Here is a 57,186-nt window from a genome sequence, read left to right on the forward strand (position 1 = left end):
TCCACACGGGCAACATCTTTAAGCCTGATGATCTGACTTCCTATATTTTTAACAATAATATTTTCATATTGTTCCGGCTTGTTCTTTTTTCCTTTATAGCGGATTACATATTCTAAGGCTGCATCAGATTCCTCCCAAGTTTTCCCGGAGCTGATTCAAACTTTGGTCTGCGATCGCTCTGGAAACATCTGCCGGTTCAAGTCCGTAAGATGACATTTCTGAGGGTTCAGCCATATTCCTCATGAATAATCTTTCAACCCGAAACCATGGCCTGGCCCTACTCCTTTTACTCTTTTAACCTGGGAATAAGGTTGATATTCGCATAATTTTGAAGGAAAGTTTCATCATATTGTTTATTATCTTCCGTATAAATATTGAAAATCAATACCATACTGTTCTGCTGCTTGGAGGTGGTCAATCCCATTCTCACTACCTCCTGCGGTAGTATCGGGGTGGCCTGCTGTACTCTGTTTTGCACGTTTTACGGCTGCCTGATCAGCATTCACTCCCTGTTTGAATATAATGGATATCGAGAATGTACCATCATTACTTGCTGTGGATTTCATGTATTCCATATCTTCCACTCCATTGATCTGCTCTTCAGCGGTGTTACCACAGAACGGATCACGGTTTCACTGTTTCCTCCGGGATATGATCCTGAAACGGTAATCGTGGGCGGAGAGATGTCCGGAAATCTGGTCACCGCCAGCTGGTTTAATCCTATAATCCCTAAAATAACAATGATAAGGGATATTACCGTCGCCAGTACAGGACGGTCTATTATCTTTTTTAACATTTTTGAATTTTCTAAGAAAGGTTATACAACTATTTCAAAGGAACAGTGTGTGCCACCACCTGTGCTCCGTCTGTAAGAGCATCAATTCTGTTAATGGCAATCTTATCTCCTGCCTTCACACCTTCTTTGATAAAGTAATCCTGGATGTACTTCCTGAAACGGTAATCTGTGTCATTTTCACTTTATCCTTACCATTCAGTTTATAAACAAAGAATCTGTCCTGAATATCTTTTACAGAGGTTTTCGGAAGTTTAATCACACCATTAAGGGCATTATGAATCATCACTCTGGCTGTTCCTCCGGCTCTTAATAATTTATCCGGATTCTGGAAAACAGCTTTCATCTGAATACTTCCGGTATTTCTGTCGAAATTTCCGCTGGCATTTTCCAGTTTTCCTTTAAGAGAATAAGTGGAACCGTCTGCCAGGATAAGCTCTACATTTTCTGCTGTATTTCCTGATGCTGCCGCTCTGCTGTGCGCAATAAAATCAGCTTCATTCATGGAGAAGTACACATTCACGGTGTTGATGCTTGAAAGCGTGGTTAGTGGTGATGGATCAGACGGGCTGATAAGATTTCCTACTCTGTTCGGAATTCTGCCTATGTATCCGCTCACCGGTGCTTTGATATACGTAAAATTGGCGTTAATCTTTGAGGATCCCAATGATGACTGTGCCTGTGCAACCTGTGCTGATGCCGCTTTATAACTCGCCTGAGCGGTTTTCAGCTGCATATCGGAAACTACTTTTCCTTCTACAAGAGGTTTCAGTTTTTCTACTTCAAGTCTTGCTGTTTCCTGTGCCGCCAACGCTGATTTCAAGGCTGCTTCATTGGTATTGACCTGCTCGTTGTACACAGATGGATTTATTCTGAAAAGGGTCTGCCCTTTATTTACATACTGCCCTTCTTTGATATATACTGCCTCCAGATATCCCGTTACCTGTGCTTTGATATCCACATTGTCCTGTCCTTCTATGCTTCCCGGATATCCTGTAGACACATCTGCATCTCCGGATTTTACCTGAATAAAATCTGTAGGCAATGCCTGCTGCATCTGCTGAGTATTTTCCTGGCCGCTCCCAGAACCACACGAGTACAATATGGCTGCAGCTGTAAGTGAAAGTACCAGATATCCTTTTCTGTAATTCATAACATTGGTTTTTAAATTTTACAGGAGCAAAATAACTTCATCTTATAGTGATATTCTTTCAGAAGTTGGGTGAAGTGTCATTAATCGCAGATGAAACGTATGATAGGAAAAATGAAAAGAAAACCGCTATTTTCCTTTGTAATTATGACAAAAAAGAGATTTTTATGGGGAAATAAGAGTGAAACCATTAAGGATAAACATATGGATTTCACAAGTAAAACGAAAAAGAGGATGTCTCAAAAATGTCATTCTGAACACGGACTGAAAGTCTGCAAACGAAGTTCATAAATGTAGTGAAGAATCTCATGTATTGGGATATTGATGAGATTCTTCCTTCGTCAGAATTACATAGGTCAAATTATTTGACTTTGAGACAGCCTTGTCTGTATTTTCCAGAATTAATAATCCATCCAGGATTTGAAAACGGAAGCTTTCTCCCGGCTTACAATCACTTCCATATCAGGCTGTTTCCTCAACTCCAGCTTTAGTTTTCCATTAAAATGATTAAAAATCTGTTTTACGGAATTGATATGAATGATAAATTGTCTGTTGGCACGGAAAAAGAATTTAGGATCCAATTGTTTTTCAAGTTCTTCCAGGGTTTGGGGAACATTTTCTACCACTCCCGTATTCAGCATGGCTTTGCTGATTCCCAATTCGGTATAAAAATAGAGGATATCTTCTGCCAGCACGGTCTTATATCCATCTCTATGGGCAATGAGAAAACGTTTTCTGTAATCTTTCGGCTGGATATAATTTAATAATCCTTCAATGGCTGTTCCTACTACCGGGACGGCTTCCATAAAGGTTTCATAGCGCTTTAAGGCGGCATCCAGCTCTTCTTCTTCAATAGGTTTCAGGAGGTAATCTACACTATTGTATTTGAATGCCTGTACAGCATATTCATCGTATGCTGTTGTAAATATGACGGCACTTTTAACTTCATGCTTGTTAAATATTTCAAAGCTGAGGCCATCTGCAAGTCTTACATCCATCAGGATAACATCGGGAACCACATTATTTTCCAGCCAGTGTACTGTTGAGGTAATCGAGTCTTCCACAGACAGAATTTCGATATGGGGTCTTAACTTCAACAACAGTCTTTTTAACCTGTCTGCATTGGGTCTTTCGTCTTCAACAATTAAAACTTTATTAATCTTCATATCAATGGGAGTTTTACTATAAATTTATCTTCTGTTTTTTCAATCACAGGTTTAGGATATCCTAAGATTTCGTATCGTGCAATGATATTGGTAAGCCCTACTCCTGAGGAATCCGGCTTATTGATTAAAGGCAGAAATGTATTAGAAACTACCAATTCTCCTTCAGGGCTTGTATAAACATGAATCTCCAGAGGATTTACCTTTGAAGTCTGGTTATGTTTAATGGCATTTTCAACCAGCAACTGTAAAGACAGCGGAAGGGTGAATCTGGATTTGTACTCTTCCTGAATATCTATTTTGAATATAACGCCTTCCCCAATTCTTTTTTCAATCAAAAAGATATAGGATTCTAAAAATTTGAGTTCCTCTTCTACGGCAATAATGTCTTTTTTGGAATTTACTAATAAGTATCTGTATACTCTCGCAAATTTCTCGGAATAGTCATATCCCAATTGCTGATCTTCCAGGATGAGTTCTGACAACACACTTAAGTTATTGAAAATAAAATGCGGGTCAATCTGAAGCTTAAGTGCCTGAAGTTCTGCCGCCATTGCAGCCTGCTTGTGTTTTGATGCCCTCAGTTTGTGTTGGGCAGCTTCTACTGCTGTTTTTTTCCAGTTTTCCAATAAATAATCAACAGTATTAAAAGTGCTGATAATCAACGATATGACAATATTAGTAGCGATCCATTGTCCAAGAAGTGTATATTCTTTGCGGGAATCCATTTCAGGTAATGTTACTGAAGTACCATCTACAATTGCATTGATAATAATCACAATCAAAACACTTCCCACGATCTGAAGCAAACACTGAATGAATAATCGCTTTACGGTCCTGTTTCTCCAGGGCAGCCACTTATTGAGCGTCCTGTCTATAAAAATACTTACCTCAGAAATAATGATTGAAAAAAAGATAATCCATGTGGCATCTTCCAAAATCATTTTTAAAGGAGCATCAAGGTAGCCTTTCCAAACGGGATCAAAGGGATCAATAAGGTAGGAAAAAACACAGAAAGTGACCACTGCTAACGCCCAGATCACCAGCCTTCTTTTCATGGTGGAAAGAATCTTCTTATTCCGTACTATTTTTTTCCTGATGGCAGAAATCCTGTTCATATCCGGGACTTTATGAATGTAAATATAGAAATAGATTTTATATGAATATCTTCTATTTTGGACGAGACCGCCAAAACAATACCTGAAACGTAAAATAGCAGAGTTAAAATGAATGTGACGGTTCATCACCTGAAAAAGACATTTCATCATCATTTTATGCAACATCACAGTATTTTTATAATCAGGGAATAGCTGTCTATCATAGTTTTGTGGTATTAAATCCGGTATAATGAAAACAATAATTGTCTGCACAGATTTTTCCCACGAAGCTGAAAACGCTACTCATTATGCAGCATCTATGGCTAAAGAAAACAAATACAGGATTGTGCTTTTCAATCTTCAGTCCGTTTCCATCCATGCCCTGAATGCACAGGTTTCAGCTGATTTTTTCTACACTCAAACGCTTAAAAATCAGAAAAAAATGGAGGATAAGGCGGCGGAGCTTAAAAGATTATATACTGTCGAAACCCAGCATCATCTGGCTTCCGGCAATTTTATTGAAGAGCTTGAAAACTGTATGCAGATTCACGATTGTGATTTTATTGTGATGGGAATGGCTGAAAAAACTCTGGAACAAAAGCTTTTGGGAAACAGTGTAACAAGAGCTATCCACAGAATTAAAAAACCGATACTCATTATTCCCGCACATATAGAATATACAGGAATCAGAAAAATTCTTTTCGCTTATGATACGCACAAAAGCATGACCTGGTCTGCCATGAATGATATTTACCACTTTATTAATGAATTCAACGCTGAGATTGAGGTATTCAATGTAAGTGAAAGATTAGAAGATTTTGCTGAGGTTATTCATGATATTGACCTGAATTCCGGGTACGATCTGGATGATATTAAGTACAGCTTTAAAATGATTCAGTCCATTGAAGTCATCAAAGCGATTGAGGAGGAAATAAAACTGACCAGTCCGGATCTTTTAACCATGATTCCTTATAAATACAATCTTGTAGAATCTCTTTTCCATCGAAGCAAAACAGCCATAATGGCCTATAAGAATAAATTACCATTACTATCAATTCCCTTAAACATAGATTAAGAATCAATAAAAATCTGTTCACATTTGAATTATCCTTTTTGCCTGTAAAGGCTAAATTTTACACTTAATCTTGTTTAACAGGACCGGGAATAGATTTCCGGTCCTGTTTTTATTTTTACAGATTTACTATTACTTTTCCTGCAACGCGGCTGGTCTCAACCTCCAGGTGTGCCAGTGCTATGTCTTCAAACGGGAAAGTTTTATAAACAAATGGTTTCAATGCTTCCTGCTTCAATAAGCCCGCAATTGCTTCTGCAGTTTCTTTTTTAGACTGTACCATCATAAACTCAATATTCACCTTTTTCTGCCTGGCTCTCAATGCAATATCCTCAGGAATCTCAGGCGTCGGAAGTGTTATAATAATACCATTCTCTTTTACAATATCTACCGAATCCGACAAAGCTTTTCCCTGAAGGGTATCAATGACGATATCTACATCCTGTACCTTTTCATAAAAGTTTTCCGTTGTATAATCAATATGTTCATCAGCCCCAAGCGACAAAACAAATTCTTTATTTTTACCGGATGATATGCCGATAACATATGCCCCAAAATACTTCGCCATCTGAACAGCAAAATGACCGACACCACCTGAAGCGGCATGGACCAGAACCTTGCTTCCTTTTTTAATTCCGGCAACATCCACTAAGGCCTGATATGCCGTTGAAGCAGCCATTGAGGCCGCGGCAGCCTGCTGATGGGTAATGTTTTGAGGCTTTAATGCCAGATGAGCCGCCGGGGCAGCCACATATTCTGCATAGGCATTTCCTTTTCCAAAAAAATTGACCATTCCGAAGACTTCATCTCCCGGTTTAAAATCAGTTACACTTTTCCCGGTTTCTACGACTTCTCCCGAGATATCCCATCCTAAAATAACGGGCCTCTTTTCTTCAAAAATCCAGTTCAGAACTCTTTCATATGCTCTGGACTTTACATCTACAGGATTAATGCTTACCGATACTACTTTTACCAATACTTCATCATTTCCTATGACAGGCTTATCTATTTCCGTAAATTGAAGATTTTCAACGCCTCCTGCTTCGTTTACAATAACAGCTTTCATTTTTTTTGATTTTAATTATCGGGCAAATGTAGTCTCATCATATCTTTGCAGCAAGTATGTACTTTTTGGTAATCTACATACTAAAAATATACTAATACTGATTATCAAACCATTGAAAAAATGTTAAAAATAAAAAAAGTTACCAATGAGCCATCCTGTCCTGTTGATTATGCCTTTAAACGGATTGGAGGAAAGTACAAAGGCCGTATTTTATGGTATCTTCATCTGAAGACAGTTATGCGGTATGGCGAACTTCGTAAAACCCTTTCTGATATTACTCCTAAAATGCTTACCCAGACTGTCCGGGAGCTGGAAGATGACGGGCTTATCCATAGAGAAGTGTATCACGAAGTTCCTCCTAAGGTAGAATATTCTTTAACGGAAAACGGCACCGAGCTCATTCCTTTTATTGATTATCTGCGGCTATGGGGTGAAAAGCAGATTGAAAAAGAGAGAATAAAAAGGTAAACCGTTTCCTTCAAAACCATGAATGTTCATCATGGTTTTAATTTTATTACTGAAGGAGTACCATTGGATATTTTTAATTAAAAAGAACAAACCTCATAATTCATATTCAACTGAATATCAAAAAGTCGTAAATTTAGTAAAGGATAAAAACAGTGTTTTCACCCTTTTTTATAGTTGTGTCGTTCGCTAATTTTGTTCCATAAAATTAAAACCATAAAAATGAAAACTTCCTTTTTTACTAAGATTTTAAGTCCCTTATGTGCAGCTCTTATTCTGGCATTTTGTCTGCTTAGCTGCACCGAACCTCCTAAAGAACCTGTAAGCAACAGTTATAAAAAGAAACTGATCAGCTACCGTGAAGGGCGAGTTCTTTTTGATGAATACACCAGAACCAATCATGAAATTCTCATGAAGTACAGAAACGGTGAACCCGATTCGAGATGGTACTGGTTTTCGCTTGAAGATATGGAAGGCTATATTAAATATGTAAAAGAAAATGCCAGAAAACAAAAATTAAAAAATCCAGGAATCAGGATCTACATGGGAAAATATCCAATGAATCATCCTAAAAACAGAATGGCAAAACCTGAATATGCAGGTTACCAAACTATATTTTTAGTACCTACTGCCCAAAAAAGAGAAAGAGAGAAGGTTATGGCCAGATCAGCCACCACCGAAGAAAACACAGACGTTACTTCAATAGAATCTATGAATATGACCAATCTGGCCCCGCCACCAAAAACGTTATCGGAAACAATGCCTTAAAAAACACAGCATTATGAACTGGAATATTGAAACAGGGAAACAGATATCGATGACCATTTCCATTGTAGTGATGATTCTAATGGTCATAAAATACAGAAAACCCGGAAAGGAGAATTTATTTTTTATCATAGGATATCTGTTGTTTTCCCTGATTGATATTTCCTGTTATTTCTATTTCAAGCTGACCAATCTGCCTACGGACATCTTCTATGTAATTGGTTTTTTAATGATTGTATTTTTTCTGTACTTACTGTATTATTACCAATTATTATATGTTCCGCTGCTCAAAAAGATACAGACCATCATCCTGGTTCTTTTTGTCCTCAATATTGTTGTGATGTTTTATACAGAAGATGATCTGCTTCATCATTTTTCTTTTAATATGCTCTATGCAGATATCCTCCTGTTGCTGTTTTCAATCATTTTGTTCCTGTACCAAACCTTTAATTCTGATAAAGTATTGGAAATCAAAAATTATTTACCATTCTGGATATCAGTTGCTTTGCTAATATTCTTTATTGGAAGCATCCCGATATTCTTTTTTAGAACTACTGTATCAGAGACTATTTATTTTTTTATTTTATTTATGCTGAATCTGATCAGTAATGGCATACTCATATTGGGTTTAATCTGGAACAAACAGGAAAGAACAAGATAAATGCTTTGCAGATATGGAAGAGAATAATCTGGTCATCATCTTTACGATTACTTTATTCATCGTTGTTTTGACAATGGTCTTCATCTATGCGGTTTTTATCAGGAAAAAAACAACCCTGCTGATTGAGCAGAAGGAAAAAGATCTTCGGTTTGAAAAGGAACTGGCGACTTCCCAGGTAGAAATGAAAGAACAGACTCTCAATTATATCGGGCAGGAATTGCATGATGATCTGGGGCAGAAATTATCTGTGGTCCGCTTACGTCAAAACCAGCTGATTACCAAACTCCGGAATTCAGAAAAAGAAGACCTCATCGAACTCAATGAATTATTGGGAGAATGTATACAGGATATCAGAAACCTGTCTAAAACATTGATTACTGAACAGATTATTCATTTCGGACTGGCAGAATCCATTGAAAGAGAAGTGAAGAGAATTAAAAAACTGAAATTATTAAAAATAGAATTCATCACACAAAAGCAGGATATTGATATTTCGCCTAAACACGGACTGATCCTTTTCAGAATTATCCAGGAAAGTATCAATAATATTCTGAAACATTCCAAAGCCAAAAATGTTTCCATACACATGGAGGATGACTGTGAAAAATTACATATCAGTATCTCGGACAACGGAAGAGGCTTTGATATCAATAGTAATCAGGACGGCTCAGGATTAAAAAATATGGAACTGAGAGCCAAACTGATTCACGCTGAACTATCTATACATTCAGAACTGAATAAAGGAACACAAACTTTGATAACCTATCATAAAAATTTATTATGAAAACAATTCCCATAGCGATCGTTGATGATCATACCTTAATCTCCAAAGCACTGGAGAATATGATCACAGAAAACACTCAATATCGGGTCATTATGAATCATCCCAACGGAGAAGAATTTATTGCAGGCGTGGAAAAAGCTTCTGAATTACCCGCTGTAGTCCTGATGGATGTCAATATGCCTTATAAAAATGGTATAGAAACTACAGAATGGCTTACAGAGCATTATCCTGATATTAAAGTCATTGCCCTTACCATGGATGATGATGAAAGAATATTGATTAAAATGCTGAAAGCAGGCGCTAAAGGCTATCTGCTGAAAGATATGCAGCCTTCCATTCTTTTCCAGGCTATTGAAACGGTATTTGAGAAAGGCAGCTTTTATACTGATTTTGTAGCCCAAAAGCTATTGAAAGTAAAAACAGAGGAAGCGAAAAATGCCTCCCTGCTTTCTGAGCTGAGAGACCGGGAGAAAGAATTTATCAAATGGGCCTGCAGCGAACTTACTTATAAGGAGATTGCTGACAAAATGTGCCTCAGTCCTAAAACCATTGATGGCTACAGAGATTCGGTTTTTGTGAAACTGGATATAAAAAACAGAGCGGGTCTGGTACTTTTTGCTTTGAAGCATGATTTGTGCTGACTTAATTTTTAATCTATTTATTCCCTGAAAAAATAAACATCTTTACATTCTATTGACGAATCCGGCAGCTTTTCAAGCTGCCGGATTTTTATTTCACAACTCGTTCATTTACAAACGAAAAGGTGTTTTTCCTTTTTCAAAATACGGTTTTCTCCTCTGTTTTTGCTCTTCTGAAAGATGGAATTTTGTCATAGAAAAAAAGCACAAAAAGGCAGCACCCGAAAAGCCGGAACAGAGTAGGGAATATTTTTAAAACTAATACAATGAAAAAAGCACTTATCGTAGGAATTAATGATTATGCACCCATCGGATACGGAGGTCCGGATCTTAACGGCTGTGTAAATGACGCGAGAGATATGGCCAATACATTGGTGATCTGTGGTTTTAGTCCGGCAAAGATTAAAATCCTGACCAATCAGAATGCTACAAGAGCGAATATATTGAACTATCTGAAATCCATGATCAGCACGAGTGTAAAAGGAGATTCTCTTGTTTTTTATTATTCAGGGCACGGAACCAGAGTGGCCAATATCGGATCGGATCTTGAACTGGATGGTTTGGACGAGGCTATTTGTCCGCATGATTATGCCAATAACGGTGTCATTCGTGATGATGATTTTAAAACCGTTCTCAGCAAGCTAAAAGCCGGAGTAAATATGGAAGTTATCTTCGACTGCTGTTATTCGGGAACAGGAACCAGAAAAATGGATCTGGGGCTGGAAGCTGATCTTCTCAACGAAACTGCCCGCTATATTCCTCCAATGCTTGAGGATGAATTTTATCTCACTTACGCCAGTGAAATGGAAACCTCTAAAAATTCAAAAAAATCAACCGTTCTCACTAAAGCGCTTGTGCCTGTTACCGGAATGAATCATACGTTATGGGCTGCAGCAAAAGACAATCAGGTGTCCATGGAAGGAAATATCAGCGGACAGATACGAGGCTATTTTACGTATCATTTCTGTAAAATATTACGTGCTACCAACGGTAATATTGTAAGAAAAACTCTTGATAAACAGGTTGCCATTGCCTTAGCGGCTATGGGAGCAGCCCAGATCAACCAGACAGAAAGCATCACTGGAGAATTTTCACAAAAAATATTCACTTAACTAATAACCATTACCGGCGGAATCCGAAAAGCCATCAAAAGAGTAGGAATATACCAGATTAAAATAATAATCATGTCAAAAACCGAAAACAACAACCCAATGACCGCTGAAGAAGTTCTAAGACTTAGAACTGTTAAAGCAAAATCAACTGAAAAACCAGAAGCAGTTGAAAAACTATTTAAGCAGGCTCCCGCTATGGAAACCATTAACGGAAGAACTTTTCCTAAAGGAATGAAAACAATAGGAATGCCTATGGACGAAAAAACAGCAGAAAACCGGGCACTGGAAACCGACCATTTCTATCCTACCCATGCTGATTTTGAGTACAATCCAAAGCTTGAACCGAAAAGAGACCGTAAACCTAAATTTATCGACAGGGATTCTTTCCTGACTCCTGAAAATGCAAGAACCATTTTTGGAGTCGATCAGAGAAAAGTATACAATTCTACAGCCTATCCGTGGAGATGTGTCGGCAGAGTAGAAAGTTCTCTGGGGTCTGGAAGCGGTGTGATGATCGGGCCTAGACACCTTCTTACCTGCTCTCACATTGTAGACTGGCAGCCTAATAATACAACAGGATGGCTGAAATTCACACCCATGTATTACAACGGAAGCGCTCCTTACGGAACTGCCTGGGGTACCTTAACGTATTACAAGTATAAAGTTGCAGGACCTTCTATTGATTCTACAGAGATACAATATGATTATGTGGTAATTGTATTGGACAGACCTATCGGAAACAGCACAGGCTGGTTAGGTTCAAAATCCTATTCAGATTCATGGGACGGTGGTGCCTACTGGACCCACGCAGGATATCCGGGAGACCTTACCGGAACGCAAAGACCTACCTACCAGACAGGTATCGCACTGGATGGAGATTTCTGGAGTGCTGATGACAACGAAAGCATGAGCCATAAAGCAGATATATGGCCTGGACAAAGCGGAGGTCCTTTCTGGGGATATTGGGATGGCTCTCCGTATGCTGTAGCAACCCAAAGCGCACATAATCCAAGCGATAATTTTGCAAGTGGCGGCTCAGATTTAGTCAATCTGGTCATCAGAGCGAGAAATGAACATCCTTAATTTATTTTTTTAGTTTAAATTAATATCCCGCTTTCAAAGCGGGATATTTTTTAAGAATCTTTTCTATATTCTTTTATTTAACACTCAAAAACCATTTTCTAAAAAGCGTAAAATTTAAATGCATCTGTTATTTAATAATAATCGTATTGTAATAATCTAAAACAATATCTTGTTCGAATGCATCTGTTGTACTATCTCTCCATCCTCGATCTCTACCTTCTTTTTTATGTATTTTATATTCTTCTGTTTTTTTAAATATCTGAAATAACCTTGCTTTATAATCCAAAATTTGTTCTAAATTAAAATGCTGGCTCATTACAATATTCCCTTTATTGATTTCAAAAAGGGCATTCTTCTCGTAGTTTACATTCATTTCATTCAATGTTCCCTTACCCGAAGTAAAAAGAACCAACCCCGAATACCAATCTATTTTCCTATCCGTTTTGGTTGGAAATATCTCATTAGTGATATTTGTATATAATCCATTATCTTCCTTTTTAAGAATCCAAAACTCCTTAACATAGATTTCATTGTTTTCTATTTCATAAACAGTATGATAGCCTTTAGGAGAGGCCAAAGTTTCAAACAAACCCTTTAGTTTTTTAGCTGGGTACAATTCAAAATAGCTTTTCATCAGATCTTTTTTCGCAAAATATCCCGTATTATTAATACTTATATTATCAAGGTATCTTCCATTTTCATAATAGTCATAGAGGTTAGTTTGGGCATAACCTTTACAAAAAAACAGCATAATAATGAAAATCAAACTTGTTTTTAGCATGTAATAAATTTTAAAGTTGAAACTCTACTAATAAAAAAATCTTGAATTTTATTTCCATTTTTAGTTTGGTTATGACTTTTACAGATTTATAGGATCGAAAAACCCATCTTGATCTTCTTCCAACTGTAATAATTTATTTTTATCCTTTTTATAAAGCATAATATTTTCTTCCACAGAAATAGCAGTCATCATTTTATACACATTTAGTGTATCTTTCTCAATAATAATAGGACCATTTCCTGCTAAAAAATTAGAAAAATCTTCTTTAATATTCTTTACCTGCCAATAAAACACCCACCCGAAAGGACGTTCTTCTGTAAGATGATCATATATGACAATATCTGGATCTCCTTCTTCATTCCAGATTATTAAATTATTCTGATAATCTACAAATCTTTGCATTTTTGCTCTTGCTTGCTCTTTTGTGTACATAATAGTTTTTTTAATTAATTTGTTGGTAAAAATTGATAATAATCATAGACTAATTTTGCTCTCTTACCAATTTGTCCATCAAGAAATTTAATCACTCCGTTTTCATTAATTACATTAAAGTAATGTCCCATATTTGTTCCTTCTTTATATCCAAAAATAATTCCTCTTTTACCTGGTTTTAAATCTCTTATTAAGTCATTTAAATTAGTTGTCCAATTTGAAAACTTAGTTCCGAATTCTTTTTCTAAAATTATAGGCTTTGTACCTTCATATAAAGAAACATAATTTTCCCAATTCCCATTTCTAAATCGTTTCTGAATTGTATAGGGTAATGCAGATGCCGGCTTTCCTGCTAATATAGCATCTGTTGCAATAGCACAGTTTGCACAATTAAATTTTCCTTCCTGCAAATTAACTTTCCAAATAGAAAATAATTTTTTACTTATTCCACCTCCTTCTATTTCATCTAAAGATTTTTTCTCTACATTTTTCTTCTTGTCTATTTCCTCCTGAATCCTCTTCTGCTTATCCTTCGCCATCTTCTGTTTTGGAGACAGACCATGATCTGCTACCTCTTCACCAAAACCAAAGACCTCATTTAAAATCTTTTCTAATTTAGAAAAAATTTCTTTTGATCCCTTTTTAAATTCCCGGAGAATCATTCGAATAAATTCTATTATCTTGGTCAGTCCATTCTCTGCTGTTGTAATTGCCTTGGTGATCTTTTCCAGTGGATTCAGTACAAAACTTTCTACGGATTTGGCCAGCTTGGCTACGGCCGCCGTTCCACCTGTAAGAAGTGTTTCCACAATAATATCGATGATAATCCCAATGATATATCCGTAATAATAAGCCCCTTTTTCCAGTGTGATCTGAGGAATCATTTCTTCCACCCAATTTACCAGACGGACAATGGTTTTTATCTGGAAGGTAATGCACTGCTTAAAGAATTCCACATAATCAAAAGTCAGAATGCCTTCCAGCAAATCTTCCATCAGTTCCAGGAACATTTCCCCATATTCCTCTTTTCTGTCATTTACTTTATCCATGGCAGCGACTGCTTTGAAGATAAAGCCGATGATGGAAAAGATTCCGGCAATAATATCAACCAGGCTGTTATAAATTCCACAAAGAAAAGCATTGGCAATCTGATAGTTTTTGTAGACAATATGCTGCATTCCGGTAAGTGGGTCTGCAATAAACTTCTCCAGCTTGTCGATCTGGTTAAAAAAGAAGGTCAGGGATTTGTTGATCTTTTTATAGATAAAAGCAGGGAAGAAAGTTTCAGCGTTGTTCAACAGGCTATTAAAATCTTCTTTTGCTTCATTGATGCTTTCAAAAAATGATTTTACAATTTTGGCATTGATTTTTTTCTGGCCAGCAAGATTTTCATAAGGATTCTGGGATGCTTTATGTTCATAGAAATCTTTTATCTCTTTATAAAATACTTCCGGAATAAATGCAGGATCATACTCTCCTTCTTTTGGATTGGGATTCCATCCGTTTTCTGAGATCCTTAGTTTGACTATGTTTTCGGCAATACCTTCTGTAAAAAAAGTTGAAGCGGCTTCCAAAGCTTCCTGTTTAAAAAAACTGAATATTTCTCCGATACTTTTATCTTTCAAACCCAGAAACCAGCTTATAAAATCTACTTTATTTCTGTAAATACCTTTTTCAATAAGATTTTTGAGTGATTTTGGTGTAACGGTTACCTCATGTTTTCTTGTAAAACCGAGAATGTCTGCAAAAGGCATATCCTTTTTATTTGTAAGCCCTGCTCCCGCTACAGCACGCATTACCGTATTATGATTGTAACGGTCATCAATTTCTAAAAATAGAATCAGTTCATTGCTATTGGGTAAAGCTTCCAAATAACGCTGTAAAAGAAAAGCTCCATTTTTACTGGCAAAAAGAACAACATCAACTCCGGCTATGGTCTGGCTGAACCTGCTTTTATAGACAACAACTTCATCGATATTTCCTCCAAATACAGGATCATCCGAATAGATCTGAAATCCATTACCGTCCACAACCGGCTTTCCTCCATAGTAAGTATTTGCAATCTGCAGTGAGGTTTTTTGTTTTAATTCCGGAGGAGATTCCTGAACCGGAAAAATAGTCTTAATAAAATCAGGATTCTCATTTCCGGGAGAGAAATCCGTGATGTTCCTCAATAAAGGATTATTTAAAATTTCTAAACTCATTTTGTGATTTTTTAAGGTGAATAAAGGCAGGGTTTTAAGACCCTGCCAGTAATTAAAAAAGTTTAAGAAAGCTTGTCCAGCTGATCCTTGTGGTCTTTCACAAATTCATCAAGATAAGAGGCTAAAAGTTCAGTAAAGCCAGTCTTATTATTTTTCAACAACCAAAGCATATACTTATAGCTCTGAATTTTTACCTTATCCGTACGCACCTCCTCCGTAGGCTCAGCCAGAGGAAGCTCTACAGGATTATTACTACTATCACGAAGGTAGCTCCACGTATCTTTATAGATTACCCATTCCGGAGAAGGAAGTGAAATATTAATATCTTCTCCTGTTTCCTTGTCTTTCAGTATCTGCTTATATCTGAAACTGATGAACTGTTGTTCAGATTTAGCATCAATATCCAATACACGAATACTTCTTTGAAATTGTGGAAGCTTCGGATGTTCCTGAAGTGGAAGTTCTGCAAGGCTTAATGAAATATTCTCTACATTATTAAGGATTTCTTTAATGTTTTCCGGTATAATTAAATGTTCGTTCATAATTTTTGTTTTTAAAATTTGTATAAATTGATAATATTTAACGATGTTGTTGCATTTCCTCCCATATTGTTGACGGCCATATTCAGGCTGTATTCAACGTCAGGAACAGAAATAATGGCCAGTGATGTAACTCCCCTTGCTGTCATAGAAACAGTCATTGAGGTTCCGTTTTTAACAATAATAACATTGATGGTCTCGTTGGTTCCGGTAGTCCCTGCACTAACGGCTCCCACTACTGTATTATTAAGATAATGAACTCTGTATCCTAAACTGTTTCCCAGTGTTCCTACTGTTTTCAAACGGGTAATTGTCTGATCCAATAATTCTACATTCGATGCATTATTCATCAGTCCTACATATTGTGTTTTTGAGGTCATATTAGCTGCATGCTGATAATTGACAGAAAATTCCAGATAAAAATTTTCTCCGGCATTATTAAGCTTTGAAGATTTAAGTGCGGCTACGATAGTAGGATCATCCGTACTGTAAGCTTTTACAGCAGAGTTACTTTGATAAATAGCTGATCCTCCGCTACCAAATGTGTCGGGATTAGATGCATTATTATAAATCTTTTTGGTCCATGTCAATGCTGATACATCTGCAATCTGTAGATTCTGCACTACTGAAACTGTAAGGGGTGTCACATAATAAGCGACTCCATTCCATAGTCTTATCTTATACTGTCCTATGGGTAAATCCTTAAAGTTGTAATAGAATGTCAGGTCTAATCCATTGGTATATAATTGTACCTGTGAATTAGGAACAGTGGCTAATTTCGTAGAGCCGCTTTCATCCATGATATCTATGGAGAAAAATGTAGGAGGGAGGTTAAGGTTGGCTCCTCTTAAGCTGATCCAGTAGTTTTTATTCTGCTTATCCACAACAGGAGGAGTAATAACAGCAACACTCATAGTATTAGTAGTCCATCCTCCGTTCATTGCTGTTTTCCATGCTGTTTTTTCTGCTTCGGAAAGAGTAGCAGGCAAGCTTAAGAACGGCTGCTTTCCATTTGTTTTACCTACACGTCCTGAAGAGTTCTGAGATAAGAAAGTACTAAAGGTAGCATCATTGGAAACATCATTCAATCCTGTGATCGAATAATAAAGTCCTGAAGTATCTAATGTCCAGTTGGCTCCTAATTTCAGTCCTGCTCCCACAACAGATGTAAGTGATGAATTGGCTATATTTTTTCCCAGATCACCGGCGGGAAGTTTGGCAACACTTCCGTTATCATTCATTCCTATGATTTTAGGATAATCCTGCGCATTTCCATCTGTCAGAGGAATTTCTAATTTTTTAGCTAATTTCTCTTGTGTCTTGATATTATATTGAGCCTGACTTGCCATTCCTTCTGCTACAAGATCCGCATTTGAAATACTGACATGACTATCAGCTAATTCCAGGGGAATGGTTCCATCAACAACGGCATGCGTTTTTAAATCTCCGTTTTCATCAACAGCATAATCTGTGTAAGTGGGAGAACCTAATGCAGCTACCTGATAGATCGCATTCGCTTCTCTTTCTCCAATGGGAGGCAATTCATTGACACGTATAATTTTTCCTATAATTGGCATTTTTTTTAATTTTTAAGGTTAATAATTATGTTATTTCCAGTCTCCCAAAATCACTTTCTGTCCTTCCAGCGATTCTACTCCAAGAAGGTTATTGTTAGGGGCGAAATTGAATCTATCCTCAGTAATTACTTCGGAAGGCACTTCAAAATCATCTGGATTCTCGGTAGTAAATGGTAATGCATGAGCGACTTTCAGTCCGATACTTTCTGCCTGAAGAATATTTAAGGTAGTAGGAAGTCTGGTAATCCATGCTTTTCCATGTTTTTTGCCTTTTGGCTGCTTCAATTCATCTACAATTGATAGATAAAGATCATCACCGATGACAGGAACTTCACCTCCATTCCAGATTTTTCCTGTTGCCAGATAAAATTGTACAGCACCTTCAAAGCCCGGACGCACCGTCACTACCACTCTGGCCATACCACTTTGTAAAAATGCTTTGAAAACAGGATCAGTATTCTCTGCTTTATACATTTCTACCCAGTTCTCTTTATTACCCCAATAGTAAGGATACAAGTGGTAGGATAAATTTTCCCATTCAAATGCCTGTTCCATAAATTTTACAAAAGCAGAGTATTTGTCTAGATTCTTAGAAAGTTTCGTTTCATAATCTGTAAATGAACTTCCTTGTGTTAAACCTGATAAGCCATAGCCATGAATTGAGTTTGAAGCTCTGTCTGCCATATAGGAAATACAGTTTTTTCTGAGAACAGTATTTTCAATCTGTCTGTAAAAATTCGGATTTGAAGCCTTAATTGCAGAAGCTTTATTATTCTCTTCAGATATAGCATTATTATATTCTGCCAAAGCCACTTCATATCCATTGATGATCGCATTAAAAGCTTCCTGTTGCCATTCTCTTTTTGCTTCCTGCGTTAGCTGACATGTTGCAATCAATGAACCTGAAATCCCTTTCATATCCCAAGAAATAAAAGAAACAGTAATTTTATCTTTTATAGAATTTAAAGCCATATCTACTGCAGTTCCGGATTCCTTACCACAAACATATACTGTATGTTTAGGATTCATTCCCTGTCCATCATTCATCGCTCCTGCACCTGCTCTTAAAGAGCCTTTTATATAAATAGCTTCATAATTTTCGGGAATTTTAAAGTCATTATTATGGTACACACCGGTCCATCTTCCTACTCCATATTCATTATCAACTCCAATATTTTTATCAGAAAATGCATTTGAAATATAAATAACAGGATCTAATCTTTTATCTGCAGTAATATTATATTTTCCTACCCAATATTTAAAGATGGTATCATCATCCAATGCCCCAGGGTCTTTCATTGTCATAGTTTGTGACGTTCTAGGATCTTCTGGCTTCACCAATGATTGGGTGTTTTTATTGGAAGATATTCCTAACAAATGGAGCTTTGCGGGTTCGGGTATCATAAATTCGAACATCATACGTTTCCCATAATCATAGATCTGGTTTTTCATCAGCTTATCCACCCATCTGTAAACACCTACGACATGTTTATCTCCTTTCTTGTTATCAAAGCCATGAGAATTGTTTTCTTCAAACTCTTCAATAATTTTCTCAATTCTTTCTTCGTGAACTTTTGAAACAATTCTGTCCATAGCTCTTGATGTAATATCCTGAGCCTGGGTAACTGCTTGTCTGGTACTTTCATCTCTCGAACTGTGGCTGGCGTTTCCCAATCCTAAACTCGTATTGATATTTGCATTTCCTGTTTTGTAGCTCGCATTTACCCCAAACTGAGTATTGCTGTCTGATGCTTCCTGCATCATTTTTGCAATTTCATTCTGCATTTCAAAACGGGTAGCTGTAGTAGTATCAGTAAGCTGCTCTCTTTCAGTATCGGAAGATGTTGTCGTAGTATTTTCACTTCTTCTTAACCTTCTGGTAGATTTCTCACGATATTCTCTAGCCATAATATTCTCAATATGGGCAACTTCTCCTTCAACATAGGCATGAGTTGTCTGCTCCACTTTCAAATAATCTGCAATACCGATTTGTTTGAATCCGAATCCTGATGGAATAAAATTATTTTCATCTTCAGTATCTACAGGTTCTTCTTCATCAACTTCAAGTAAAAAACGATCTGATAAACAAGTTCTTGCCTGTAGTTTACTGACATAAATATTAGCTGTTTTTCCATTAGTAAACATGATTTTTACACTTAAAGAGGCATCCTGTATGGTATTAAAATCTAATCCCGGCATACAAAGATCATTTAGAAAAATGATGTTTCCTGATCTTGATTTCACAAAATAATTACTGTTGAAAGCCGCAGAGCCATTATTAGGGGCTAAAGTATAAGAGAGTGCATTTACCTCCCATGATGAATCCGGAACTGTAAGTGCCGCATCAAATGTAAATTCTGTATAAACATACTTCGGACAGATCTGATAACTGAAAGGAACAGCAATGGTTCTTGCAACTGGAATCAAAACACCTCCTATACTGGTATATGCTTCATTATCTACATTGGTATTTTCAACAATGGTACTGGCGGCTTTTTCAACGGCTTGTTTTAATAGAGAATCAATCTCCAAAAAAGTACTTCTTCCTTCCAAAAGTATTGCAAGATCCGAGGAACTAAGTGCTGCAGACTTCTCTTGATTTGGTTCAGACTGAAAATTATGTCCTAAGATATCAAGCAACGCATCTAAGTTTTCAGGTTTTAATGCTCTTAATAAAGAATCCGGTTCTATTTCGGCTCTGAACTGAAAATTGAACTTTGGTAATACAGGTTCAGGAATACCCGGAATTTGTTGGCAGGGATCTAAAGGATCATATTTTACCTCAGGATTTCTTACCTGACAATAGTTTTGTTTATGGGCAGCCAGTTCTCTTTTATATCCTTCAAGAATTGAAGTAATTTCGCTTTGATGAATTTCTTCTTTTGCTGCATAATCTTTTTGATACTCTGCTTTATATAATCTTTCAATCGTAGAAAGGTTTTTCTTTAAAGCTTCATATCTTTCAAGTTTAATCTTTGCAGCAGAAATAAGTTGCTGACTTTTCATTTCTTCTGTTGGAGAAGTCTCTTTAGGTCCTTCAGAAGCCATTCTTGAAACAGTTTGTAATGTAGAAATACTCTCGTCTTCCATCATCAGTTCTTTGGGCAAAATAACTCTTGCAGCAAGTGCTGCTTTCATTTCTTCTTCATTGGATACAGAAAGAATATGATGAGCCAATAGCTGCTGCATAACAACTTCCTTAACATAAAAATCTTTCTGAGTTACTACCTGATAAATTAAATTATTCCATAAACCAATTAATGGCGGTGCTATTGAAGCTGCCTGTGGATCTGTTAATACTGCTCTTTTAGCAATAACCTCCTCATAGGTACATGTATTTTTATTTTTAGCCAACCAGGTTCCGAATGTATAATAAGCCTTATAAGTCCTTTTAAAACCTTCTAAACTATTCTGGCTGCTTGATTCTATTGAAATACGTTCTGGATTATTTACATAATTGGCTGCACAGGTCTGCAGCAGCTTTTGCTTAGCTTCGGTTCCATTAACAACCGGAACATAAAAAGCATTATTATTTTTAAGATCCTGAGGAATAACAATGAATCTCTTATCTTGCTTGGTATCATCGGAAAGTTCCGGGCTTCTGAGACTTACAAATCTGAAAAGTGTTTGTGATGGTGTATTTTCTACAGGTGCGCCTGTAGTATTATTTTCCATATCGTTCATTTTGTGTAATTTTGTGTAGGTTAAAATAGGTTAAGATTTTGAAGATCCTTTTTAGTAGAATGTCTTCAGGTTTTAGCCTTATTTTTTTAGGTGGTTTCCGGCAAAAGATGTCCACCTGGAATTTTTAAGTCAAGTTTCATATTGTGTTTTTTTCTTGAAGCAAAGATCACCCCCAGAAGCGACAGAACTCGTCGTATAAAAAAAAATTTATTTTTCTACTCTAAACCTTTGGAACAAAAACTATTGGTATTCTCAATATTTTAATACATTTGTTTAAAACATACTTCAGATGAATTTCGAGCAGATCAACTTACACCTTGAGGCTTACAAAGAACACAACCAGATTCTGGATGCAGCAAAATATCTGATCCATTCTTTTAATCTGGAACATGAAAACTTTGCGGGATTCGGGTTCAGGGAAGAGCTTTCTCCCACCTCGATGCTTCTGACAGCAGAAGGAGATCTGGGAGGCCCCCAGACCGTAATGATCCCACGAAATTTATTTGATTTTGACCTGAACCTTGTTCTGAATATGGTTGCCCACGAAATGCTTCATGTAAGACAAAAAGCACCCGGACAAGTTATTGAAGACAAAAATGAAAGGGAATTTCAGGCGTATTATGAAATGCTTTTTCACAAGGTTTTCCCACAGATTCCTGAAGTTTCGGATTTTCATAAAAAATTCTTTGGAGGAAAAGCATTGGAATACTACAAAAGAATGGGTGAAGGCTCAGTATTGCAGCAAAAGTATGCAGAACAGAAAACAGAAGTAGAACATCTAATTAACGAATTACCATGACAGTAAAACCAGACATCACCTGGGCAGATTTTGAAAAAATAGACATCAGATGCGGAACCATTCTTTCAGTGAATGATTTTGAAAAAGCAAGAAACCCATCGTACCAGCTGGAGATAGATTTTGGAGACTTAGGAATCAGAAAATCATCTGCACAAATTACCTCTCTTTATACCAAAGATGAATTGATAGGAAAACAGATTTTAGCCGTAGTGAATTTTCCTAAAAAGCAGATTGCTAATTTCTTCAGCGAATGTCTGGTGTTAGGGCTTTATGGTGAAGACAAAAAAGATGTCACTCTTTTAACGCCATCATTACCCACAAAAAACGGAATGCAGGTAGGATAACCCGCCAATAAAACATAAAAAAACCTTAGGAAGTCTTTCACTAAGGTTTTTTTATTTGATACTATTATTTATTGATGGAGGGTTTTTACCCCAAGATTGGTAACCTGACCAAAGCTTACTGATACATTGGGTGTATTTTCATCCATATATCCAGTGCTGTTTCCGGCATCGTAAGAAACGGTATAACTTCCTTGCGGAAGCCCTGAAAACATGAAAAATCCGTCAGGGTTAGGGATTGCCGTAGAAATCGTATCTGAAGCCATAATGGCGTGAACAACTGCCTGCGCCGCCTGAGGCTGCACATATCCTTTAATCTGTCCGTTGGTAAGTTCAGAGAACGCCCGTATCACCGGTTTTAAAATATATGATCCATTCCCTGTCGTTACAATAGATCTTCCGGCATCAAAATCAATCCACACGGTATATGCTCCGTTTGCTGATAATGTCTGATTCCAGTTGAATTTCAGTCCGCTCTGTTGAGCCGATGGGGTTTGCAGCGGATAAGTTACTCCGTTTACAACCACACTATTATTAGGACCCAGTACCATTCTCATCTGCGAAACATTTCCCTCAGGGAGCGTAGCCTGTCCTAAAACTACATCAGTTCCATTTTTAAAATTAAGAAGATTATAAACTCCCGGATTTGGAAAGTTTAATGCTGTCCATTCTCCATTGCTGTTAATTTCAATTTTTTGAATATCAATATTAACGGCATTATATGCAGCAGGGCCGTCTGTAAGCCTTACATTCACTGTAGCAGAACCTTTTTCATCGGAATCATTACATGATGCCAAGGATAATAAGCAGATACTGCTTCCTATAATGAATAAATTCTTCATAAGCTTAAAATTTATGTATAATAAAAAACGTTTTGGATAATTGATTTATTATGTCATATATTTCGGTTATAAAAAACAAAAAATGATCCAAAATATTCCTTTAGAAAGAATTTTATTTCTTGATATTGAAACGGTTCCACAATCCGCCTCCTGGAACGAGTTATCAGAAACAGAGCAATATCTGTGGGATAAAAAAACAAAATTTCAGAGAAAAGAAGATGTTACGGCTGAACAATTTTATGACAGAGCCGGTATTATGGCCGAGTTTGGAAAAATCATCTGTATTACCATTGGAATGGTTGAAAAGAATGAAACATTAAAAATAAAGAGTTTTTCCGGGCATGATGAAAAGAAAATGCTTCAGGAATTTGGAGAAATCTTCAACAGCCCACGGCTTTATAATGTGATTCTCTGTGCCCACAACGGAAAAGAATTTGATTTTCCCTGGATTGCCAGACGCTATCTCATCAATGGGATGCAGCCACCGGCACCGTTTCAGATGTTTGGGAAAAAGCCCTGGGAAATTCCGCATATAGATACTATGGAACTCTGGAAGTTCGGGGATTATAAAAGTTTTGTCTCCCTGGAATTACTGGCGCATGTTTTTGGTATTCCTACTCCGAAAGATGATATTGACGGCTCAATGGTTTCATCAATTTACTACATAGAAAAAGACTTGCAGAGAATTGTTGACTATTGTGAAAAAGATGTCTTAACTTTGGCAAATATTTTCCGGCGCATGCGTCAGGAAGATTTGTTGAAAAGGAATATCAATCTAGATTAAAAAATGAAATTTACAGACGATCAAATTGCTGACATTGGTGAGGAAATCATTGGTGTATTAAAAACCGTATATGACCCTGAAATTCCGGTAGATATCTACGAATTAGGGCTGATTTACGATGTCCAGATCTCCGATGATGCTGACGTAAAAATTATAATGACACTTACTACTCCCAACTGTCCTGTAGCAGAAACACTTCCTCAGGAAGTAAAAGATAAAGTAGCTGAAGTAGAGCATGTAAAAAGTGTAGATTTAGAGCTTACTTTCGAACCGAGCTGGAATAAGGATATGATGAGCGAAGAGGCGAAGTTTGAGCTGGGAATGCTTTAGAAATTACCTTTAACAATATAAAACCCCGAAGAAGTATTTTCGGGGTTTTTATTTTTAAATATCTTTTGCTATTTCCTTTCCTTCTCTCCTGCTCCATTCACTCCATGAACCTACATACAGATCCGGAACCGGAAATCCTGCATAATCCAGGGCTAAAATTGTATGGCAGGCTGTAACTCCAGACCCACAATGAATAATAAGGTGTTCAGGTTTATCTTTTAAGAATTGGCTGTATTTTTCTTTTAAGATTTCCGGGCTCAGAAAATTTCCGCTTTCATCAAGGTTTTCAGAAAAAGGAATATTGATCGCCCCCGGAATATGCCCCGCGACCAGATCAATCGGCTCAGATTCTCCTTTATACCGGTAGGCATCTCTTACATCAATAACTGTAGAAGAATCGTTTTCCAATTCATTTTCAACTACTTCCAGACTTGAAACCGGAAAACTCCAATGATCTTTTTTAATTAAAGAAGCTTTCTCAAAGATCTCTTCTCCTGAAGCAAATTCCAAACCTGCTTTTTCCGCTGCCTGCATTCCGCCATCAAGGACCTGAACATTTTTAAAGCCAAAAGATCTCAGCATCCACCAGGCACGTGCTGCTGCATTGGAAGCATTTTTGTCATCATAGACAACAAGATGAGAATTTGAAGCAATTCCAAGGTTTGAAAGGGTTTCAGCAAACTTGTCTACCGAAGGAAGCGGATGTCTTCCACCAAAAGCTGCATTCTCTCCTATTTCAGCCAGATCTTTATCCAGATCAATAAACCTTGCTCCTTTAATGTGCTTGTCAAGGTAGTTTTGTTTTACCTCTTTTCCGGTTCTTGCATCAAGAATAATAAGATTTTCACCAGGGATATTTTTGAGTTCGAATGATGAGATGATTGGAGACATGTTTGTTGATTTTGAGTTAATTTAATTACGTTTTGGTTAAAGCCATGTATATTTCAATATAGTAAAGCGGGCTAAAGCCCGCTCCTATTGATAGTTTTCTCGCAGATTCTGCTGATTAAGCAGATCTACTTTTCTATCTGTGGGATCTGCAGAATTTGCGAGAAATTCATTCTTCTTAAAAATGAAAAATATCCTTCGCCTTGTTGTAAGAGCTCTCAAAGTTCAGAAGGTTCAGCTTATGTTCAGCTTTTTCCACACTCATAAAATTGATCACCTGTTCTGTAGGCATATTTCCTACAAGATCATCCTTAGCCATAGGACATCCTCCGATTCCTTTGATCGCACTGTCAAATCTTCGGCAGCCTTGATCGTAAGCCGCTTTTAATTTCGAATAGGAATCTTCATAGCGGTTATGAAAATGACCTCCGAAGTTGATATCCGGATATTTTGAAGGTATTTTTTCAAACAAAAGGGCAATGGTTTCAGGAGTAGCCACTCCGGTAGTATCTGATAATAAGATATCTTTTACTCCGATATCTGAGAATTTTTGTGCCCACTGGTCAACATCTTCCCATTTCCACATTTCACCGTACGGATTTCCAAAAGCCATAGAGAAATAGATATTAAGCTGTTTCCCTTCACTTTTTACCAGTTCAAGCATTTTAATGATTTCATTAAAAGCTTCCTCCTGGCTTTTATTGGTATTTCTGTGCTGGAACGTTTCAGAAATAGAAAACGGAAAGCCCAGAATATCTACAGACTCATGTTTCAATGCTTTTTCGGCACCTCTGTAATTACCTATAATGGCAGAAACTTTAGTCTTTGAGCGTGATTTGTCAATATTTTTTGCCACCTCATCAGAGTCAGCCATCTGCGGAATTGCTTTTGGGGAAACAAAACTCAGACAATCCAATACATCAAAACCAACATCCATTAAGGAGTTGATATAATCTATTTTTTTATCGGTAGGGATAAATTCTCCCCATCCCTGCATAGCATCTCTAGGACATTCGGTAAGAAACATTTTTACTTTTTGATTTTCTCAAATATAATAAAACTAAACTACTTGGTATACTGTACATACAAAGCTAACACTATTTTGATTTTCAAAGATTTATATCTGATTCATAATTTCAATAACTGATATTAAATCGCAAATAATGTATTCTCAGCACCAAATTTGCTAACTTTGTTAAAATTTATGATATCTGATGAGTACAATAGAATTCAACCCTTTGTGGAAAGAAAAATTACTGAACCGTTTTCTTAGCTATGTAAAAATATATTCTACCAGTGATGCAGAAAGTGAAACAACACCTTCTACTGAACGTCAGTGGGATATTGCCAACTATATTACAGAAGAACTTAAGACCATCGGCCTGGAAGATGTTTCTATAGACAGCAACGGCTATATCATGGGATATGTTCCTTCTAATCTGGAAAATGATGACAGACCTACCATAGGGTTTATTTCCCATTATGATACTTCACCGGACTTCAGCGGAGAAAATGTAAGGCCCCAGGTATGGGAAAACTATGATGGAAATGATCTTCTTTTGAACCAGGCAACAGGATTCACACTATCTCCTTCAAGATTTGAAAGCTTGAAAAAATATGTTGGTCAGACATTAATTACTACTGACGGAAATACGCTTCTTGGTGCTGATGATAAAGCCGGCTGTGCAGAGATTGTAACAGCAGCTGAATATCTTATCGCGCATCCGGAAATCAAACATGGAAGAATTGCTGTAGGATTTACTCCGGATGAGGAGATTGGAAGAGGAGCGCATAAATTCGATGTTGCCAAATTTGGCGCAGAATGGGCTTATACAATGGATGGAGGAGAAGTCGGAGAACTTGAATATGAGAACTTTAACGCTGCCGGAGCTGTGGTGAAAATCCACGGATTAAGTGTTCACCCAGGTTATGCTTACGGAAAAATGATCAATGCAGCTCTTTTAGCTGCTGAATTTGCTCAAATGCTTCCTGCGAACGAAACACCTGCAACGACAAAAGGTTTTGACGGATTCTACCATTTGATGGATATTACAGCTGATATTTCTGAAGCTAAACTTCAATATATCATCCGTGATCATGATGCAGATAAATTTGAAGCCAGAAAGAAATTCATGGAAGAAAAAGTAGCTGAGTTCAACCAAAAACATGGGGAAGGAACTGCAGAAGTAGAGATTAAAGAGCAGTACAGAAACATGAAGCAGCAGTTTGAAGGTAAAATGCATATTGTAGACCTTGCTGCAAAAGCAATGACTGAAGCAGGTATTGAGCCTAAAATCAAGGCAATCAGAGGAGGTACAGACGGCGCACAGCTTTCCTATATGGGACTTCCCTGCCCGAATATCTTCGCGGGAGGAATCAACTTCCACGGACCATATGAGTATGTAGCTTTGGAAAGCATGGAAAAAGCAACTGAAGTCATTATTAACATTGTAAAAGCATAACAAATCATGAAAAAGGTCTTAGCATCAGCATTCATTTTCACTTTTATTTTCAGCAGTGCCCAGATTTCTGAATTTCAGAGGGCAGACTCACGCTATGAAAGAAAGAAAACGGCTCTGTATAATAAATATCCTAAGCCTAATGATTTAAGAACCAAGAAAGAATGGCTTTTGACAGAGGATAAAATAACAGCCTACAAGACTGCTTTGGATAAAGCTTCTCTTGAGGATCAGAAAATGATCTCGGCAGACCCTCCTGTAAAAACAAAAGTAAGTAAGGACGCAGAATATGATAAAGGTAAGGCCGCTTTTCAAAAGCTTTTATATGAAGCTGTAGATCTTGACTTTTTGAACTTTTCTTCGGAAACCTACAAAGCAACAATAAGTTTTGTTGTAGATTCCAAAGGGAACGCCCTCAATCCCAATGTAAAAGGAAATAATGAAGATGTAAACGCATTCATCGAAGCCGCTTTTTACCGGATTAAAGATAAAGGCAAGTGGAAACCGGCAGAAGACAAAGGGAAACCCGTCTCTTCAAATGTTTCTGTTCCCTTAACAATGTCCTTTAAAAAATAATATACAGAACCCGCTATGATGATAGCGGGTTTTTATTTTTCATATAATAAAAACATAATTAAAGATCATTATGTTGTTGATATTAATTTAACACAATTCTTTTGTAAGTTTTAAATAATTCACCTAATTTTGATTAAAACTTAAAATCACTTTATATGAAAATGAAATCCAACCCTTTCAAAATCAACAGAAATTTTTGTTTTTCTTTCCTTGTATCTATTTTCTGTTTGTTTATTTTAACGTCTTGTTCTCAGGATGATCCTGCCGATCTGCCTGCTGAAAAACCTGCAGAGTCTGTTCAAATGAAGACTTTGGGAAATCTTACCTTACAGAAGAATGTTATTATTCTGAATGATGAATCAGTGAATGCAATTTCTGCTCATAATAACGGAGAAATTACGTTTAGCCGTACAACTCCTCAAACAGATAGCATTTCCGTAGGAACTGTTATTGTTGGGACTAAGATAGAAGGTGATCAGGTGAATACCATTCTTTCAAAAGTAAATTCTGTTTCAAAACTGAATAACCAATTCACCGTACAGACTTCCAGTGCAAAGCTTGAAGAATTTATCTACAGCGGAACTCTGAGCGGCGTGTATGATCCATCTGGCAAAGCTCCTGTCAATATTGATGGAAAAATGGTTAATTACGTTCCAGTAGAAGGAATGGTTTCAGAACAAATCAATCAGAGAATACTTTCTATTGAAGCTAAAAACCTTCAAAATCAGAAATTAATTACATTCAACCGTTATAATTTTAATAAAACCTTTTCGTTTCCTTTGACTTCAGCAGGAACATCCAGTGTTAACGTACAAGGAGGTTTTACCCCAAAAATTGATTATAATATCACCTTCTCATGGGGACATTTGTCCAACTTCTATGTTAACCTCATCATGGATGATATTAAACTTAAAAGCTCTGTCAGTATCACAGGAAGCCTGGGCTACACAGCAAGTACAACAGACTACCTGAATATTCCTATTGTTCCTATCGTTTTAGGACCTACAGGATTGATCTTAAGCCCTACTCTTTCTGCAGGTCCTTTCCTGGGAGTACAGGCTACAGGAAAAGTCCAGGCCCAGCTTTTGGATCTTGAAGGAAATGCCAACTTTTTAGTAAGCAAAAATCCAGAGATTAACATTAATCTTCAAAAGAAATCAGAACCTGTTATCACCGTTGCGGAGGGGAATTTATCTGCCGAAGGAGGTTTAGAAGCAAAAGGAGCTGTAGGATTAATGTTCCTTACCATTCCTATTGCTAATTCAGGTGTAAAAGGAAGAGCTTCTGCCCTTTCATCTTTAGGATTAACACTTGTTCCTCAAAGAAAAGGCGTGATTTCTGTAAAAGGAAAAATTCAGGCTGATATGTTCTATGGTTTTGGAATTGCTCCTTTACGATATGAAGGAACTATTCCTCTTTTCAAAAAAGAACGTATGCTGTATCAGAAGGAATTCAGTTTTTAAGATATCTTTACTAATCAACATAAGAAAGCCACTTTTACAGTGGCTTTTCTTTATTAAAGTTCCACATAAAATTCATTTACAACGCATTAAGTCAATTTTATTATATTTACAATTAGGTACAATTGTAAACAATAACATTAAAACCAATTATCATGAAAACAATGAAAAAACTTTTGAGAAAAGATTTATCTGCCATTCTGGGCAGCGGAGGAAATGAGTGCCATATGGGTGGAGATTCCTATAACTGCCAGAGTGACTGTGAGTGTGCATGGGGAAAAGCCTGTGAAATGTATGAAGACGGAACACCGGGGCAATGCATCGCTGTTGGCGGTGGTGGAAATCCTGGTGGTGGAGGCACTGGCGGATGCATTCCTCCTTCTATTTGTGAAGAACAGCCTTATTAAATAAAAAAACCGGAAGTAGTATTACTTCCGGTTTTATATTATTATCATTTATATTCAAAATGATACCTCTTCTATGGAATTTTGTCATTTATCTATGCAAAAATCTCAAAAAACACTCTTTATGGTCAAAAAAATGCGCTAGTACTTCTTTTATTTTTAAATCTAACAGTCTTAAAATCAAAATATTTTTAACAAAAAAAATCCTGTATAAGTGAATTTATATCAAATTTGAAATTACTTCAATTTTCTTTCGATTATAATCTTTTACATTATTATTTTTATTAAAAATCACAAAAATGAAAGTATTAAAATCTATTTTCTCATTAATTACATTCTTTTTCGCGGCCAATCTTGTATCGGCTTCAGGATCAGGCATTACCTGTAACGGAGAAACTTACAAAATTCCTCTTGCAGGAAATGCCTTTATAACCCGCCCGGTAAGTAATGGGACGGAGAAGATTACCGATTATGGACTGACAAACTGGACAAGTTCCCAAGCGGTAGTAAGCACCTATTTTAAAGTAAGCAGCAGCGGAACGTTAAACATTAAAGTAATCGCAAAAGTATTTTTTGATAAAAGCAGCACAATTAAGGTTACTGTCAATGGAGTTTCACACAAAATCTTTATGAAGGGAACCTCTTTTAATACTTATTCTGCAGGAAGCTTTTATGTACCCGCAGGATATGTAAAAGTAGATCTGCAGGGTGTCAGCAAAAACGGACTCTATTTCGGGCGCATATCTGATCTGCTGATTGACGGACCTGCAGCATCAGGAAATACTGTTTTCTCTAACAATCCGGATTACTATTATTGGGCAAGAAGAGGCCCTTCATGCCACTTGGGCTATGTTATTCCTACTTCTGAGAACGTTTCTTACTACTACAATGAAGTAACGGTGCCTGTTGGCCAGGATAAGGTGGGATCTTATTTTATGGTGAACGGTTTTGGAGAAGGATATTTTGGAATGCAGGTAAATACTGCCCAGGAAAGACGTATCTTATTTTCAGTATGGAGTCCCTTTGCAACAGACAACCCTGATTCAATTCCTGATGATAAAAAGATAAAATTAAACTGTAAAGGGGAGAATGTTACCATTGGAGAATTCGGTAATGAAGGCTCAGGAGGGCAAAGCTACCTGAAATTTCCATGGAAAGCCGGCCTTACCTATAAATTTCTGCTGAAAGCAAATCCGGATGGAGCAGCCAGTACAGATTATACAGCCTGGTTTTTTGAACCGACAGCCGGAAGCTGGAAACTGATTGCAAGCTGGAAAAGACCTTATACCAATACTTACTTAAAAGGATTTTACAGTTTTGTAGAAAATTTTGAGTCTGAAAATGGTTATCTGGGCAGAAGGGCTGAATTCGGCAACCAGTGGATAAGAACCGCACAGGGACAATGGATGCCGGTTTCAAAAGCGAATTTTACTGTGGATGCTACTTACACCGCCAATCAGAGAGTGGATGCTTCAGGAGGAACTGTGAATAATAAATTTTTCTTAAGAAACGGAGGATTTACCAATGAGTATACTCCGGTAAATACATTGCTGAGTGTTACTGCACCTGCACAGGCTCCGAATATTAATCTATCAGCTTTGCCGTACTGCAATAATACCGGCACCATACAACAGCGTTCTGCAGCGGCTCCTGAAAACACAGATCCTATCAGATTGTTCCCGAATCCTGCTCATAGCTTCATTCAGGTAAACGGACTGGAAGGTAAGCAGGCTTCGTACAGCATCATGAATGTGCAGGGTAAAATAATTAATACCGGACATACAAACGGAGAGGAAATATCAATCTCAACATTGCTGGATGGTATCTATATGCTCAATATATATGATGGTGCTACCATCAGAAAAAGTTTAAAGTTTATTAAAAATTAAATGGAAAGCGGGCTTAGTCTTTCCAATCAGAAACAAACACAGATATCACATATTTAACCACGTAAACACCTTGTAAGAAAGGCTGCGTTATTAAATAATAAAAACCGGGAGTATGACAACTTCCGGTTTTATTTTTCACCTAAAAACAGATCTTTGTCAAAGCATCTCTGCCATTCATCAAATAAAATTTAATTCCATCCTTCATAGTTGTTGTTTTGCATCAGATTTTTAACAATAATAAAATTATGAAGCAGCAATTTTTCGCTTTAAGTGCATTGATATTATGTATTTTTTGCAGTATGGAAACTAAAGCACAGCAGACTCCGGCTTTTCACATTGGGGTAAAGGGAGGGGCAAACTTTACAAAAACCTCCACGGAATCTTCTTTAGAAGGGAAATACGGATTCGGTTATCAGGCAGGTGTAATGACAAGAGTGGATATCGGAAAACTGTATGTGCAGGGAGAAGCTCTGTTCAACAAAAGAAAAACATCATACCAGTCCCAAGACGGAAGCTCTTCAAAACTTTCATGGAACGCTATTGATATTCCAGTGGTAGTAGGATATAAACTGATTAAAGCAGATGACTTTAATGTGAGAGTATTTGCCGGAGGCGTTTACAGCTATGCTTTCAACAATAAAGTGTCTGCGTCTCAGGCCCTTCATGAAGGATTTAAAAAGTTTGACAAATCCAATATTGGCATTACGGGAGGTGTAGGATTAGATTATAAGAACTTCACGGTAGATTTGAGATATGAAACCGGCCTTACAAGCATCAGTAAAGAATTTAAGTCCAAACCCCACAGTTTCTCCCTTGGGATAGGTTATTTCCTGTTCTAAAAAACTTAAATTATCTTTACCATTAGAAACTGTTTTCCCTGCAGTTTCTAATTTTTTTATCAACCTATTTCCAATTCCATGACAAAATCTTTTATTGTAAAAGAATACATATTTACTTTTATTTTCTGGCTTGTATTAGCGATTGTATTGTGGTTTAATTTCCAGAGTACAACAGAAAGTTACCTTGCGATGACCCAGGCTGCGATCATTGCGGCATTCTCGTTTACATTTACTCACTTTTTAACCAATAAGCTTCTTCCTAAAGCACTTCGGGAAAAGAAAATGAAACTGTTCCTGATACAGCTGGTCATGGTAATTTTCATGCTTAGTCTGGTTTTCTCTGTTATATTCACCTATCTTGAAGTGGAACCCAAAGATGAGCTTCCGGACAACTTCAGAGATCATTTACCCTTTTTGTGGAAAGGCTTTTATATGTCCCTGCCTGCCTCTTTTCTGATCAACGGAGCAGCGTGTGGTGTAAAATTTTATAATGAACATGGAAGAATAGAGCGTGATCATATTCTCCTTCAGCAGGCTCATCTGGAAAACCAGCTCAAGCTTCTGCAGGATCAGATCAACCCGCATGTGGTATTTAATATCCTGAATCATATTCATATCCTGATGAAAACGGATACCCAGCTTGCCGATTTTTTACTGATGAAATTTTCGGATATTCTACGGTACCAGCTGTATCATTGCAATCAGCCACTGGTTCCTTTGGATAAAGAGATTGAGTATCTCCAAAACCTTGTTGAGGTAGAAAAACTGAGGTGGGGAAACGAGCTGGACGTAAAAGCCCAATGGCAGATCAATAACAGAAAAGCTTCTATTGCTCCACTACTTTTGGTACCTTTCATAGAAAATGCATTTAAATACGTTTGCAGGCTTCCGGGACATAAAGGTTATGTGAAAATCTCCTGTAAAGAAAAGAATAACAGTCTGTATTTTTATGTCGAAAACTCCTATTCGGATATGGCAACCTATAAAAAGAAGGACGGAACGGGCGGAATCGGTCTTCAAAATGTAAAAAAACGTTTAAAATTACAATATCCGGACTCTTATGATCTGAAAATCGAATCCGATAATCACATCTTTAGAATAACATTAATACTAACATTATCTGACAGTTATGAGCTCTAATATTCCTAAAATGAAATGTCTTATTATTGATGATGAACCTCTGGCGAGATTCCATCTTAAAGAACTGGCCGGTCAGATTGATTTTTTATCGGTTGAAGGAACATGCGCAACAGCATTGGAAGCCGACGCAAAGGTAAAGGAGAGTGAAATAGACCTTCTTTTCCTTGATATCAATATGCCTTATCTTACGGGCCTTGAATTTCTGGAACAGCTTGAAAATCCTCCTTTATGTATTCTCACTACCGCTTATTCCGAATATGCGCTGGAAGGATTTCGGCTGCAGGTGGTTGATTATCTGTTAAAACCCATTGCCTTCAACCGGTTTTACCAGGCGGTAAATAAGGCTCAGCAGCAATTTATCATCAGTGAAAAGCTGAAAAAAAACACTTCATTGGATGATCCTTTTCTGTATGTAAGACAGTCTGATACTTTCATTAAAGTTTCCTGGGTTGATATTCTGTACATTGAGAGTATGCAGAATTATACCAGGCTTCATTTTAAAGATAAATCATTGATTATCCATCAGACGATGAAAGCGATTGAAGAATCACTTCCTTCGGATCATTTTTTCAGGATTCATAAATCATACCTCATCAATATTACCCATATTGATATGATTTCCGGAGGACGTCTTTTTATTAATAAAATTGAGCTTCCCATCTCCCGGACCCGCAAAGAAGAATTGCTTAACCAAGTGGTTTATAAGAAATTAATCAGTAAGTAACTGAAAGAAGCCGGAAACCGGAAATTATTACATTCCCCGTTTCCGGCTGTTTTTTATGGCAGATTCCAGCGTAATGATACTGCAGCGTAAAATGTACTTGAAAATCTTGGATCAGCTATTTTTTTGTCTCTGAAAATGCTGCTGATTTTCCGGTCATTTTCACTAAAGCTTCTCAATATCGCTGTTCCTCCCGTGAGACGTACGGTGAGCCTGTCATTGATTTTTAATTCCGGTCTGAGCCCTGCGGTGATCTGCTGATACCCTAACAACATCGATTTTCCGTTTATATTTCTCTCTGCCGTCATTCCGTTCAGTTCCACAACAGCTTTTAAAGCAAATTTATCCGAGAAAAGATATCCGGCTTCCATTCCTTCCGGGAAGTTGATCTTGAATTTAATCTTTCCGTTGGTCTTCCAGTCGAAATAAATCCATGGTAAAATCATAGGGACCCCAAAAGCAGTAGTTAGCACCGGCCCGGCTCCTAACGAAAGGTTTGGATTAAAATGCCTGATAAACAAAATTCCGCCCTGCCCCAGTACATCATCGAAATCTATTTTCTCAAGGTCTGTATATACTCCTACGGATGCCGTCATCATCAAACTCCATTTCTTACCCAGCGGTCTCATATGCTGTATTCCGACCTGTGCGTTCAGCATCTGATCCGGAAATAATGCTGTTTCGTAATTTTTGTGAGTCATCTTTGCGTATGATCCGCTCAGCAGCATAGACCATGCCCTTACTTTTCCATCATTATCTTTTTTTACAGACAAAGGAATGCTTAGATTCAGATCTACTCTTTTAAAATCGCTTTTGGAATTGGTCTTTGTACTGTCTTCCGGACGGATGTAATTGGATGCAGGAATGTATTCTGTTTTAAGCTCTGCAGAGAGCCCGGACTGTGCATTTATCCAGTATCCTAATGGTAATATACAGCATAAAGCTGTCGAAAGGGTTCTTTTCATATTTTAAATTTTATGCAAAGAGAACCCTTTGGCTATTTTTTACAAAAATTACTTGATTAAGTGCCCGGATTGTATGACAACAGGATCAAATACGAGGATTAATTTCCAGGTTGGGCAACCAATGCTGCAGTCACTTTTTGAGTCTTAAAGATACGATACCCGAACCATACAGCAATCAACGCCATAGCAGAACGCGTTACCACCATTGGAATAATAGAATCCGTTTCCAAAAAGCCAAGTAAAGCTGACATTAAAAATGTAACCATCAGCTGCATAAAACCAAGTAATGCAGCAGCTGTTCCTCTTCCCTCTTTGAATGGCGATAAGGCATGAGCTGATGTGATGGGAAATAATATACCAATGGCCAGCAATGACAGATACAGCATTGCAATTTCCAATGCTACAGAAAGATTTTCAGCCGCAATCAATATGTGAAGTGTACATACCACCAGCAACACAATGGTAGCAGCGAATAAAAGGGTGGAATTGCTTATTCTTTTGATCAGTTTAGGCGTAATATAAGCTGCCGTTATCAATGCTAAAGAATTAAAAGCAAAAATAAAGCTGAATGTGCTGCTCGAAAACCCATGGATCTCCATGAATAAAAACGGGGCATTGGAGATGTAAATAATCAAAGAGGCAAACGCGATACTTCCCACGATGGTACTGTTGATAAAATCCCTGTTGGAGATAATCATTTTCAGCTGATCCTTTAATCCTTTTTCATCCGGTATTTCATCATCGGAAAGCTTGATTCTGGTATTGGTTTCCGGTACATACTTATAGACCATGAAAAATGTGATCAGTCCCATGATGCATAAAAAAGCAAATGAACTGTTCCAGCCCCAGAATTTAAGGAATACACTTCCCAACAGCGGTGCCACAATCGGTGCTATTCCACTGATCTGCGACTGCTGCGAAAAGATGGTGACTGCTTTATGCTTATCATAGAGATCAATAATAATAGCCCTTCCGATCACAATCCCGGCACTTCCACCAAATGCCTGCAGAAAACGCATGGCCCACAAAACATAAATATCTGAGGTAAAATAGATGGCTGTAGCTCCGATAATAAAAAGCAAAAGCCCGCAATACAGCATTGGTTTACGCCCTTTTTTATCAGATAAAGGCCCCCACAAGAGCTGTCCGAATGCAAATCCGGCAAAGAACACCGAAATAGAGATCTGAATATGCCCGATATCCGTTTTAAAGATTTCGGCCATACTTGGGAAAGCGGGAAGATAAAGATCTATACTTAACGACTCCAGCGTGTTGAGCAGTGCTAGAATAAACACTACAATACTTAAATTCTTCTTCATAAATAACAATAAGCCTTCGCAGGCGATTTTTTCAGCTGCAAAATTGCTTTAAAAAGCATCGTTTTTCAATAAAAGAACTGAAGGAAGTATAGGACAAACTGAAGATTTAAATAGAACAACAAATGAAAAATATTAGTTTCACTCTATTATTGTGGTAAATATTGAGGATTATCTTTTTTCAATATTCTTAAAATTGTCGGGATTTTGCCCCGTATGTTTCTTGAAAAATCTTGAAAAATATGAAGCATCGTTAAATCCTAGTTTAAAAGCAATTTCCTTCACCGTGAGCGCTCCGAAGCTAAGCTCTCTTTTCGCCTCGAGGACAAGACGCTGAGAAATCATCTTTTTTACAGTCGTTCCTCTCAGATGGCGCACAATATCATTAAGATGATGGGTACTTATCTTTAACTGACCGGCATAAAAACCAGTCTCTTTATGCACGATATAATGTTTGTCGATAAGTCCCACCAGCTCCTGAATACGCTGGCGGTCATTCACTAAAGGCTCCTGAGGGATAATCTGCTCCCCGATGATGATACAGAATGCTTTCAGATAAGCCTTTAAAAGCGCTGTTCTTGATGTTGTTGTATACTCCTGCTCCATCAGAGATATGATTGTACTGCAGGTTTTTTCATTCTTTGGATGTAAAAAAAAGGGAAGCTCACCTCCGTTAAGTACTGATTCTATATCACATACTTCGCTGAAAATTTCCCTGCTTATCGCCATTGCATACCCTTCCTCTCCTTCCAGTTTCATATTGAATGCCTGCCCGGGTGCAATAATGCAGATCTGATTGTTCTGAAGCTGATAGCTTTCAAAGTCCAGCTCTAAACGGCTGTTTTCGTACACCTCCCTGAACCAGATGATTTCAAAAAAGTTATGCCGGTGAACATCATGAAAATTCTCCGGGCCCGCTGCACTCAGTGTGCTCATCTGAAACTCTTCAGAGGTCAGATGGTGAACGGGAATTTCTTTTTCAGGCGTAATCATTATTATGGTGTAAAATAATTAACTGGAAACAAAAACCACAGCAAAAAAAGTGCTGCGGTTTTCTTACAATATTTAAAATTAAATATAATTTTTCAATTTTATTGATATGCTTTTCCGGCCTACCTTTCGTTCAGCTGAAAACAAAATAATAAATTAAGCTCCAGATGCTCACAAAAAATAAGACAAAAACGAAAGACTCTTTCAAGTTCTGATTTCGTTTTTTTATGTAATGTTTATATAAAGTAACTATTACAAACGTTATAATTACTAAACATGGTAGTACTGTAAAAGTATACATTTTATTGGTTTAAAAAAGCATCCCATCCCTGAGCGGTGAGCGCTACCAGCTGGTTGGATCCTCTTGCTACCATAAAGTTTCCATCTTCTTTTTCTACGGCATGTCCTATAATGGTAAAATCCGGATGGTTTTTAATTTTATCAAAATCATTCGGTGAAATCGTGAACAGAAGTTCATAATCTTCACCACCGCTTAAAGCAGTCATTACCGGGTTTAAATTCATTTCATCTGCCGTAGAGATGGTAAGATTATCCAACGGAATTTTTTCCTCATACAATCTGAAACCTACTTTGGATTGGTCTGAAAGGTGAAGGATTTCGGAAGCCAGACCATCTGAAATATCAATCATAGAAGTTGGTTTAATATCCAGTTCTTCCAGGATTGTTTTAACGTCTGTTCTTGCTTCAGGTTTGAGCTGTCTTTCCAGGATATAATCATAGCCTTCCATTTCAGGCTGCATATTCGGATCAGCAAGGTAAACCGCATGTTCTCTTTCCAGAATCTGTAATCCCATATAGGCTCCACCTAAGTCTCCTGTTACTACAAGCAGATCATTCGGCTTTGCTCCGCTTCTTTTTACGATGTTTTCTTCATTTTCAATTCCTACAGCCGTAATGCTCATCACCAGCCCTGAATTGGAGCTTGTTGTATCACCTCCAACCAGATCAACTTTGTACCTTCCGCAAGCAGCCTGAATTCCTGAATAGATTTCTTCTAAAGCTTCCACCGGAAAACGGTTGGATACCGCAAGGGAAACCAATATCTGTGTAGGTGTCGCATTCATCGCAGCAATATCACTTAGGTTCACGACCACCGCTTTATATCCTAAATGCTTTAAAGGAACATAACCCAGATTAAAATGAACTCCTTCCGCCAGTACATCTGTTGTTAGAACTACTTTTTTGCTGTCTGGATTAATGACCGCCGCATCATCTCCTACTCCAAGTTCTGAAGATTCATTGGATAACGGAAAATACTCTGTCAAATGTTTAATAAGACCAAATTCTCCTAATTTTGAAATGGGCGTCAGCTCCTGTGATTTATCTTCAAACATGATTTTTTGTATTAATGTCCAATGTAAAAAGTATGAATGATGTAAAAATTGCTTCTCAAACTTTAAACATTAAACCTTGAATTTTAAACTTTGAATTATTGGGTAAGTTCTGCCGGGTCAATATTGTGCGGGTGGAAAGGAAACTTTTTGAAGTCTTCTTTCGATAATACAACAGTGTCCGGGGTTTTATACTTATTCATTGCTTCCACTACATCATCCGGTGGTGTGGTCATTTTTCTAAGCATCATATCAATCCATACGCCTGTAGCTTCTGCCGTGGCACAGTGCATTCCGTCCGGTGTATAGAATTTGTGTACGAAACGGTAGATGGAAGAATCCTCTGCACATCCGTCTATTTCCACACTTACGATTACCGTCTGATCAGCATAGATCTCTTTGAAGAAAGAATATCTTTCATGCAGGATCACCGGGCCGATTCCCCATCTGCTCAGCTGGGTAACCCCCATTTTCTCTTTAGTCATAAAAGCCATTCTGGCCTGTGCACAATATTGTACATATGATGAATTAGCCAGGTGCTTGTTGGCATCAAGATCGCTCCATCTTACTTCAAATTTATGGTAGAAAATCATATGAAAATCGTTTTTGATATAATTAAAATTATAATCTTCAAAAATACTCAAATAAGATGGTTTATAAAAATTGTACTTTTGAAAAAATAATCTTCCGCATAGGATTACCCATACATGAAACAGATCATTATTATCGGAGGCGGTGCTGCAGGCTTTTTCTGTGCATCTAATCTTGACGAAAAGAAATATACTATTACGATTTTAGAACAGAACTCAGATGTCCTTCAGAAAGTTAAAATTTCCGGAGGCGGACGCTGTAATGTGACGCACGCATGCTTTGATCCAAGAGAACTGGTTCAATTTTATCCCCGTGGAAATAAAGAATTGCTAAGTGTTTTTACTAAATTTCAGCCTGGTGATACCATGGAATGGTTTGACCAGCGTAATGTTCCTTTGAAAATTGAAAATGATAACAGAACTTTTCCTGAAAGTAACTCTTCCCAGACTATCATCAATACTTTCCTGAATGAAACTCAAAAGAAAAATGTCACTGTGCAGACAAGATGTACGGTAAAAGAGATTGAAAAGCAGGACGAAAAGTATATTGTAAAGACCAATTCTGGAGATTTTGAAGCCGATTATATCGTTTATACAACCGGAAGTTCGCCAAAATCATTGAAAATCGTTGAAAATCTGGGTCATAAGATTGTGGATCTTGTTCCTTCGCTTTTTACCTTCAATATTAAAGATGAATTGCTGAAAGATCTTCCGGGAACAAGCTTTGAAAATGCAGGAATTTCTATTCCTAAGCTGAAAACTGAAGAAAGCGGACCTTTGCTTATTACGCATTGGGGGCTTTCCGGGCCTGCTGTTCTGAAAATTTCTGCATGGGAAGCGATAAGCCTGGCAAAGTTGAAATATAACTTTGAAATTGAAGTGAATTTCGTTTCTGTTGAAATAGATGAAGCGGAAGAAATGTTCCAGAATTTCAAGCAAAGCAATCCTAAAAAAACCATCGGACAATCTAAGATCTTTGATATTACCAACCGGTTCTGGCAGAAAATTTTAGAGATCTCAAAGGTTGATCTCAACAAACAGGTAGCTAATATTTCCGGAAAAGAAATGCAGAAAGTTCTGGAAAATCTTTGCAAAAAGAAGTTTCAAGTAACCGGAAAATCGACATTTAAAGACGAGTTCGTAACGGCCGGAGGTGTTGATTTAAAGGAAATTAACTTCAAAAACATGTCTTCCAAATTACTTCCTAATTTCTATATCGCCGGAGAAGTTCTGAATATTGACGCCGTGACCGGAGGATTCAATTTCCAGGCATGCTGGAGTGAAGGATGGCTGATTGCACAGGATCTTAACAGCTTGTAAAAAATGATTACTTTTAATAAAAACTAAATACATGAAAAAAAATTTCGGTTTCTTTCTTTTACTCTGGTTCTTTTTAGGATACAGCCAGGAAAAAACAATCGTCTCTGACTGGACATCATTCACACAAGCTGTCAATATAGAGCATAAACAGAATTGGAACTTCCGTATAACGGCAAAAATCAGAAAAGATAATGAGGATAATGGCTCCAATTGTGGGTTATGGTGCAGAATAAATAATAAAGATGAGTCTACCAGTTTCTTTGAAAATCAATATTATGGAATCCAGGTAACCCATGAATGGAAAACCTACGAAATAAAGGGAACCATCAATCCATCTGCAAAGACCATGAATATCGGAGCTTTTGCCCAAAACAACGGGGATTTTTATTTTGACGATTTTAAGCTGGAAGTGAATGATGGAAAATCAAAAAAGTGGATTGAAATCCCTTTGGAAAACTCAGGTTTTGAGAAAGATATCACATCTGGTGGCTGGTTTGAAGGAATCCATTCTCAGAACATAAAGCACGTAAAACATTTTACCATTGAAACTTCGGATTATCAACCATTCAGTGGCAGCAAATCTTTGTTGATCAAAGGTCGTGGCATTATAGGAACAATGCCGGAAGGAAAATTTATGGATGTTAACGGCATCAAATTATATTATGAAACCTATGGAGAAGGTGAGCCGGTTCTTATGCTTCATGGTAATGGCCAATCTATAAGTGCTTTTATGAATCAAAAAGACACATTTGCTAAAAAATATAAAGTGATTATTGTCGATTGCCGCGAAAGAGGAAGATCTACTTATGACAAAACGAAGGAACTTACCTTCGATATTCAGACAGAGGATATTAAGCAGTTTTTAGAAAAGCTGAACATCAAAAAAACAAAGATTCTGGGCTGGAGTGACGGAGGAATTCTCGCACTGTCTATGGCCATGAAATACCCCGAAATGGTAGACAAAATTGCCTGTTCAGGAGCCAATATTTTTCCGGAAGGAGTCAAAGATCATGATTTAAAATCCATGAAAGAAATGCTTGTAAGCCTTACTAAAGACAACAAAGACCACAAAAATGACATCTTTATTGATCTTCTGAATCTGGATTTGAAGTATCCCCAATGGAAGTATGAAGACCTGAATAGAATTCAGTGCCCATCATTAATCATTGCTGGTGATAATGATCTCATAAAAACAGAACATACGGTAAAAATCGCACAATCTATCCCCAAAGGACAATTAGCCATTATCCCCAATGCCAATCATTATGTTCCCGAAGAAAAACCGGAATTATTCAATGAGTTAGTGATTGATTTCTTTGAAAATAAATAACCTGAATACAAAATAAACCATGAAAAAAATAGTAACCTTCGCTTTGTGTCTTGGTTTTGGACTCGCATTTTCTCAGGTAAAGGAAACTGAAATTCTACCGGCTAAAGATCAGTCTGAAGAGCATGTTTTGTCGAAAGACTCAAAATCTGCAGAATATCCCGGAGGATGGATGGCACTTCGAAAAGATATTGCTGACAGAATAAGGACGAAAAAAATAAATGTGGGAGGAATAGAAGGAACAATCACAGCGAGGGCAAAGTTTATAGTTAATATCAAAGGTAAAATAGAAGATATCACAGTAACCGGTGATAATGCCGATTTCAATAAAGAAATAGAAAGAGCTATAAAATCTCTGAAAGCCAAATGGAAACCAGCAGAATCCAAGGGTCGTATTGCCCGTAGCTATTATACTTTTCCTCTTACGATAAAACTTGATTAACAGCCGATGCTCTCTGCCAAAAGAAATACTGCCTTTTTCTTTAAAACCCTTTTAGTTTTAGGGTTCGGGTATTTCTTTTGGCTGATGCTTAAGATTACATTAGAATATATTCCTTTTAATCCTGAAGTCAGCTTTCTGATGATTAAACAGACAGAAGTATCAGAAAGACCGGAATATCTTTCGTTTTTCTATACTCATGTTTATACGAGTATTTTTGTACTTCTTTCAGGCTTTCTTGCCCTCCTCAGAAAGAATTTTGGTTTAAAAAATTTCCACAGGAATATGGGAAAAGTATATATTTTTCTCATTCTGATTTTTGCAGCACCTTCAGGAATTTACATGGGAATTTTTGCCAACGGAGGCCTTCTGTCAAAGATTTCTTTTGTTATTTTAGGCTTTTTATGGTGGTTTTCAACGTTGAAAGCCTATCAGCTGGCGAGACAGAAAAGGTTTAAAGAACACAAACAATGGATGTGGCGGAGCTTTGCTTTTACTTTATCTGCTATTACCCTGAGAATGTGGAAGGTAATTATTGTATATTTATTTCATCCCAATCCTATGGATGTCTATCAGATCATTGCCTGGCTGGGCTGGATTCCCAACATCCTTATTATTGAATATTTAATCACAAAAAAACTTATATGAAAATTCTAAATTACACATTGATTTCCCTGCTTACAGTTTCTCTGTTAAGCTGCAAAAAAGAGGGAAAGACTACTGAATCAGGAAAAGATTCTCTGACTGCAAAGAAAGACTCTGTGATAATCCCCGAGGTTCACAAAGAATATTACGGAATTTATACCGGTGAATTTGCAGGAATGGAAAAGGTTGTTGACCCAACAGACGGCTCAGAATATGATGTCAGCAACTACAAGAGAATTTCTTTAAAGATTAACAGAATCACCCAGGACAGCGTATATGGACAAAGTATCGTTAACGGTAACCAACGCCCGTTCAGAGGTGTTTTCAATGAATCCACAGCATCTTTTGTACTGGATGAACCGGGCAATAACAAAACAGACGGAAGATTTGAAGTAAAATTAAAAGGTGACAGCTTAACCGGAAAGTGGAATGCCTTTGATAAAACAAGTGTTAAAGCACCTTCAAAAACGCTTAAACTGACTAAAAAAGAGTTTGTTTACAATCCGAATTTCATGCTGGATAAGGATTCTGACCTCGTAGACTGGTCAAACCCGAAAGAGTTTACCGAAAAATACACCGATGAGGAAACAGGAAAAACAGAAAGCTATAAAACCTCTAAAAACCGTATAGCCTCTGAAGCCATTTTCAGGCTGAATGCATCCAAGCAGAAACTCACAGAAAAAGACCTTAAAAATTTAAGAAAACTGGATATCGAGATCATCAAAAACTCTGTATTTGCAAGACATGGTTACTCTTTCAAAAAAGAAACCTACAGAAATTTCTTTGAGCAGACAGATTGGTATATCCCCGTTTCTAATAATGTGGACAATGATCTTTCTCCTCTGGAAAAAGAAAATGTGGCTTTACTGAACCGATTTACCAAATATGCAGAGGATAAATATGATAGTTTTGGCAGATAGAGAATAGGTTGTAGGGAATCAGGGATTAGGGGTTGAGGTTAAGCCATCACTGTTTGTCATCTTTACGAAAATATAGAGCAGCAGACAGCCTATGGCATAGCAAAGGTTGTCAATCCAGGAAAAAGAGTTTCCAATGACAATATACATCAGGCTTCCAGGACGGAAGCCTAGTTTTTCTGCAATATGGAAATACTGTGCAAATTCTACCGCAAAGGAAAAAATAAGAATTCCCGGGATCAGCTTCTGATCATTTACTTTTACAAAACTTTTTACAAACGTGTAAAGAAGCATGACCACAATAACATCTCCAAGATAAGCTCTCACAAAGAAAATATCATTAAGTTTGGTGGCAATCAGTACTTCTGCCAGAAAAATAAAAATTGTAAGAAGGAGATATTTCAGGCTGAATCGGAATTTCATTTCAAATTGGGATTAGGCATAAAAAATCGGTATTCAATGAACACCGATTTATTTTTACAGGAACAAATATATTATTTCTTCACTTTAATTGTACATCCGATGGCTACAGTTTTAGATGTTTTCACCATTTCCCCCTTGATCAGAGCATTTACTGCATCCTGTGCATAATATTCTGATACATCATTCGGGTTATCATAATTATTATCGATAGCACCAATGTATTTTACGATATTCTTTCCGTTTTCTCTTTTCAGTACAAAAACATGCGGTGTCTTTGTTGCTCCGTACTGTGGATAAATTTTCTGCCCTTCATCTACAAGATAGGGAAAAGTAAATCCTTTCTGCTTTGCTCTTTCAATCATCTGCTGATAACCGTCTTCCGGCTGTACGTTGGGATCATTCGGATTGATGGCAATGACCGGATATCCCTGAGCTTTATACTTTTTGTCCAGCTCAATAATCCTGTCTTCATATTTCTTTGCGTACGGGCAATGATTGCAGGTAAATACTACAATGAATCCCTTTGCGCTTTTGAAATCACTTAACGAAACCATTTTCCCGTCAATATTTTTAAGCTTAAAATCAGTGGCTTCATCCCCTATTTCGTAGCCTTTTACAGATGAAACATTCACGCTCTTATCTGTAGTCTTATGATCATCTTTCGTTGTAAAGTTCAGTAATCCCAGCCCAACGACAAATGCGGTCATTACAATTTTCAGGTTTTTCATAATCGATTATTTATTACAGGTTTTCTTTAATTGTTTTTTCGAGATCTTCTTTGCTCATTTCATCGTCGTTGAAATAGATTTTTGATCCGTTTTTATAGAACAGCGTTACCGGAATATTCCCGTCCCAGTCTTTTTCAAACCTTGGAATCCAGGTATTCATTCTTTTGATATCATCCAACAGAAGTACTTCAGCAGTAAGATTTTTATTTTTAATGAATTTAATTACTCTTTCTTTATCAGCTGACCTGTCCAATGAAACCAGAATCATCTTATACATCTGATTACCTGCATATTTAGTATTTACTTCCATAAAATGAGGCAGCTCTTTTACACATGGACCGCAGGTTGTAGACCAGAAGTTCACAACAAGCAATTTATCATGTTCCTGCTCAATACGCTTCTCCAGGTCTTCATATTTTACGACAGAAACTTCGGTTTGCTGGGCTTTGAAAACCGAGCAGCACACAAACAGGGCTAATATTTTTACTATATTTTTCATTTTTAAAATACAAACAACTACAAATCATCAATATACAAAAATAAAATTCACCTATTGGATCAATTTCTTACAAAAGAATAATTTATTTGTCCATTGATTCATTTTTTTGATATTTTTACGGCTTAAATTAAAACCATGAAAAAAGCTTATTTACTGCTGCCAGTTTTCTTTTTGGCATCCTGCTCAAGCAGCAATGATGATACAGATTCATCCAACAACAATCAAAATAATAATGATAACAGCCCGGTTTTAGTAACAAAAATGGTTGCTGACGGAGAGACCTCAACTTATACTTACAATGGCTCAAAAATCTCCCAGATTAAAAACATTACCAATGGTGAAGTGACCTCTTTCAGTTATTCAGGAGATCTGATTACCCAGCAGGTAACAACGGGTTCAAGCACCAGCTATAAAACAACCTATGTTTATGATGGAAGCAGCAGATTGAGCAAAAAAACATACAGTGAGACTTACCTTACGTCCGGAACTATTTCTACGGTAGAAACCAATTATAACTATCTTTCCGGTAATAGTGTAAAAATCACGTATACAGCAAGCTTTACCGGATCTTCAGCCGTACGAACAGGCAGCAAAACGGCCACATTAAATGCCGACGGTTCTCTTAGCAGCTGGACAGAAACGGCATCAGTACCCAGTAATACAGGCGGTTTTCACAGTGCAACAGGTGCTTTACAACCTATTGTGTATGATACCAAAAATGTCCCTTTTAAAAATATAACAGGGTTTTTAAAAATTATTGATACGGAAGATGAAAACGGATCCGTACACAATATACTAAGTTATAATCATGTTCTTAATTATAACAACGGAGCAGGAAGTGGGGAATGGGGAATCTTTAAATGCGTTTATGAGTATAATAGCAGCGGATATCCTACAAAGAATGTCAAAACATACTATAATAAGACAGGAACTGGGGTAACAAATAGTGAAATGAACACTTACGAATATAATCATTTATAATACAATGGAGCGCTTAAGGCGCTCTTTTTGTTTTCATTAACACATATGTTAATTTTATCACAATTGATAGAATTATATGAATGGTTTTGTATATTTGGGTTGAATCAAAAACTAAATTACCATGAAAAAACAAAACATTCAGCCCAAAAAGCTTTCAAAAAGTGAATTAAAAAAAATTAACGGAGGAGCATTTTCTCCAAGGTGTCTGCGTGGATTCTGCATGCTGCCTGACTCTGTCGAACCGGTACCGGGTCTTGTAGGAAAAGACGGTTTCTGCTGTTAATGTATACAAATTAAATAAAACAATAACCCTAATCAAATCATCATGAAAAAATCAAACGCTCAGAAAAGAAAATTAACAAAAAGCGAACTGAAAGAAATTAACGGAGGTAATGGACCTGTTGTATGCCCGGAAGGACTTTGCGACAGAGGTGACGGGGAATATGTAATCGGGCCCGTAGGAAGAAACGGATACTGCTGTTAATAGCAAAAGCTTTGTTAGATACTAAGATTGAGGTGCGGCCTCAATCTTTTTTTGTGAAGGAGAAATCTTTTGCAAAAAGTTAACAATTTGAATCACAATATTTTGTAGCTATTAAAATAACTTGTAAATTAGCTTTTACCAAATTAAAATTATTATGAAAAATTCAAAAAATCAGAAAAGAAAACTTAGCAAAAATGAGCTGAAAGAGATCAGCGGGGGAGCCAACAGACCGATCTGCCCAAGAGTGATAAGCTGCACAGATCCGAATACCGGAGAAGAGCGATACGGAGTTCCCGGCATGCAGGATGGATTTTGTTGTTAACCAGGTTTATACTATTTAAACAAGGAATATGAAAAATTCAAACCTGAAAACGAGGAAACTCAACAAAGCTGAGCTCAAGGAAATCAACGGAGGGGCAGCTGCCTGCGCTGAAGGATTATGCAAACTAAGAGGAGTCAGCCACTTCCTTATTATCGGCCCGAGGGGCAGTGACGGCTACTGCTGCTAATCAGACTTTTAGCATTAAAAAAATGATTGGATTACCCTCCAATCATTTTTTTTATCGCATTCAGCTTCATTAAAGCTTCAATCGGTGTTAACGTATTGATATCTATTTTCGTTAGTTCTTCACGAATATTCTCCAGAACAGGATCATCGAGCTGGAAGAATGAAAGCTGCATATTTTCTTCTGTCACTCTTTTAATGCTTTCTGAAGTACTTCCACTTCCCTGAGTTCTGCTCGCTTCAAGTGTTTTAAGAATTTCATTGGCTCTGTTTACCACTTTGGCAGGCATCCCGGCCAGTTTTGCCACGTGGATACCGAAACTGTGTTCGCTTCCGCCCGGAACAAGCTTTCTCAGGAAAATGATATTTCCTTTGTTTTCCTGAATAGAAACGTGGAAATTTTTCACCCTTTCGAAATTGACGGTCATTTCATTCAATTCATGATAGTGCGTAGCAAATAATGTTTTTGCCTGCGTTGGATGCTGATGAAGATATTCTGCAATCGCCCATGCAATAGAAACTCCGTCATAAGTAGAAGTTCCACGGCCGATTTCATCTAATAAGATCAGGCTTCGTTCTGAAATATTGTTCAGAATATTGGCTGCCTCGTTCATTTCTACCATGAAAGTAGATTCTCCGGCAGAAATATTATCGGTAGCACCTACCCTTGTAAAAATTTTATCCAGCATCCCGATCTCCGCATGTTTTGCAGGGACAAAACTTCCGATCTGTGCCAGAAGACATACAATAGCTGTCTGACGCAGAATTGCCGATTTACCGGCCATGTTAGGTCCTGTTACCATGATAATCTGCTGAGAATCCTTATCCAGGAAGATATCATTCGGGATATATTTTTCTCCTAACGGAAGTGCATTTTCAATGATCGGGTGTCTTGCTTCTTTTAAATCTATAGCATAACCGTCATTCAAAACGGGCTTTGTATAACTCTCAGATACAGCAAGTTCAGACAATCCCGCAGCCACATCAAGCTGGGCAATAATATTGGAATTCCCCTGAATCTGATCGATGTAAACCATTGTTTCTCCACATACATTTCTGTACAGTGATGTTTCCAGAACGCCTATTTTTTCTTCGGCACCAAGAATCTGGTTTTCATATTCCTTTAATTCTTCGGTAATATATCTTTCAGCATTTACTAAAGTCTGCTTTCTTACCCAGTCATCAGGAACTTTATCTTTGTGAGTGTTCCGAACTTCAATATAGTATCCGAACACATTATTAAAATCAATTTTAAGGCTGGTAATTCCTGTTCTTTCAATCTCTCTCTGGCACATTTCATCTAAGAAACCCCGTCCTTTGCTCTGAAGATTTCTCAGTCGGTCCAGCTCTTCAGAAACGCCTTCTTTAATGATATTTCCTTTGGCAATACTTACCGGAAGTTCTTCGTTAAGATGATTCTGCAGGAATTTAATCAATTCTTCCAGATCAAATAAAGGCTCTAACCACGCCAGCACATCTGCATGAGGATGCAATAACGCTTTGATTTTATGGATATTAATTAAACTTTGGCGTAAATACCCAAGTTCTTTAGGTGAAATTTTCTCTGCGGCCAGTTTTCCCATCAACCTGTCAAGATCTGAAATGGATTTCAGAAGCTGGCAGATTTCATATTTCAGAGGATCATTTTCGTTCAAGAAATCAATCAGGGAAAGTCTCCTCATAATCTCATCCACAGATTTTAAAGGAAGGATAATTCTCCTTCTCAATAATCTTCCTCCCATCGGAGTAGATGTTTTATCAATGATATCCAGCAGAGATTTCCCCTGTGGGTTGCTTGGATAAACAATTTCAAGGTTTCTCAGGGTAAAATTATCCATCATCAGATAATCTTCCTGAGGAATGATCTGCAGTTTCGTAATATGAGCCAGCAGATTATGATGGGTATCTTCTACGAGATATGCAAAAATAGCTCCTGCTGCTGTAATCGCCAGTGGAAGACCTTCCACTCCAAACCCTTTTAATGAATTGGTTTTAAAGTGATTGGTTAATTTTTCATAGGCAAAATTATATTGGAAAGCCCAGTCTTCAAGCTTAAAAGCATTTTTATTTTTAATCTGCTCCGGAATCTGTGTGCTTCTCTGGAAAATAATTTCACTCGGGTCAAAAGTATTGACAATGTGCAAAAGCTTTTCCAGGTTTCCTTCACTTACCAGAAACTCTCCTGTGGAGATATCTACTAAAGCAATTCCATACTTCTCTTTTTCCTTATGTAATGAAAGGAGGAAGTTGTTCTTTTTGGAATTCAAAACCTGGTCATTGAAAGTAACGCCCGGTGTAACCAATTCAGTAACACCACGTTTTACAATTCCTTTCACCATTTTCGGATCTTCCAGCTGATCACAGATCGCAACCCTCATCCCGGCTCTTACCAGTTTTGGAAGATAAGAGTCTATTGAATGGTGTGGAAATCCTGCAAGTTCTACACTGCCTTCTCCATTATTTCTTTTGGTAAGGACAATTCCTAAGATCTGGGATGTTTTCACAGCATCCTGCCCAAAAGTTTCATAAAAGTCTCCCACTCTGAAAAGTAAAAGCGCATCCGGATATTTACCCTTGATGGTATTATACTGAGTCATTAATGGAGTTTCCTTCTTCGTTTTTGCCATAGTAAAAAATGAGCCCCAAATTTAAAAAAATAAATTCAGGGTAATAGAATTGTTTAAGGGTTAATCTTCCCGACTTTTCTTTATCAGTAATTAATCGTACTTTTCGCCTGTCAAATCACATTATTTATGGAATTTCCTGTCTTAGAGACTGAAAGGCTTATTTTGCGCCAGCTTACTTTTAATGATACCCAGGACCTGTTTGAATACTTTTCTCTGGATGAAGTTATGGAATATTATGACCTGGAAACCTTCAAAACCGAAGATGATTCCCGGCGCATTATCCAGCATTTTAACAGTGAATTCGAAAAAGGAAAAGGTTTCAGATGGGCTCTGGAACTAAAATCCCATGGAAAAGTTATTGGAACCTGCGGCTATCACAACTGGTACAAAGAGCATTTCCGGGCTGAAATTGGTTATGAACTCAATCCCGAATTCTGGCAGCAATCCTATATGAAAGAAGCGATTCTTCCGATTCTGACCTATGGATTTGAAAGTATGAGGCTCCACCGTGTAGATGCTTTCATAGATCCTTCCAATATTTCTTCTGAAAGGCTGTTATCTTCTTTAAATTTCAGCAAAGAAGGAACGTTGAAAGATTATTTCTTTGAAAAAGGGAAATTTGTAGATGCAACGATCTTCGGTCTTATTAATAAATAAATTGATTTTAAATTTAATGCTAAGAAGCAAAGAAAATTGATATTGATGCTTCTTATTTTCGTTCGCAAAGGCATTTCATTTAGCAATTGAAGTGCTTTCCTCGCTGAGTGAAACGCCTTTGCGACCCTTTATAAACAGATAAGCATTAAACTAGCGTTCAATGCGTTAAAAATTATCTAAACTCTAATTCGTATCATTAAGAAAGGTGCTTTTCCAAAGCATCTGAACTTTTCTTATAGGCCCATTTCTGCTTGTAATTCACCCATTTAGCTTTGAAAAGTTTTCGCATCAGTTTATCCGTGTACCTCATAATGAAGACATGGTACAGCATACTGGCAAAGACATTGGGCTTATTGGGAAGCGCTCTTAAAGAAAGGGAAAACCCAGGTTCAAGATATCTGTTGAAATGCCAGAATGCTCCTGGAATAAAGAGGGCATCACCATGCTCCATGAAGATTTCGTATCCTTTGGCATATTTCAGTGCCGGAAATTTCTCATAATCAGGATTTTCATAATCAACCTCGTAAATGGTATGCACAGACAAAGGAACTTTATATAAAAAGGGCGACTGCTTCTGATCAAATAATAAAATCCTTTTCTTTCCTTCAAAATGGATATGCATAAAATCACCTAAATCCACATCGTAATGCATTAAAACATGAGCCTCATTTCCACCGAAAAACAAAGTCGGCAGTCTTTTAAAGAACTTTATTCCAAGATCAGGATAGGTGAAATTTTTCAGTAACTCGGGAAGCCTGTCTGTGATGATATAGAAAAAAATTCGCAGATCTGAAGGTTTGCTTTTGATGGTATCAATATAGTCCTTCATTTTCATACGGGTCACCGGAGCATCAGAACTTTTGGCGGCATCAGCCGGTTTGTTATCATATAAAGGAACTTCCTGATCTCCTGCCTTTTCTTTGATATAGGCAAGATTCCATTTGTCAAAAGCCTCCCACCGGCTGGCAAAATTCTTAATTAAAAGAGGTTTCTGCTTTTTAAAATAATTCTTCTGAAAATCTTCTTTACTGATATCATCTACAATATCTACGTTTTCGAGGATCATGTACTTTGTATTTAATGCGAAATAAAAATAGTGTTTTTTTGAAACCTGAGAAAATTTAGATTAAAAGCGAGGGAAGCTGGAGGATAGATGCTGGAAGTTAATATTTGTCTGTAAACGCCTATACATCATTTCATAAAAAGATTTTATGAAATGACATAGACCTCTGTTCGGCTTCAATAACGTCCCTCTTCCTGCTTCATACTTCCTTACTTTATTGGCAGAGCTCATATGAAAAATTTATATTTGTAGTAATAAGTGCATTTATGAGAGTCTACAATACCAAACATTTCATTAAAATCCTTTTCAGCTTACACAAAAGTGATACTTTAAAAATTCTTTTTCCGAGTATGGTTCTTGTAGGGCTTTATTCATGGGGAATTCAGTATCTGGAAGTTGAATATCTGCACCTTACCACAAAATCAGGAGTGAGCAATGTAGGTATGATCCATTCTCTGCTGGGTTTTGTGCTTTCACTTTTGTTGGTTTTCAGAACGAATACGGCCTATGACAGATGGTGGGAAGGTCGAAAACTTTGGGGAAAACTGGTGAATGACACGAGAAACTTTGCGATAAAAATCAATACGATTCTTGGTGATAACCGCCAGGATGCTGAGCAGATTGCCAGATATTTAAAATACTTTCCTCACTTTTTAGCCAAACATCTTTCCAAGGAATCTACAAGGCTGGCTTTGGATGAAGATTATTCTGAAATTGAAAGCTCGTTGAAAAACCATGGACCAAGTGAAATTGTTATTCTGTTAAGCCATAAACTGAATCAATTAAAAAAAGAAGGAAAAGTTTCTGAAGTTGAAATGCTGTACTTAGACACCCAGCTTTCAGGATTTCTGGATGTATGTGGAGGTTGTGAAAGAATCAAAAATACTCCGATTCCTTACTCCTATTCTTCTTTCATCAAGAAGTTTATTATTCTGTATGTTTTTGCGCTGCCTATTGCTTACGTTATTACAATAGGGCTTTTTATGATTCCGCTTACTGTTTTTGTGTATTATGTTTTGATGAGTCTGGAGCTTATTGCAGAAGAAATTGAAGACCCGTTCAATAATGATGAGAATGATATTCCTATGGAAACCTTAGCTCAGAACATTGAGAAAAATGTACAGCAGATTATGATCAGAAAATAAAAAATCAAGCTTTTAAAGCTTGATTTCTTTAAGTTCGCCGTCCTGTTTTATCTCTACAAATTTGCTTTCCCTGTTGGCAGCAGAATATCCATAGAAAAATGTGCTGTATATAGGAGTGGAATACAGATAGGCTCCATAGCCGTTATAAGCATCCGAGGTTCCTGTCTGCTGCTGGTAACTTGCTGTTGCCGTAAAGTTGACAATGGTTTCAAGATAATATTTACCGGGTTTGAGTTTTTCAAATTTAAATCTTCCATGGTCATCGGTTAAAGCTTCCACTCTGTATTTAAAAGCCTCTTCTGACATATATACGGTGGTTTTTTTATTTTCATATTTCTTTCTCATGTTATAAAATTCCTCAAAATAAGGAGTAACAGGAAAAAGCATGACAACCGTACCTTTGGGAGCATAATGCTTTTCTCCAAGTAACGGTTTGATTCCCCAGTTGTTTTTTTGTTTGGTAGAAGCCACTCCTTCAATGGTAGAGTTTCCAAATCCAAGCATGTCTCTTGCGAGCTTTTTATCAAAAAAAGCTTGAGGATAATAAGTATTTTGTGCACTCAGGTAAATAAATCCCCATATTAATATGAATAATGTGAATAATTTTTTCATAGTATATTTTTGAGTCAAATATAAGTATTTTACTATTTTTGAATTAAAAATAGCTATGAAGTACATGTTTCTATTGTTTTTTTCCACTTCTGTCCTGATCACGGCACAGAAACCTTGTGGATATAAAGACGGATTACAGGAAGGAGCCTGTAAAGAATTTTATGACAATGGCCAGGTAAAAAATACTGTGGAATGGAAAAAAGGGAAACTGGATGGCGATGCTGTTTTTTATTATGATAACGGAAAAGTGCAGTCGAAAGGAGAATATAAAAAAGGATACAAAGTAAAAGAATGGTCGTATTTTGATAAAAATGGAGTTCTTACTTCCAAGGAAGTTTTCAGAAATGGGGAGAAGAATATTTATGATAACAGTCTTACCGCCACTTTTTATTCTCCTGCAGGTAAAATAACTGAAATTTCCAATTATAAATTCAATAAATTACAGGGTGAAAGCAAGACCTTTCATGAAGATGGAAAATCAATAAAAGATATTGGCCATTATGACAACGGGCTGGCTACCGGAAAGTGGAAAGTTTTTTATCCATCTGGAAAATTACAGCGTGAAACTGAACTTGCCAACGATAAAAGAAACGGCAACAGAGTTCATTACCGTGAAGACGGAAGCATAGAAAAAACAGAGGTCTATAAAGACGGAAAATTAATCTCAACAAAATAATACAATTGGTACAGAAACTAAAACTGGAAGAACTTAACAGAATAGATGTAGAAACATTTAAGAAGGTTGAAAAAATTCCGTTGGTCATCATTTTAGATAATATCAGAAGTATGCACAACGTAGGTGCAGCTTTCAGAACGGCAGATGCGTTTTTAATTGAAAAAATAATCCTTTGCGGAATTACACCGCAGCCGCCCCATCGGGAGATTCATAAAGCGGCATTGGGAGCCACGGAAAGTGTAGACTGGTCTCATGACGCAGATACCAATAACGCGATTGCTGATCTGAAAAGCAAAGGATACGAAATTATCGGGATTGAGCAGACTACAGGAAGCCGGCTTATTACTGATTTCACGATCGACAGATCGAAAAAATATGCTTTGATCTTAGGAAACGAAGTGGAAGGAATCAGCGATGAAGTACTTCCGAATATTGATGTATTTTTAGAAATTCCTCAGCTTGGAACAAAGCATTCTCTTAATGTAAGTGTGTGCGCCGGAATTGTGATGTGGGAATTTGCAAAAGCATTAAAATAAAAAAACTGCATATGTCCTTAGTAGACAGTGCAGTTTGAAATAAATCTAATAAAAAGTAAAAATGAAAGGCGACAAAGGTACTTTATTTTTTTTTACAAACAAATTTTGACGGCACTTTTTTTGTTTCATCTTAAAAAAAGTCGTGTTTTCAGAAAAAGTTTCATTTAATTTTTTATAAATTAGCACAATGTTTATCAAGGACTATATCTCAAAAGACTTTCCGTGTTTTAGCCTTTCTGACTCTATAGAGTCGGCCAGAAATATGTTGGAAGATTTTGGATATTCCCATGTTTTCATCAAAAAATCCCATCACTTCTACGGAGCTCTTGCTATGGATTTCCTGTATGAGGAAGATGGTGGAACACTGAAGGATCTGGAACACCAGATTGAACGTTTTGCCATTCTGGAGGACAATAATATTATGGACAGTATCCGTCTGTTTTATACCTTCAGCAGCAATGTGATTCCGGTGATTAATAAAAATGAGAAATATCTTGGGTATATTACCTGTGAAGATGTTTTTCAGGACCTTTCCCGTTATCCTTTATTTTCAGAAACAGGGGCTATTCTTACCGTAGAAACTCCGGCCAGAAAATATTCTATGACGGAAATTACCAACATTGTGGAAAGCAACAATTCGAAGTTTTACGGAGGGTTTATAAGCTTTATGTCTGAAGAGGTAGTTCAGGTCACCATAAAGATCAGCAATGAAAATCTGGCCTCGATAGACGCTACTTTTGACCGGTATGACTACAGAATCGTTGAAAAATATTATTCTGATGAGAAAACCGATCTGTTTAAAGACCGTTATGGTTTTTTACAAAAATTCATAGAAATATAACATGAAGGCAGCCATATATTCTCAGAAAAAGGATCTTGATACTTTTCTATATTTAAGTAAGTTTATCTCTGAACTTGAAGCAAGAGATGTAAAATCTGTTCTGTATGATGAAATGGCTGAAGCACTTCAGTTTTCAAAAATATTCGAAACTTTCAATTCCAAACAGGACCTTCTGGATAAGGAAGTGGATCTGTTTTTCACTTTTGGTGGAGACGGAACCATTGTCAACTCTCTGACATTTATTGAAGATCTTGAAATTCCGGTGGTAGGAGTGAATACAGGAAGACTTGGATTTTTAGCTTTTTTCACAAAAGAAGAAGCCTTTAAGGAACTGGATTCCATCTTAAAAGGAAATGTAAAAACAAGCCGCCGTTCTGTCATTGAAGTGGTTTCTCCAAAACTGGAGGGAGTTTTTCCTTACGCATTAAACGACGTTACCGTTTCCCGAAAAGAAACAACCTCCATGATTACCGTTGACTCTTATATCAATGACGAATTTTTGAATGTATTCTGGGGTGACGGCGTGATCATTTCAACACCTACAGGTTCTACCGCCTACTCTCTGAGCTGCGGAGGCCCTATCATTTCTCCCAATAACGAAAATTTTGTCATTACTCCTATTGCTCCTCACAATCTGAATGTGAGACCGTTGGTTGTGAATGATAAAGTAGAAATAAAATTCAGGGTGGAAAGCCGTGTACCACAATACTCTCTTTCTTTAGACTCCCGACTTATACATATAGAAACTGACAAGGAAATCATCATTAAAAAGGCTAAATTCCAGCTTCTTCTGGTGCAGCCCAACAGTTTGAGTTTCTATGAAACCATCCGTCAGAAGCTCCTTTGGGGCAGAGATAAAAGAAACTAGTAATTTCTTAAAAATGATTACCTTTACACGAAATTAAAACACCTAATAAATTTATAATAAAAAGTAAAACATGAGCAGAATTTTTCCGGCAGGAGTTGCCACAGGTCAGTTAGTTACTGATATCTTTCAGTATGCTAAAGAA

At 37.1% G+C, this 57,186-nt stretch carries 60 protein-coding genes and 1 pseudogene (1 of these 61 only partly in view); 36 read left to right on the plus strand and 25 right to left on the minus strand.

Going from position 1 to position 57,186, the window contains the following annotated elements; all coding sequences use genetic code 11:
• Positions 1-286 precede the first annotated feature (286 nt).
• The 4 genes and pseudogenes from AB1278_RS00380 to AB1278_RS00395 all read right to left on the minus strand — a co-directional run bounded on the left by AB1278_RS00380 (position 287) and on the right by AB1278_RS00395 (position 4,224).
• Positions 287-796: pseudogene (locus AB1278_RS00380) on the minus strand (efflux RND transporter permease subunit).
• 115 nt (positions 797-911) lie between these two features.
• Entirely contained in the window at positions 912-1,946 is a 1,035-nt protein-coding gene (locus tag AB1278_RS00385) for an efflux RND transporter periplasmic adaptor subunit (RefSeq protein ID WP_429811725.1), read from the minus strand.
• A gap of 398 nt (positions 1,947-2,344) precedes the next feature.
• Positions 2,345-3,109 carry a LytR/AlgR family response regulator transcription factor gene (locus AB1278_RS00390; RefSeq protein WP_429811728.1) on the minus strand — a complete coding sequence of 255 codons (765 nt, stop codon included), beginning with the start codon at positions 3,107-3,109 and terminating at the stop codon, positions 2,345-2,347.
• Positions 3,106-4,224 (minus strand): sensor histidine kinase, encoded by a 1,119-nt coding sequence (locus AB1278_RS00395; protein WP_429811731.1) that lies wholly within the window; start codon positions 4,222-4,224, stop codon positions 3,106-3,108. Before AB1278_RS00395 ends, AB1278_RS00390 begins: the two co-directional genes overlap by 4 nt.
• 229 nt (positions 4,225-4,453) lie before the next feature.
• Between AB1278_RS00395 and AB1278_RS00400 the strand changes: the two genes are divergently transcribed.
• Complete coding sequence (locus AB1278_RS00400) at positions 4,454-5,278, plus strand: universal stress protein (protein ID WP_429811704.1); 825 nt, start codon at positions 4,454-4,456, stop codon at positions 5,276-5,278.
• A 115-nt stretch (positions 5,279-5,393) separates the two neighbouring features.
• Here AB1278_RS00400 and AB1278_RS00405 read toward each other — a convergent pair whose 3' ends face one another.
• A complete protein-coding gene (locus tag AB1278_RS00405) occupies positions 5,394-6,341 on the minus strand; it encodes an NADP-dependent oxidoreductase (protein WP_429811734.1) in 948 nt (315 codons plus the stop codon).
• 120 nt (positions 6,342-6,461) lie between these two features.
• Between AB1278_RS00405 and AB1278_RS00410 the strand changes: the two genes are divergently transcribed.
• The 7 genes from AB1278_RS00410 (at position 6,462) to AB1278_RS00440 (ending at position 11,849) form a co-directional block, all read left to right on the plus strand.
• Positions 6,462-6,809 carry a winged helix-turn-helix transcriptional regulator gene (locus AB1278_RS00410; RefSeq protein ID WP_238349670.1) on the plus strand — a complete coding sequence of 116 codons (348 nt, stop codon included), beginning with the start codon at positions 6,462-6,464 and terminating at the stop codon, positions 6,807-6,809.
• Between the two features lie 219 nt (positions 6,810-7,028).
• Positions 7,029-7,574 carry a hypothetical protein gene (locus AB1278_RS00415; protein WP_202841999.1) on the plus strand — a complete coding sequence of 182 codons (546 nt, stop codon included), beginning with the start codon at positions 7,029-7,031 and terminating at the stop codon, positions 7,572-7,574.
• 13 nt (positions 7,575-7,587) lie between these two features.
• On the plus strand, positions 7,588-8,232 hold the full coding sequence (locus AB1278_RS00420; RefSeq protein ID WP_429811713.1) for a hypothetical protein: 645 nt from the start codon (positions 7,588-7,590) through the stop codon (positions 8,230-8,232).
• Positions 8,233-8,245: 13 nt separating this feature from the next.
• Complete coding sequence (locus AB1278_RS00425; protein WP_120232385.1) at positions 8,246-9,016, plus strand: sensor histidine kinase; 771 nt, start codon at positions 8,246-8,248, stop codon at positions 9,014-9,016.
• Positions 9,013-9,657: a response regulator transcription factor gene (locus AB1278_RS00430; protein WP_062672986.1), complete on the plus strand. Its 645-nt coding sequence runs from the start codon at positions 9,013-9,015 to the stop codon at positions 9,655-9,657. Before AB1278_RS00425 ends, AB1278_RS00430 begins: the two co-directional genes overlap by 4 nt.
• Positions 9,658-9,920: 263 nt before the next feature.
• Complete coding sequence (locus tag AB1278_RS00435; protein ID WP_202842003.1) at positions 9,921-10,766, plus strand: caspase family protein; 846 nt, start codon at positions 9,921-9,923, stop codon at positions 10,764-10,766.
• A 72-nt stretch (positions 10,767-10,838) separates the two neighbouring features.
• Entirely contained in the window at positions 10,839-11,849 is a 1,011-nt protein-coding gene (locus AB1278_RS00440) for a trypsin-like serine peptidase (protein WP_202842005.1), read from the plus strand.
• Between the two features lie 127 nt (positions 11,850-11,976).
• On the opposite strand, the gene AB1278_RS00445 is transcribed toward AB1278_RS00440, so the two are convergent.
• The 6 genes from AB1278_RS00445 to AB1278_RS00470 all read right to left on the minus strand — a co-directional run bounded on the left by AB1278_RS00445 (position 11,977) and on the right by AB1278_RS00470 (position 21,066).
• Positions 11,977-12,630: a hypothetical protein gene (locus AB1278_RS00445; RefSeq protein WP_202842007.1), complete on the minus strand. Its 654-nt coding sequence runs from the start codon at positions 12,628-12,630 to the stop codon at positions 11,977-11,979.
• A gap of 78 nt (positions 12,631-12,708) precedes the next feature.
• A complete protein-coding gene (locus tag AB1278_RS00450) occupies positions 12,709-13,062 on the minus strand; it encodes a hypothetical protein (RefSeq protein WP_202842009.1) in 354 nt (117 codons plus the stop codon).
• Positions 13,063-13,076: 14 nt separating this feature from the next.
• A complete protein-coding gene (locus AB1278_RS00455; RefSeq protein ID WP_202842011.1) occupies positions 13,077-15,266 on the minus strand; it encodes a toxin glutamine deamidase domain-containing protein in 2,190 nt (729 codons plus the stop codon).
• A 62-nt stretch (positions 15,267-15,328) separates the two neighbouring features.
• On the minus strand, positions 15,329-15,808 hold the full coding sequence (locus AB1278_RS00460; protein WP_202842013.1) for a hypothetical protein: 480 nt from the start codon (positions 15,806-15,808) through the stop codon (positions 15,329-15,331).
• Positions 15,809-15,819: 11 nt separating this feature from the next.
• The gene (locus AB1278_RS00465) at positions 15,820-17,382 is read right to left on the minus strand and encodes a hypothetical protein (protein WP_429811740.1); all 1,563 of its coding nucleotides are present in this window, start codon (positions 17,380-17,382) and stop codon (positions 15,820-15,822) included.
• A 30-nt stretch (positions 17,383-17,412) separates the two neighbouring features.
• Positions 17,413-21,066 carry a hypothetical protein gene (locus tag AB1278_RS00470; protein WP_429811743.1) on the minus strand — a complete coding sequence of 1,218 codons (3,654 nt, stop codon included), beginning with the start codon at positions 21,064-21,066 and terminating at the stop codon, positions 17,413-17,415.
• A 289-nt stretch (positions 21,067-21,355) separates the two neighbouring features.
• On the opposite strand from AB1278_RS00470, the gene AB1278_RS00475 reads away from it, so the two are divergent.
• Positions 21,356-21,865 (plus strand): hypothetical protein, encoded by a 510-nt coding sequence (locus AB1278_RS00475; RefSeq protein WP_131436986.1) that lies wholly within the window; start codon positions 21,356-21,358, stop codon positions 21,863-21,865.
• Entirely contained in the window at positions 21,862-22,209 is a 348-nt protein-coding gene (locus AB1278_RS00480) for a tRNA-binding protein (protein ID WP_202842016.1), read from the plus strand. Before AB1278_RS00475 ends, AB1278_RS00480 begins: the two co-directional genes overlap by 4 nt.
• A gap of 68 nt (positions 22,210-22,277) precedes the next feature.
• On the opposite strand, the gene AB1278_RS00485 is transcribed toward AB1278_RS00480, so the two are convergent.
• A complete protein-coding gene (locus AB1278_RS00485) occupies positions 22,278-23,048 on the minus strand; it encodes a DUF4382 domain-containing protein (RefSeq protein ID WP_202842018.1) in 771 nt (256 codons plus the stop codon).
• A gap of 82 nt (positions 23,049-23,130) precedes the next feature.
• Between AB1278_RS00485 and AB1278_RS00490 the strand changes: the two genes are divergently transcribed.
• Together AB1278_RS00490 and AB1278_RS00495 are read left to right on the plus strand one after the other, a co-directional pair.
• Positions 23,131-23,832 (plus strand): 3'-5' exonuclease, encoded by a 702-nt coding sequence (locus AB1278_RS00490; protein ID WP_110009046.1) that lies wholly within the window; start codon positions 23,131-23,133, stop codon positions 23,830-23,832.
• A 3-nt stretch (positions 23,833-23,835) separates the two neighbouring features.
• Entirely contained in the window at positions 23,836-24,162 is a 327-nt protein-coding gene (locus tag AB1278_RS00495) for an SUF system Fe-S cluster assembly protein (RefSeq protein WP_047376050.1), read from the plus strand.
• A 54-nt stretch (positions 24,163-24,216) separates the two neighbouring features.
• On the opposite strand, the gene AB1278_RS00500 is transcribed toward AB1278_RS00495, so the two are convergent.
• Complete coding sequence (locus AB1278_RS00500; RefSeq protein WP_411414119.1) at positions 24,217-25,053, minus strand: sulfurtransferase; 837 nt, start codon at positions 25,051-25,053, stop codon at positions 24,217-24,219.
• A gap of 175 nt (positions 25,054-25,228) precedes the next feature.
• Positions 25,229-26,077 (minus strand): hydroxymethylglutaryl-CoA lyase, encoded by an 849-nt coding sequence (locus AB1278_RS00505; protein ID WP_227941256.1) that lies wholly within the window; start codon positions 26,075-26,077, stop codon positions 25,229-25,231.
• A gap of 187 nt (positions 26,078-26,264) precedes the next feature.
• Here AB1278_RS00505 and pepT point away from each other — a divergent pair, with 187 nt between their 5' ends.
• From pepT to AB1278_RS00545, 8 genes are all read left to right on the plus strand, one after another.
• Positions 26,265-27,512 (plus strand): peptidase T, encoded by a 1,248-nt coding sequence (pepT, locus tag AB1278_RS00510; protein ID WP_429811747.1) that lies wholly within the window; start codon positions 26,265-26,267, stop codon positions 27,510-27,512.
• Positions 27,513-27,518: 6 nt separating this feature from the next.
• Positions 27,519-28,085 carry a hypothetical protein gene (locus AB1278_RS00515; RefSeq protein WP_202842026.1) on the plus strand — a complete coding sequence of 189 codons (567 nt, stop codon included), beginning with the start codon at positions 27,519-27,521 and terminating at the stop codon, positions 28,083-28,085.
• A gap of 155 nt (positions 28,086-28,240) precedes the next feature.
• Positions 28,241-29,548 carry a hypothetical protein gene (locus AB1278_RS00520; RefSeq protein WP_202842028.1) on the plus strand — a complete coding sequence of 436 codons (1,308 nt, stop codon included), beginning with the start codon at positions 28,241-28,243 and terminating at the stop codon, positions 29,546-29,548.
• A 152-nt stretch (positions 29,549-29,700) separates the two neighbouring features.
• Positions 29,701-29,952 (plus strand): hypothetical protein, encoded by a 252-nt coding sequence (locus tag AB1278_RS00525; RefSeq protein WP_041461961.1) that lies wholly within the window; start codon positions 29,701-29,703, stop codon positions 29,950-29,952.
• A 296-nt stretch (positions 29,953-30,248) separates the two neighbouring features.
• Positions 30,249-31,838, plus strand: coding sequence for a DUF3472 domain-containing protein (locus AB1278_RS00530; RefSeq protein ID WP_429811750.1), 1,590 nt, complete (start codon positions 30,249-30,251; stop codon positions 31,836-31,838).
• A gap of 299 nt (positions 31,839-32,137) precedes the next feature.
• A complete protein-coding gene (locus tag AB1278_RS00535; RefSeq protein ID WP_429811753.1) occupies positions 32,138-32,677 on the plus strand; it encodes a porin family protein in 540 nt (179 codons plus the stop codon).
• A 78-nt stretch (positions 32,678-32,755) separates the two neighbouring features.
• Entirely contained in the window at positions 32,756-33,817 is a 1,062-nt protein-coding gene (locus AB1278_RS00540) for a sensor histidine kinase (RefSeq protein WP_110009039.1), read from the plus strand.
• Positions 33,807-34,541, plus strand: coding sequence for a LytR/AlgR family response regulator transcription factor (locus AB1278_RS00545; protein ID WP_110009038.1), 735 nt, complete (start codon positions 33,807-33,809; stop codon positions 34,539-34,541). Before AB1278_RS00540 ends, AB1278_RS00545 begins: the two co-directional genes overlap by 11 nt.
• 53 nt (positions 34,542-34,594) lie before the next feature.
• Here the strand turns inward: AB1278_RS00545 and AB1278_RS00550 are convergent, their stop codons facing one another.
• From AB1278_RS00550 to AB1278_RS00570, 5 genes are all read right to left on the minus strand, one after another.
• Positions 34,595-35,503: a DUF6268 family outer membrane beta-barrel protein gene (locus AB1278_RS00550; protein WP_395972127.1), complete on the minus strand. Its 909-nt coding sequence runs from the start codon at positions 35,501-35,503 to the stop codon at positions 34,595-34,597.
• 98 nt (positions 35,504-35,601) lie between these two features.
• Positions 35,602-36,822 (minus strand): multidrug effflux MFS transporter, encoded by a 1,221-nt coding sequence (locus AB1278_RS00555; RefSeq protein ID WP_429811756.1) that lies wholly within the window; start codon positions 36,820-36,822, stop codon positions 35,602-35,604.
• A gap of 168 nt (positions 36,823-36,990) precedes the next feature.
• Positions 36,991-37,812 carry a helix-turn-helix domain-containing protein gene (locus AB1278_RS00560; protein ID WP_202842038.1) on the minus strand — a complete coding sequence of 274 codons (822 nt, stop codon included), beginning with the start codon at positions 37,810-37,812 and terminating at the stop codon, positions 36,991-36,993.
• A gap of 299 nt (positions 37,813-38,111) precedes the next feature.
• The gene (gene thiL / locus AB1278_RS00565; protein ID WP_202842039.1) at positions 38,112-39,164 is read right to left on the minus strand and encodes a thiamine-phosphate kinase; all 1,053 of its coding nucleotides are present in this window, start codon (positions 39,162-39,164) and stop codon (positions 38,112-38,114) included.
• 95 nt (positions 39,165-39,259) lie between these two features.
• Positions 39,260-39,754 (minus strand): acyl-CoA thioesterase, encoded by a 495-nt coding sequence (locus AB1278_RS00570; RefSeq protein WP_202842041.1) that lies wholly within the window; start codon positions 39,752-39,754, stop codon positions 39,260-39,262.
• Positions 39,755-39,868: 114 nt separating this feature from the next.
• Here AB1278_RS00570 and AB1278_RS00575 point away from each other — a divergent pair, with 114 nt between their 5' ends.
• Genes AB1278_RS00575 through AB1278_RS00595 form a run of 5 tightly spaced genes read left to right on the plus strand, consistent with a single transcriptional unit; the run spans position 39,869 to position 44,402 of the window.
• On the plus strand, positions 39,869-41,071 hold the full coding sequence (locus AB1278_RS00575; RefSeq protein ID WP_429811759.1) for an NAD(P)/FAD-dependent oxidoreductase: 1,203 nt from the start codon (positions 39,869-39,871) through the stop codon (positions 41,069-41,071).
• 31 nt (positions 41,072-41,102) lie between these two features.
• The gene (locus AB1278_RS00580) at positions 41,103-42,401 is read left to right on the plus strand and encodes an alpha/beta fold hydrolase (protein WP_429811762.1); all 1,299 of its coding nucleotides are present in this window, start codon (positions 41,103-41,105) and stop codon (positions 42,399-42,401) included.
• Positions 42,402-42,420: 19 nt separating this feature from the next.
• A complete protein-coding gene (locus AB1278_RS00585) occupies positions 42,421-42,840 on the plus strand; it encodes an energy transducer TonB (RefSeq protein ID WP_343640953.1) in 420 nt (139 codons plus the stop codon).
• Between the two features lie 6 nt (positions 42,841-42,846).
• Positions 42,847-43,485, plus strand: a complete 639-nt coding sequence (locus tag AB1278_RS00590) for a DUF2306 domain-containing protein (RefSeq protein ID WP_429811765.1) — start codon at positions 42,847-42,849, stop codon at positions 43,483-43,485.
• On the plus strand, positions 43,482-44,402 hold the full coding sequence (locus AB1278_RS00595; RefSeq protein WP_429811768.1) for a YARHG domain-containing protein: 921 nt from the start codon (positions 43,482-43,484) through the stop codon (positions 44,400-44,402). Before AB1278_RS00590 ends, AB1278_RS00595 begins: the two co-directional genes overlap by 4 nt.
• A gap of 18 nt (positions 44,403-44,420) precedes the next feature.
• Here AB1278_RS00595 and AB1278_RS00600 read toward each other — a convergent pair whose 3' ends face one another.
• From AB1278_RS00600 to AB1278_RS00610, 3 genes are all read right to left on the minus strand, one after another.
• A complete protein-coding gene (locus AB1278_RS00600) occupies positions 44,421-44,822 on the minus strand; it encodes a DUF2809 domain-containing protein (RefSeq protein ID WP_202842053.1) in 402 nt (133 codons plus the stop codon).
• 71 nt (positions 44,823-44,893) lie between these two features.
• Positions 44,894-45,550, minus strand: coding sequence for a thioredoxin family protein (locus tag AB1278_RS00605; RefSeq protein WP_202842055.1), 657 nt, complete (start codon positions 45,548-45,550; stop codon positions 44,894-44,896).
• Between the two features lie 13 nt (positions 45,551-45,563).
• The gene (locus AB1278_RS00610; RefSeq protein WP_429811771.1) at positions 45,564-46,049 is read right to left on the minus strand and encodes a TlpA family protein disulfide reductase; all 486 of its coding nucleotides are present in this window, start codon (positions 46,047-46,049) and stop codon (positions 45,564-45,566) included.
• A gap of 135 nt (positions 46,050-46,184) precedes the next feature.
• On the opposite strand from AB1278_RS00610, the gene AB1278_RS00615 reads away from it, so the two are divergent.
• From AB1278_RS00615 to AB1278_RS00630, 4 genes are all read left to right on the plus strand, one after another.
• Entirely contained in the window at positions 46,185-47,030 is an 846-nt protein-coding gene (locus AB1278_RS00615) for a hypothetical protein (RefSeq protein ID WP_343640962.1), read from the plus strand.
• 121 nt (positions 47,031-47,151) lie between these two features.
• On the plus strand, positions 47,152-47,313 hold the full coding sequence (locus AB1278_RS00620; RefSeq protein WP_343640964.1) for a hypothetical protein: 162 nt from the start codon (positions 47,152-47,154) through the stop codon (positions 47,311-47,313).
• A gap of 42 nt (positions 47,314-47,355) precedes the next feature.
• Entirely contained in the window at positions 47,356-47,514 is a 159-nt protein-coding gene (locus AB1278_RS00625; protein ID WP_162800871.1) for a hypothetical protein, read from the plus strand.
• Between the two features lie 154 nt (positions 47,515-47,668).
• The gene (locus AB1278_RS00630) at positions 47,669-47,836 is read left to right on the plus strand and encodes a bacteriocin (protein WP_202842062.1); all 168 of its coding nucleotides are present in this window, start codon (positions 47,669-47,671) and stop codon (positions 47,834-47,836) included.
• A gap of 218 nt (positions 47,837-48,054) precedes the next feature.
• On the opposite strand, the gene mutS is transcribed toward AB1278_RS00630, so the two are convergent.
• On the minus strand, positions 48,055-50,646 hold the full coding sequence (gene mutS, locus AB1278_RS00635; RefSeq protein ID WP_343640969.1) for a DNA mismatch repair protein MutS: 2,592 nt from the start codon (positions 50,644-50,646) through the stop codon (positions 48,055-48,057).
• A 126-nt stretch (positions 50,647-50,772) separates the two neighbouring features.
• On the opposite strand from mutS, the gene AB1278_RS00640 reads away from it, so the two are divergent.
• A complete protein-coding gene (locus AB1278_RS00640) occupies positions 50,773-51,303 on the plus strand; it encodes a GNAT family N-acetyltransferase (protein ID WP_202842066.1) in 531 nt (176 codons plus the stop codon).
• Positions 51,304-51,499: 196 nt separating this feature from the next.
• On the opposite strand, the gene AB1278_RS00645 is transcribed toward AB1278_RS00640, so the two are convergent.
• The gene (locus AB1278_RS00645; protein WP_429811777.1) at positions 51,500-52,369 is read right to left on the minus strand and encodes a cupin-like domain-containing protein; all 870 of its coding nucleotides are present in this window, start codon (positions 52,367-52,369) and stop codon (positions 51,500-51,502) included.
• A 263-nt stretch (positions 52,370-52,632) separates the two neighbouring features.
• On the opposite strand from AB1278_RS00645, the gene AB1278_RS00650 reads away from it, so the two are divergent.
• On the plus strand, positions 52,633-53,511 hold the full coding sequence (locus AB1278_RS00650) for a bestrophin family protein (RefSeq protein ID WP_110009020.1): 879 nt from the start codon (positions 52,633-52,635) through the stop codon (positions 53,509-53,511).
• A 12-nt stretch (positions 53,512-53,523) separates the two neighbouring features.
• On the opposite strand, the gene AB1278_RS00655 is transcribed toward AB1278_RS00650, so the two are convergent.
• Positions 53,524-54,123, minus strand: coding sequence for a hypothetical protein (locus AB1278_RS00655; protein ID WP_227941281.1), 600 nt, complete (start codon positions 54,121-54,123; stop codon positions 53,524-53,526).
• Positions 54,124-54,187: 64 nt separating this feature from the next.
• On the opposite strand from AB1278_RS00655, the gene AB1278_RS00660 reads away from it, so the two are divergent.
• The 5 genes from AB1278_RS00660 to fbaA form a co-directional block, all read left to right on the plus strand.
• Positions 54,188-54,799, plus strand: a complete 612-nt coding sequence (locus tag AB1278_RS00660; RefSeq protein WP_429811781.1) for a toxin-antitoxin system YwqK family antitoxin — start codon at positions 54,188-54,190, stop codon at positions 54,797-54,799.
• A gap of 5 nt (positions 54,800-54,804) precedes the next feature.
• Positions 54,805-55,335 carry an RNA methyltransferase gene (locus AB1278_RS00665; RefSeq protein WP_110009018.1) on the plus strand — a complete coding sequence of 177 codons (531 nt, stop codon included), beginning with the start codon at positions 54,805-54,807 and terminating at the stop codon, positions 55,333-55,335.
• Positions 55,336-55,522: 187 nt separating this feature from the next.
• Positions 55,523-56,176, plus strand: coding sequence for a CBS domain-containing protein (locus tag AB1278_RS00670; protein ID WP_110009017.1), 654 nt, complete (start codon positions 55,523-55,525; stop codon positions 56,174-56,176).
• 1 nt (position 56,177) lies between these two features.
• Entirely contained in the window at positions 56,178-57,044 is an 867-nt protein-coding gene (locus AB1278_RS00675; RefSeq protein WP_110009016.1) for an NAD kinase, read from the plus strand.
• Between the two features lie 70 nt (positions 57,045-57,114).
• Positions 57,115-57,186 carry the beginning of a class II fructose-bisphosphate aldolase gene (fbaA, locus tag AB1278_RS00680; protein WP_202842072.1) on the plus strand. The gene runs 999 nt beyond the window's last position, so only the first 72 of its 1,071 coding nucleotides appear in the window; the start codon lies at positions 57,115-57,117; its stop codon lies off the right edge, out of view.

The sequence above is a fragment of the Chryseobacterium sp. NRRL B-14798 genome (genome assembly GCF_050470705.1).
In the GTDB taxonomy this organism is placed as follows: domain Bacteria; phylum Bacteroidota; class Bacteroidia; order Flavobacteriales; family Weeksellaceae; genus Chryseobacterium; species Chryseobacterium cupriresistens.

Coding starts and splice junctions, on each gene's coding strand:
- AB1278_RS00435 (WP_202842003.1), top strand. CDS start 9,921: ATGAAAAAAGCACTTATCGTAGGAATTAATGATTATGCACCCATCGGA.
- AB1278_RS00445 (WP_202842007.1), bottom strand. CDS start 12,630: ATGCTAAAAACAAGTTTGATTTTCATTATTATGCTGTTTTTTTGTAAA.
- AB1278_RS00465 (WP_429811740.1), bottom strand. CDS start 17,382: ATGCCAATTATAGGAAAAATTATACGTGTCAATGAATTGCCTCCCATT.
- AB1278_RS00675 (WP_110009016.1), top strand. CDS start 56,178: ATGAAGGCAGCCATATATTCTCAGAAAAAGGATCTTGATACTTTTCTA.
- pepT (WP_429811747.1), top strand. CDS start 26,265: ATGAGTACAATAGAATTCAACCCTTTGTGGAAAGAAAAATTACTGAAC.
- AB1278_RS00545 (WP_110009038.1), top strand. CDS start 33,807: ATGAGCTCTAATATTCCTAAAATGAAATGTCTTATTATTGATGATGAA.
- AB1278_RS00450 (WP_202842009.1), bottom strand. CDS start 13,062: ATGTACACAAAAGAGCAAGCAAGAGCAAAAATGCAAAGATTTGTAGAT.
- AB1278_RS00485 (WP_202842018.1), bottom strand. CDS start 23,048: ATGAAGAATTTATTCATTATAGGAAGCAGTATCTGCTTATTATCCTTG.
- AB1278_RS00535 (WP_429811753.1), top strand. CDS start 32,138: ATGGAAACTAAAGCACAGCAGACTCCGGCTTTTCACATTGGGGTAAAG.
- AB1278_RS00640 (WP_202842066.1), top strand. CDS start 50,773: ATGGAATTTCCTGTCTTAGAGACTGAAAGGCTTATTTTGCGCCAGCTT.
- AB1278_RS00490 (WP_110009046.1), top strand. CDS start 23,131: ATGATCCAAAATATTCCTTTAGAAAGAATTTTATTTCTTGATATTGAA.
- AB1278_RS00595 (WP_429811768.1), top strand. CDS start 43,482: ATGAAAATTCTAAATTACACATTGATTTCCCTGCTTACAGTTTCTCTG.
- AB1278_RS00660 (WP_429811781.1), top strand. CDS start 54,188: ATGTTTCTATTGTTTTTTTCCACTTCTGTCCTGATCACGGCACAGAAA.
- AB1278_RS00395 (WP_429811731.1), bottom strand. CDS start 4,224: ATGAACAGGATTTCTGCCATCAGGAAAAAAATAGTACGGAATAAGAAG.
- AB1278_RS00615 (WP_343640962.1), top strand. CDS start 46,185: ATGAAAAAAGCTTATTTACTGCTGCCAGTTTTCTTTTTGGCATCCTGC.
- AB1278_RS00455 (WP_202842011.1), bottom strand. CDS start 15,266: ATGAGTTTAGAAATTTTAAATAATCCTTTATTGAGGAACATCACGGAT.
- AB1278_RS00550 (WP_395972127.1), bottom strand. CDS start 35,503: ATGAAAAGAACCCTTTCGACAGCTTTATGCTGTATATTACCATTAGGA.
- AB1278_RS00400 (WP_429811704.1), top strand. CDS start 4,454: ATGAAAACAATAATTGTCTGCACAGATTTTTCCCACGAAGCTGAAAAC.
- mutS (WP_343640969.1), bottom strand. CDS start 50,646: ATGGCAAAAACGAAGAAGGAAACTCCATTAATGACTCAGTATAATACC.
- AB1278_RS00580 (WP_429811762.1), top strand. CDS start 41,103: ATGAAAAAAAATTTCGGTTTCTTTCTTTTACTCTGGTTCTTTTTAGGA.
- AB1278_RS00625 (WP_162800871.1), top strand. CDS start 47,356: ATGAAAAAATCAAACGCTCAGAAAAGAAAATTAACAAAAAGCGAACTG.
- AB1278_RS00470 (WP_429811743.1), bottom strand. CDS start 21,066: ATGAACGATATGGAAAATAATACTACAGGCGCACCTGTAGAAAATACA.
- AB1278_RS00500 (WP_411414119.1), bottom strand. CDS start 25,053: ATGTCTCCAATCATCTCATCATTCGAACTCAAAAATATCCCTGGTGAA.
- AB1278_RS00620 (WP_343640964.1), top strand. CDS start 47,152: ATGAAAAAACAAAACATTCAGCCCAAAAAGCTTTCAAAAAGTGAATTA.
- AB1278_RS00505 (WP_227941256.1), bottom strand. CDS start 26,077: ATGTTTCTTACCGAATGTCCTAGAGATGCTATGCAGGGATGGGGAGAA.
- AB1278_RS00570 (WP_202842041.1), bottom strand. CDS start 39,754: ATGATTTTCTACCATAAATTTGAAGTAAGATGGAGCGATCTTGATGCC.
- AB1278_RS00390 (WP_429811728.1), bottom strand. CDS start 3,109: ATGAAGATTAATAAAGTTTTAATTGTTGAAGACGAAAGACCCAATGCA.
- AB1278_RS00670 (WP_110009017.1), top strand. CDS start 55,523: ATGTTTATCAAGGACTATATCTCAAAAGACTTTCCGTGTTTTAGCCTT.
- AB1278_RS00610 (WP_429811771.1), bottom strand. CDS start 46,049: ATGAAAAATATAGTAAAAATATTAGCCCTGTTTGTGTGCTGCTCGGTT.
- AB1278_RS00650 (WP_110009020.1), top strand. CDS start 52,633: ATGAGAGTCTACAATACCAAACATTTCATTAAAATCCTTTTCAGCTTA.
- AB1278_RS00430 (WP_062672986.1), top strand. CDS start 9,013: ATGAAAACAATTCCCATAGCGATCGTTGATGATCATACCTTAATCTCC.
- AB1278_RS00460 (WP_202842013.1), bottom strand. CDS start 15,808: ATGAACGAACATTTAATTATACCGGAAAACATTAAAGAAATCCTTAAT.
- AB1278_RS00630 (WP_202842062.1), top strand. CDS start 47,669: ATGAAAAATTCAAAAAATCAGAAAAGAAAACTTAGCAAAAATGAGCTG.
- AB1278_RS00385 (WP_429811725.1), bottom strand. CDS start 1,946: ATGAATTACAGAAAAGGATATCTGGTACTTTCACTTACAGCTGCAGCC.
- AB1278_RS00590 (WP_429811765.1), top strand. CDS start 42,847: ATGCTCTCTGCCAAAAGAAATACTGCCTTTTTCTTTAAAACCCTTTTA.
- AB1278_RS00405 (WP_429811734.1), bottom strand. CDS start 6,341: ATGAAAGCTGTTATTGTAAACGAAGCAGGAGGCGTTGAAAATCTTCAA.
- AB1278_RS00440 (WP_202842005.1), top strand. CDS start 10,839: ATGTCAAAAACCGAAAACAACAACCCAATGACCGCTGAAGAAGTTCTA.
- AB1278_RS00645 (WP_429811777.1), bottom strand. CDS start 52,369: ATGATCCTCGAAAACGTAGATATTGTAGATGATATCAGTAAAGAAGAT.
- AB1278_RS00495 (WP_047376050.1), top strand. CDS start 23,836: ATGAAATTTACAGACGATCAAATTGCTGACATTGGTGAGGAAATCATT.
- AB1278_RS00425 (WP_120232385.1), top strand. CDS start 8,246: ATGGAAGAGAATAATCTGGTCATCATCTTTACGATTACTTTATTCATC.
- AB1278_RS00475 (WP_131436986.1), top strand. CDS start 21,356: ATGAATTTCGAGCAGATCAACTTACACCTTGAGGCTTACAAAGAACAC.
- AB1278_RS00515 (WP_202842026.1), top strand. CDS start 27,519: ATGAAAAAGGTCTTAGCATCAGCATTCATTTTCACTTTTATTTTCAGC.
- AB1278_RS00525 (WP_041461961.1), top strand. CDS start 29,701: ATGAAAACAATGAAAAAACTTTTGAGAAAAGATTTATCTGCCATTCTG.
- AB1278_RS00520 (WP_202842028.1), top strand. CDS start 28,241: ATGAAAATGAAATCCAACCCTTTCAAAATCAACAGAAATTTTTGTTTT.
- AB1278_RS00480 (WP_202842016.1), top strand. CDS start 21,862: ATGACAGTAAAACCAGACATCACCTGGGCAGATTTTGAAAAAATAGAC.
- AB1278_RS00415 (WP_202841999.1), top strand. CDS start 7,029: ATGAAAACTTCCTTTTTTACTAAGATTTTAAGTCCCTTATGTGCAGCT.
- AB1278_RS00540 (WP_110009039.1), top strand. CDS start 32,756: ATGACAAAATCTTTTATTGTAAAAGAATACATATTTACTTTTATTTTC.
- AB1278_RS00655 (WP_227941281.1), bottom strand. CDS start 54,123: ATGAAAAAATTATTCACATTATTCATATTAATATGGGGATTTATTTAC.
- AB1278_RS00575 (WP_429811759.1), top strand. CDS start 39,869: ATGAAACAGATCATTATTATCGGAGGCGGTGCTGCAGGCTTTTTCTGT.
- AB1278_RS00600 (WP_202842053.1), bottom strand. CDS start 44,822: ATGAAATTCCGATTCAGCCTGAAATATCTCCTTCTTACAATTTTTATT.
- AB1278_RS00605 (WP_202842055.1), bottom strand. CDS start 45,550: ATGAAAAACCTGAAAATTGTAATGACCGCATTTGTCGTTGGGCTGGGA.
- AB1278_RS00420 (WP_429811713.1), top strand. CDS start 7,588: ATGAACTGGAATATTGAAACAGGGAAACAGATATCGATGACCATTTCC.
- AB1278_RS00585 (WP_343640953.1), top strand. CDS start 42,421: ATGAAAAAAATAGTAACCTTCGCTTTGTGTCTTGGTTTTGGACTCGCA.
- thiL (WP_202842039.1), bottom strand. CDS start 39,164: ATGTTTGAAGATAAATCACAGGAGCTGACGCCCATTTCAAAATTAGGA.
- AB1278_RS00560 (WP_202842038.1), bottom strand. CDS start 37,812: ATGATTACGCCTGAAAAAGAAATTCCCGTTCACCATCTGACCTCTGAA.
- AB1278_RS00530 (WP_429811750.1), top strand. CDS start 30,249: ATGAAAGTATTAAAATCTATTTTCTCATTAATTACATTCTTTTTCGCG.
- AB1278_RS00410 (WP_238349670.1), top strand. CDS start 6,462: ATGTTAAAAATAAAAAAAGTTACCAATGAGCCATCCTGTCCTGTTGAT.
- AB1278_RS00555 (WP_429811756.1), bottom strand. CDS start 36,822: ATGAAGAAGAATTTAAGTATTGTAGTGTTTATTCTAGCACTGCTCAAC.